Genomic DNA, 46,425 nt, shown 5'->3' with positions numbered 1-46,425 from the left:
CCTGGTGTACTTACATCTGGATTTGTTTTCCATGTTACAGTCGTACCTTCCGGTAAGCCGGTTTTGTCTACACTGTCTTCTGCATTTGGCACTGTACCGTTATCCACTGTTTGTGATTTCGGTTGTGGATCGTATTTCCCTCGCATAGACCAAACTGTAATATTTACTAAGGTAGATGTCGAATTTCCAGCTTTATCTCTTGCTATTATCGTTACACCATACATCGTATTGTCGGATTTAATTTCCGGTACTTCTCGTACACCTTCCTTGAAAGTAATTATTCCGGTAGATTCATCAAAAGTTAAGAATGAAGGCATATTTCTTACTTCAATCGTAGCAATTCCACTTCCACTTGCATTATCTTCTGCTTTAATCTTCATCACAGGTAACGTTTTATCTAATGCTGTCATTTCCCAGTTTTTATTTTCTTCTGAGTTAAAATTGTCGGATCTGTCACGTCTTTTACTTTTAACGGAATCGTAACATCTTGTTCTGAACCATCAATATATGTTACTTTTGCTTGAATTGTTTGATCTCCATATGTTGTTGTGCTAATTGGTGTTTTTGATTCCACTTTTGCGATTTTCGCATTACCATTGTCACCTTGTGCATTAATCGCATTAACTACTCCTTTTAACATATCAGATGTTACTTTTGCATTTTGATTTACTTCGATTTGTGTTCCAGTCGCTGTATATTCTTCACTTACTTTTCTTACAGTTACATTTACTGTAACTACATCTTTTGATCCATCTGGATATGTGATTTCCACTTCTCCTGTTGTTGAACCTGGTGTATTAACTACTGGTGGTGTTTTCCATGTCACCGTTGTTCCATCTGGTAATCCTTGTTTATTTACGCTATCTTCTGGATTTGGTACTTGTCCGTAGTTTACCATTTGATCTATTGGCTGAGGATTAGTCTTCGCACTCATCGAAGATACTGTAATTTTCGCAGTTCTTTCACTAACATTCCCTGCTTTATCTTCTACACGAATATTCAAATTAAATTCTTTACTTGGTGTATTTTCTGGTAGTTTTTCTACTTCTTGTTTTCCAGCTTTAAATTTAATTGAGTTAGTTGTACTATCATATTCTAAGTAATCGGGAAGTCCTTCTACACTTACTGTTTTTATGCCACTTCCGTTCGCATTATCTTCTGCACTTACTTCCATATTTGGTAAAATTTTATCTAATGCAGTCATTTCCCAGTTTTTATTTTCTTCTGGAGCTGTAATAGTTGGTGGAGTCACGTCTTTTACTTTTAATGGAATTGTTACTTCTTTAGTTGTTCCATCTTTGAATGTTACTGTCGCAGTAATATTTTGATTTCCATAGTTAGCTGTGCTAATCTCTGCTTTTGGTTCTACTTTTGAGATTTTATCAGTTCCGTTAATATTTCCTTCTTTTGATGTCGCTGTTACTTTGGCTTTTAAGTCATCATTTGTTACTGGAGTATTTTGGTTTACTTCAATTGGTGCTCCAGTCACTTCGTATTCTGAGCTTAATTCTTTTACAGTAACTTTCACATTCACTGTATCTTTTGAACCGTCTTTATATGTTACTTCTACTACTCCGTCTTTTTCTCCTGGTGCTGTTGTTTCTGGTTTTGTTTTCCAAACGTAACTATTTCCTTCTGGTAAGTTAGTTTTATTAACACTTGTTCCTGCATCTGGTTCTTCTCCATAACTTACTGTTTGTTTGTCTGGATTTGCAGTTGCATCGTATTTTGTAGTCATTGATTTCACAGTAATTGTTACTTGTGTGTTACTACTATTATTTGCATTATCCACTACTGTAATTGTAATATTGTGTGTTTGCTCATCCGTTCCTTCTGGTAATTTTGGTACTTCTTGAACATCATTTTTAAACTTAATTGTCTTAGTCGCTTCATCATATTCTAAGAAATCTGGTAATCCCATTACCGTTGTTGATTTAATTCCACTTCCTCCAGCATTGTCCTCTGACGTTACTTTAATTGGTGGTAATATTCTATCTAGCGCTATTAAATCCCAACTTTGATTCTCCATCGGTGTTTGAATCGTTGGAGCTATAACATCTTTTACTTCAAGTGGAATTGTTACTGTATCTGTTGTATCATCAAGATACGTTACAGTTGCAGTAATTTTTTTCTCCCCTGCTGCTGCAGTGCTGATTGTTCCAACAGGAGTTACAGATTTCACCTTACTAGCACCATTGTTACTAATTGTCACCGCTGCTTTTAATTCTTCATTTGATACTGAGTAATTTTGATTTTTAACTATTTTAGTAGCTGTTGGTTCATATTCATCACTTAATTTTCTCACATTTACAGTCACATTAACTGCATCTTTTGAGCCATCTGGATATGTAACAGTTACTACTCCATCTTTTTCACCAGGTCCATCTGTTGTGACTGGTGTTGTTTTCCAAGTGTAACTTGTTCCTTCTGGTAGTCCTGTTTTATTCACGCTTGTGCCTGCATCTGGAGTTTCACCATAACTTACTGTTTGTTTTTGAGTGTTTGAAGTTGCATCATATTTTGTAGTCATTGATTTCACAATAAAAGTTAAATGTGAAGTACTACTATTATTTGCATTATCTGTCACACGAATTGTAGTTGTATATGTTTGAGAATCTGTACCAACTGGTAATTTAGGAACTTCCTGAGTACCTTCTTTAAACTTGATGGTTTTAGTCGCATCATCATATGTTAAAAAATCTGGTAAGTCTGTTACCGTTGTTGACTGAACACCACTTCCTCCAGCATTGTCATTAGACGTTACTTTTATTGGAGAAAAAGCTTTATCTAATGCAATTAAATCAACATTTTGACCATTTGCTGGTGTTTGAATCGTTGGTGGTGTCACATCTTTTACTTCTAACGGAATTTTCACTGTATCTGTTGTATCATCAAGATAGGTTACCGTTGCAGAAATTTCTTTTTCCCCCGCGTCGGTAGTACTAATTGTTCCAACAGGAATAACAGTTTTTACCTTACTATTCCCATTTTTATTAATTGTTATAGCAGATTTTAAGTCTTGATCTGAGACAGTATCATTTTGATTTTTAACTATTTTAGTAGCTGTTGGTTCATATTCATCACTTAGTTTTCTCACATTTACAGTTACATCAACCAAATCTATAGAACCATCAGGGTATGTTACAATTACTACCCCAGCCTTTTGACCAGGACCAGTAGTTGTGTTAGGCATCGTTCTCCAAGTATACGATGTTCCTTCTGGTAACCCATTTTTATTAATACTTGTTTCTGCATTTGGTGTTTCACCATAACTTACAGTTTGTTTTTGTGAATTAGCCGTTGCATTGTATTTCGTAGTCATTGACTTAACAGTAATTGTTACTTGTCTTTGACTAGAATTGTTTGAGTTATCTGTAACTTGAATAGTTGCAGTATAAGTTTTACTATCTTGTCCAACAGGTAATTTTGTTACTTCTTGAACACCATTTTTAAACTTAATTGTCTTAGTTGTATCATCATATACTAAGAAATCTGGTAGTCCTGTTACTGTTGTTGATTTAATACCAGTTCCTCCGTTATTATCAACAGAAGTCACTTTAATCGGAGGCAATGTTCTATCTAATGCAATTAAATCCCAATTTTGTCTATCACTAGGAGATTGAATTGTTGGTGCTGTTACGTCTTTTACTTCTATAGGTATGTCAACTGGATCTGTCGTATTATCTAAATAAGTAACAGTCGCTTTAATCGTAGACGTTCCAGCATTTGTTGTACTAATATTTCCGACATACGCAACAGATTTCACTTTACTAGTTCCACCGTTATTCACTGTTACTGCTGCTTTTAATCTATCATTCGTTACTGAATCATTTTGATTCACAGTAATTTTTTTTCCAGTTGGTATATGTTCATCACTTAGTTTGCGAACTTTTACGGTTACATTTACCGTATCTGTTGAACCATCTGGATAAGTTACTGTTACAACACCTGTTTTATCCCCTGGACCTGTTAATGTACTAGGTTGTGTTGCCCAACTATATCTTGTACCTGTTGGTAATCCATTTTTTTGAATACTTGTTCCTGCATCAGGCGTTTCCCCATAACTTACTTCTTGAATTTGGGAATTAGCGACTGCTGTATATTTTTGTGTTTGAGATTGAATATTAAAAGTAATATTTTTAGTCGCCGTATTCCCTTTTCTATCCACTGCTTTAACAGTTACTTGAATACTAGATTTACCATTTTGGAAATTATTAGGTATAACTCCATTAATCTCTATTTTCGATGTTCTTGGATTATAAAATAACGGATTTGGCAGATTTTCAACCGTTATAGGATTACTATCTTTAAGTCCTACTCCTTTATTATTATCCTGTGCAGAAATATTTATCTCACTTGGCAACCCTTCTAATCTTGTTAATAATACTGAATCTGGTGCTGTAATAGTTGGATTAATATTGTCCACTATTTCTACCGGTATAGTTACAGTTTTCATCAAATGATTACCACGAAGAATCTCAATTTCTTTGTGTTGTACACCCGCAGTAGAAGTATCTACAGTCGATGAACCACCTTTCCAACGAACAGTTAATTCACCTGGAAGTGCTGAATTATCCGAAACAGTAATATAATTTCTTGCATCTCCCAATTGACCAGATTGATTCTGGTTAATTTTCTTATCTTGTTTTCCTACAAAGTCTAAAACTGTATAAGGAGTTGTTACGTCTTTTGTTACTCCATTTGCATAAGTTGTCGTTACTACAACGTTTCTTGTTCCCGTTTGTTGCAAGTTAAAAGGTGTTTTATACGTTACTTGAGCTGTCGATGGTACTTCATTTCCAGTTTTTGAACGTACTAATTGTCTAGGATTTGTATATAATTCTTTAGAATCACCAAAATAAGCTGTTATACTTTGATGTTTTGCTTCTACATCATTTGTCGCATTTGTTTGAATAGTTTTCGGATTAAATCCATCTTTGAAGTGGATTGTCATTGTTGTTCCATCAGCAGAAACCTCAGCACGATCAAAGTCACTCTTATGACCTGAAGGTTTCATAATATCTGGATGTTCTGTTTTAAATTTCTCAATTAGAGCTGTTTTTTCATTTTCAGTTAAATGACGAACATCATCTACATATGTTTGTGATAAATCCTTTACTGTATTACGCTCACTTTGCGGTTTAATAATAAAAGTAAATGTATAAGGTTTTAACTGATTTGGAGCTACTCTTGTATTAGATGCAATATGAACTTCATATCTACCAGGTTGAACTATTGCTCCCTCTCCTACAATCCCTCTAATAGCAGCATTCGTAATGGGATTATTAATTTCAGTTCTACCATACTCTATTTCACGACTTCTTGCCGTCCCTGCCTGCTTATCCCAGTAAGCAACATGCATTTTTAATCCTTTAATTGGAGAGTTGCCTGTAAAACCAACAGTAACAATATAATACGGAGTTGGATCTTCTACTATTTTACCTCGAACATACGTAGTGAACTTTCTCTCATTTCCTACTCTTTCACCTTTTATCTCAATTAAACTCCAAATTTCATCTGAATTATAATAGACTGCTGTATTCCCATTTTCAATAAGATTACCATTTCTTCTATTTTCCTTGTGAGTGTATACTATCCCTCTAAAACGACTCTCTCCATTTTTATCTATAACTTTTCCGTTACGTGGATCTCGTCTTCCTGAATTAGCACGAGTAACTCTATTAGCTACTCTATTTCTAAGATAAATTGCTTCATTCAATAATTTTTGAATACTTTCTTCGCTATTATTATTATTGGTTGGAAGTTTTTCAATAACGTTAACTAGTTCTCTTTCAGAATCAGTAAATTCATAATTTATTTCGCTAGCTAAACTATTGATTTCTTTTACAATATTAGTTGCTTTAGTTGTTTTCTCATTATATCTTCTAGCAACATCTTCCTTATTATTATCTTGTTGTTTTTCTTTAATTTCTTTCTCAGAATTTACTTTTTCATCTTTTTTAGATTCAACTTTTTCTTTAACTTCCGATTTATTATCTTCCCTAGGTTTGTCTTCTAATTTATCAAAAATTTCTTTAAGAGTTTTTACTTCTTTATCAATTTCTTCTTGAGTTACTTCTTTGTTATCTAGTGCTTTTTCTGCACGTGACAAAACAAGATTAAGCTCTTTTACAGATTTTTCAGTTTTTTTACTGATATCCGTATTCTTAATCTTATCTACTAATTCTTTTAGTATTTTTTTGTTAACTTCTTTTTTCTCAATCGTCTTTTCATCATTTTCAGTTAAAACAGCAGTATTTATAACCCTATCTTTAGAATTTTCTACTTGTTTTTCCCTTTGTGAAGTTGGATTATCAACCACCGATTTCTTATTAACTATATTGTCCGTCTTATCTTGTTTAACGACTACTTCTGATTCACTTGTTTCTTTTGCATATGTTACTTGCGGGCCTGTAACGCTTACTCCCCCAACAACAAAAAATAGCGAACAACCAAAAAGAATATGCTTACCCTTTTTAACCATGCGCCAATTTTTTTGTTGGAGCCCTTGTCGATTAAATAACATCTGTTTTCTCCTTTTTTCAATCTAGTATTTACGAAATTATTAATATACATTATATTATATCTCTAATCCTTTAGAGATTCAATACTTTCATATAGACTAAACACTTATTGTAACAAAATTGAAACATTCATAAATCTGTTATTTTCTTATTTTTACTCAATTAATTATATAGATTTACATAATCCAAATAATTGTAACCTTAACTTTAATCAAACAAATATATTTCTACTTTATCGGTATATTTAATTATCACCCTAATATATTCCTTCATACTTTATTAGTAATAAAAAAAACTTGGTTGTGCATATTACAAACCAAGTCTTTTTATTCATTATTATTTATTTACAACATTCGCAGATGTTCCAGTTGTAACTACTTCTACAGCCGCTTCTAATCCACCTTCTACAAGGTTTTGAATTGCAGTTTCTGTATAGAATGCTGTGTGCGGAGTATAAATTACATCATCACGATCTATTAGAGTTTGTAGTAATTCATCATCAAACTCTTTTCCTTCGAAGTTTTTAGGAACATATTTACCTTCGTTTTCATAAACATCTAATCCCGCTCCAAGAAGTTTTCCACTATCTAAAGCGCGTAATACAGCCTTTGTATCGACTAGCATACCACGAGCTGCATTTAGCAAGATTGAATTATCTTTCATCTTAGCAAGAAATTCATCGTTTACCATGTGGTTGTATTCTTTAATAGCTGGCATATGAATAGTAACAATATCAGAATTTGCTATTAAATCATCTAGATTTTCAACATAGTCTAATACTTCTTTTGCCGCTTCATTTTGATAAACATCATAACCTAAAACTTTAGACCCTAAAGCATTGAATAATCGAGCAGCTTGAGTACCGATTCTTCCAGTACCTATAACACCTACTGTTAAAGTTCTAAGCTCACGTGATAATATCCCTGGATTCCAAGAGAAATTATGTTTTTCTACATTGCGTTGAATTTTATTTGTATTTCTGCTAATACGTAATGCAGAAGTTAGAACATGCTCAGCAATAGCATTTGGTGAATACGAAGGTACATTCGTCATTTTAATTCCAAGCTCAGACATTAATTCTAAATCATAAATATCAAATCCAGCTGAACGAGTCGCAAAAACTTTAACTCCTTGTTCTTTAGCATATTCATATACATCTCGCTCGAAAGGTTTATTTTGAGCTAAAACTACACCTTCTTTACCTTCTAATAAATGTTTGTTAGCTGATGTAAGTTCTTCAGTATAAACATCAACTTCAACCTCAGGATGAGAATTTCTCCAACTTTCTAAAGCACTCTTTTCATCTTCTCTTAAATTAAAAAATACTAATTTCATCTCTTTTCCTCCTTAGACAAAGTACTAGTTCAACTTTATTCTAGTAAACTTCTAATAAAATCAATATACCTAATTTTACCATAAAAATTAACTTACTAAAACTATTTTATTTTACTTTTCAAAAATTTCTGAAATAATTTCAAACAATTTAGCATTGTTTTCCGCTATTTTATAAATATATGCATTCTCCGGTATTTTTTTCTTATAACGATTTATCCAAATCGCTTTCCAACCAGCATTATTCGCACCTACTATATCATTCTCCAACGAATCTCCAATATAATATAGAGAATCATTAGGAAGTTGTAATTTTTCTTGCATGATTTCAAATATTCTAACATCTGGCTTATTTATACCATAGTCACCCGAAACAATAATATTCTTCCTATCAATCCACTTTTCAACACCTAATGCTTTCACCTTAGACCATTGATGTTCACTTGGTCCATTAGTAATTATTCCAAGCTTTACATTATTCTCTTTTGCAAGTTCTAAGATACTTCTAGTTATATCAGACATTTGCAATTTTTGTTGATTCTTTTTATATTCTTTTTGCATATTAAGTGCTTGTTCATCAGATAAACATACACCCAAATCTTTCGCCGCTTCTTGAATCCTATAAATATGATATTCATCCATAGTCATCTCACCATTCCGAGAATCTTCAAATTTCACATCACTATAGTATCTACTCAAAAGATAAAATTTCTCCATGTCAATATCCATATCGAATAGACTCTTATATGCATTTTCAAATGGAACTATCTGTTCATACAACGTATCATCCACATCAAAAACCAGACCAATCATTCTATTTTCTTTACTCACCATTTTCCAATATTTTAATAACCTCTCCTAGATTCCCGACTATTTTATAAGCTCTTTCTTTGCAGACTTCATCCGGCTCAAACATATCTGGAACCATAATAACTTTAGCACCTGCTGTACTTCCTGCAATTACACCAGCCATAGAGTCTTCCAGTACTATACATTCCTCAGGTTTTACACCTAAACGCTCTGCAGCTAATAAAAACACATCTGGTGCGGGTTTACCATTTTCCACTTCTGCCCCACTAGCAAGCTCATCTATATATTTCACAAGCCCAGTCTTCTCCATATTATTAACTATGTGATTCATATTAGAAGATGAAGCCACCGCAACTTTATAATTATTATCTTTTAGATATATTAACAATTCTTCTATAAACGGCATTTTCTTAGGTCCTGTCGTAAACAATATATCCTCTATATATTTATAATGATCGTCAACTAATTGCTTTCCATTAACATCAGAATCTTTAAAATAATTTCCCCAAAATTCATAAATACTCTTTGTAGTAAAACCTAACACTAAAAGTGTCTCTTCTCTAGTCATCTCGTATCCTTGTTTTTTCGCACCATGAATAAATGCTTCTGTCGCCAAACTTTCAGTATCGACCATTAATCCATCCATATCAAATAACACTGCTTTTATACTCATATCTATATCCTTCACTTTTTTTATATTTTTCATCTAAATTATTACTCTATAATCTCTCTAAATTATTATATCATACTTATTATTTCATAGAAGAATGTTTCTTCACCAGTATTGCTACTCCTAAATAATAAAAATATAATTGTAGATATCCAATATCCATATTAACAAACATTAAAATACAAACTTACTTTTAAAATCAATATATTAAGCATATTAAAATCTAAAAATAATAACAATAGTTTACTTTTTATTTCACTTTTTATTTGAAAAAATTTTATTTTTAGTATATTATATATAGACGTGGTTAAACTATAATCATTTAAAACAAAATTAAAGAGGTTAAAATTTATGAAAACAGCTTTTGTGTGCGATTCAGCATTACAAATTAATAAAAATTTTGCAAATAACAATCCAATTACAGTTATCCCTGTTGAAGTTCGTCTTGATGATGAGATTTTCGAGGATAATGTAACTATAACTCCTGACGAATTTTACGAAAGAATACATAACGGACAAAAACCTAGCACAAGCCAACCTGCAGTAGGTAAAATTTTAAGCGTTTATGAAGAGTTAAAACAACAAGGTGTAGAACGTATCGTTGCCTTTAGCGTCTCTTCTAAACTGTCTGGAACATATTCTTCTTTCATTCAAGCCAAAGAGCTTATCGATGGTATAGAAATTAAGGTAATCGATACTCTTCAAATAGCAAGAATGGTAGGAATAGCTATCGAAAAAATTATTAAAGAATTTGAAGCAGGAAGTTTAACATTCGAAAATATAGAAAATAGATACTTAGAACTTTCACAGCAACACAATGTTCTTGTAACCGTCGAAACTATGCAATATTTATATGCAGGAGGTAGACTTACTAAAGCTCAGTTCGTTCTATCAAACCTACTAAATATTCTTCCTATTATCACTATTAAAGACGGTCTTCTTTCAGTGAGCGGTAAACATAGAGGAATGAACAAAGTTCTTTCAAAAATGTGTGAAGAAATAAAAGAAAAAAAACCAAAAAGTTTATTTGTTCTTTATACAACAGATGAATTATTAGAAAAAGCAATGACATCTATCAAGAAAACTTTTGGTGATATCGAAGTTGAAACAGAAATCGTTTCTCCCGTAATTGGATCTCATGCAGGACCTAAAGCTATCGCAATAGGATACTTAGGTTACGATAAATAAAACACAAAAATACCTTAGAATTAGATTAAAAACTAATCCTAAGGTGTTTATTTATTAGGCGTGACTCCAAATTATAATGTTAAAAAAATCAAATTTGTCGAATCAATTTTTTTTATTAAACTATTTTAAAATTTGTATCTACTAATGCAGCTTGAAGTTCTTCTTTCGAAACATTCCCTTCAACTTCAATAGTTTTTTCTTGAATATTAACCTCAATATTATCCACATTATCTAGTTTTGATAATTTTTCTTTAACTGCAGCTACACAACCACCACATTTTACTCCTTCGATACTATATTCATTTTTCATGATTAATCCTTCTTTCTTTTATTGATTTTTATTAATTTAATTTTACTCTTTTTAATCTTAAAGCATTCAGAACTACAGATATTGAACTAAAACTCATTGCAGCTCCAGCTAACATTGGATTTAACAATGGCCCACCAAATATGTAGAATACCCCCATCGCAAAAGGAATACCTATAACGTTGTAGAAGAACGCCCAAAATAGATTTTCTTTAATATTTCTTATAGTTTTTTTACTTAAAACTATTGCATTAACTACAGAATTTAAGTCAGGTTTCATTAACACTATATCTGCAGCATCAATCGCAACATCTGTTCCTGTCCCTACCGCTATTCCTACCTCTGCTTGCACTAGCGCTGGTGCATCATTAATACCATCACCAACCATAGCTACCTTTTTGCCTTGTGCTTGAAGTTTTTTGATTTCATTCGCTTTATCTTCTGGTAGAACTTCACTTACAACTTTATCTATCGATAATTGATTTGCAATTACTTGCGCAGTTTTTTTATTGTCACCAGTTAACATAACTACTTCTAAGCCCAAGCTATGTAGTTTTTCGACAGTTTTTAAACTACTTTCTTTTATTTGATCGGCTACAGCTATAATTCCAGCAAGTTCAGAGTCTACAGCTATGAACAATGGTGTTTTCCCTTCTGAAGCATATTTTTCTGCTTTTTCTACTGAATCTTTAGTACTAATATTGTTTTCTAACATTAATTTTTCATTACCGATTAATATTGATTTTCCATCAACTATTGATGAAATACCTAATCCTGTTAATGAACTAAAATCTTTAACTTCTAACAAATCTAAATTTCTATTTTTAGCTTCATCTACTATAGCTAGACCTAATGGGTGTTCTGAAAGATATTCTACACTCGCTGCAAGTTGCAATAGAACTTCTTCTTTTAAATCGTTAAATGTCACTACATTAGTTACTGAAATTTTACCTTCTGTCAATGTTCCAGTTTTATCAAAAACAACAGTATCAACTTCTTTAGCTAACTGAAGAGCTTCTGAACTTTTTATTAAAATACCGTGTTCAGCTCCCTTACCTGTACCTACCATTATAGCTGTCGGTGTAGCTAAACCTAAGGCACAAGGACAAGCAATAACAAGCACTGCGATAATAATTTTTAAAGAAAAACTCCAAGATGCATCTCCAACAAAGTACCATAAAATTCCAGCTATTAGTGCTAAAACAATAACAATAGGAACAAATACTCCTGAAATTTTATCTGCAAGTTTTGCAATCGGAGCTTTAGAATTTTGAGCGTCTTCAACAAGTTTAATAATCTGTGATAAAGTAGTATCTTTACCAACTTTAGTAACTTTCATTTTGAAAACACCTGTTTTATTAATACTAGCTCCAACGACTTTACTATTAATCTCTTTTTCTACAGGGATACTTTCCCCTGTTAACATTGATTCATCTACAGTTGAACGACCTTCAATCACAACTCCATCAAGAGGTACTTTTTCACCAGGACGAACAAGAAGTATATCTCCTGTAGATATTTCATCTACTGCTACAACATGTTCTTCACCATCTTTAATTAAATTAGCTGTTTTCGGCACCAACCCAACCAGCTTACTAATAGCATTTGTAGTACGACTTTTTGATATTCCTTCAAAGTATTTACCTAGTGTAATCAATGTTAAGATTACCGCTGCAGATTCATAGTATAAATTCATAGCTGCATGTTCATCACCTAAATATACCAATACGGTTGAATAAACACTATATAAGAATGCTGCCCCTGCTCCTAATGCTACTAGAGAATCCATATTAGGTTTTCTTCTAAGAAGAGCTCTAATTCCTACACTAAAGAATTTTCTACCAAGATACAAAACAGGTAATACTAAAATTAGTTGTACTGTTGAAAATAATTTTGGATTTCCCATCGGACTTAAACCTTCCAACGTAGGTAATCCTACCATCTCAGCCATTGCTATGTATAACACTGGTACTGCAAATATAGCCGAATAAATAAATCTTTTCCAAATACTATCTATTTCTTGCTGTTTTTTTTCAGCTTGATCATCAACCGAATTATCTATTTCTAATCTTGCTTTATAACCCGCTTCAGCAACTTTATTCTCGATTTCAGCTATACTTAATTTTTCTTTATCGAATTTTACTACCATCTTCTCAGTAGCGAAATTTACAATGGCTTTTTCAGTTCCATCTAAAGATGAAATCGCATCTTCTATATTTTTCGCGCACGTTGCACAACTCATTCCTTCTAATATAAATGTTCGCTCTTCAATACTAGAAACATAAGTAAGCTTATACCCCGATTTTTCTACAATCTTTTCTACTTCAGTTCTATCTATTCCTTCTCCTCTAGAAAGAGTAAGTTTACTTGTTGCAAAGTTTACATTGACATCCGATAAATCATCAACTTGTTTTAAACTCTCTTCAATATGCGCTGCACAAGATGCACAACTCATCCCTTCAACTATATATGTCTCATTTTTCACCATATATTTATCACACCTATCTCTTAAATATTTTTCGTCTACATTTGTAGTTGTTTTTCATAAATTAAGTATACTACCATCTAAAATTATTGTCAATAATATTTTAAATAATCAATAACAGCTATCATTATGATATATAGTGAAAACTATCATAGAGCGTTTAAAAGGGGATAACTCTACAAAATCAATTTCTATAAAATCATGATTTTTGAGTCACCCCTTACAATATTATTTAGTTTTTACTTTCTAACTTTTCATTCATCTGACGACGTAATTTTGAAAAATCTTCTTTGACTACTACAGTATCAGCAATAAAGTCATGAAGTCCTTTTTTCTTATTCGTGAAAACTACTGCTAAATACGGTAGGTAAACTAAAAATATCGTTAGTAATCTACCAACTAGCTCACGATAAACTACATCTGCAAGACTCAGCTTTTCACCTTTATTAGTCTCTACTTTTATCTTCATAATCATCTTACCTAAGGTTTGAGAGAAGAAGTAAGTCATTGATATAAAATAAACAAACATAACAATAACATAACTCAGAGATTCTTCACCTAAGATAGGAAAATCTAATTGCTTATTCAAAAGTCCAAAACTAAAAGTATTTAATAAACTAGATATAGCGTAAATAACTATCATATCGATTAAATATGCAACAAATCTAATCCAAAAACCTGCATAGAAATTTTTAGAAAGTACTAAATAATCTTCTAATGAAGTTGGTAGCGAGAAGTCTTTTTCTTTTTTATCAGTTATTTCTTCCGCTTCTCTAGTCTCTTTATGCTCATTAGTTGATTGTTCATTTTGTAGCGGATCATTCATCACTACTTCTGAAGTCTCATTTAGAAGCGGATCATATGAAGGTCTATTATTATTTAAATCATTATTCATTTAAATCCCCTCCTTATCCTAAGTAGCTACGTTCAACTTTGTTCGAATTTACTTCACTATTTAATTCAGAGATGAAACTTTTTGTTGTTGCTTTTACAAATCTAGAAATTAAACTTTCTGCAGTTTTATCAGCTCTTAACTCGATTACAGTTGGGTTAGATAATCCTTTTTCTTCTTTTATTAAATCAATAAGTTCATCTTCAGTACCAACTTTATCAGCAAGTTTGTTCGCTACTGCTTGAGTACCAGTGTACGTTCTACCATCAGCAAGTTTCTTAACTTCATCTTCACTTAGATTTCTACCTTCAGCTATAGCTTTTACAAATCTTTCATACGCTTCTTTGTTTTGTTCTTGTAATATTTTTCTTGTTGATTCTGGTAAGTCCTCTGTTAAACCACCTACTGCTTTTTGCTCTCCAGAACGAATAGTTTCTTGTTTAATTCCATGATCGTTTAGGAATTTTTGAGCAGATACATAACTCATAATAACTCCTAGAGAACCAGTAGTTGTTTCAGTATTTACAAAAATTTTCTTAGCTGCAGTCGATACATAATAACCTCCAGAAGCGGCTGTTTTCTTCATTGACACATAAACATCTTTACCACTATTTTTAAGAGCATTGTACAACTCTGCAGTCTCATAAACACCACCACCCGGTGAATTTACAGATAATAGTATAGCTTTAACATTAGGATTTCCTTTTGCCTCTTTAATTTGATTTAAAACAGAACCTCTTGAATAAGTATTCGTCATTTCTGCATTAATCTCACCTTCGATAGAAATCTTTTGAATTACTTGGCTGCTATCACCTTTTTTCAGAGTTAATTTAGTAACACTTTGTTCTTGCAAGAACTCTGTTAAGTATCCGTTTAATTCTGCATCATCTTTTTTATTGCTGTTACTTGATGTTATAGTTCCTTTAATTAACGAAAATACCACTAGAACCACAACAATAACAGTTGATATTAACCTTTTATTCTTAAAATTCATATTTTTTTCCTCCAAAACTTTATTATAATATTTTTTTGTAAAAAGCCAGAAACAAACAACCCTTCCGCCATCTGTCCCTAGCTTTTAATTTACTAACCTTTAACTATTTTTTCAAAACCTTCTTGTAAATAAACATTTGCTGTTCTCTTGAAGTATAAGTATTTCTTATCATTTCCTTGGTTTTGTTCAGTTACTAGTACTATCGGTTCACCATTGAAAATTGTAAAGTAGTATAAATGAGATGCTGGTCCTACAACATTCTCTATATCAGAATATACAGCAACTACATTATATACATCTTTTTGATTTCCTTCTGGTGACCACTTCATGCTTACTAGTTTGTCACCTTCAAGTACTAGGCGTGCTTGTCCAACTTTTTCTGTATCTCCTGGAAGTTGTAATCCATAGTAATTAACTTTATTATCAATCGTATATTCTTTATAATTTTGATTTAAAGTTTTTTCCCATTCTTTTACATATTGATAAAGTTTATTGCTTTTTTCTTTATTCCAAAGAGTATTACTTGTAGATTTTTTCTCTTCTTTTTTAGAGCCATTTTCTTCAGATAAGCCAGTTACTGTAAGAGTACGTTTAAAGCTACCAGTAAGTTTTAACCCTTTTTTCTCAGCTTCCTCTTTATTAAGAGTTATCTCTACATCAACTTTACTTCCATTTTCCAGATTTTCTTTTGGCGAATATTTCACCTCAGGTTTTCTTAAGAATTTCTTGATATTTTCATCAGCATCTTTAACTTCTGGAACTTCCGTAATATTAACATCAACCTTACCATTTCGGTTAGTTCCATAAGCAGCTAGTTCAACTTTATACTGATCAATATGAACTACTTTTGAATCTTTGTTGTAGAATTTGAAATAGTAAATACCTGCAGCAATTACACATACTAAAAGTAATGCGACTAGGTAACCCAGTTTAGAATTTTTCTTTTTAGGTTCTTCTTTAAGACTATTTTCATCACTTCTAGAATTATCACCAGCTATATTCTCATTATTTCCTTGGAAATTATTTCTTTGATTAAATGGGACAAAGCCACCACCTTGATTATACTGTTCATTATTGAAATTATTACTTGAAAAATCCTCGTCTTCTACATAATTACCATCTTGATCATAATATCCAGTTATAATAAAGAAACCATTTGTATCATAATATCCAGCTGGGGTTAGGCCATTATTGGGGGGATAATAATCGTCAGGTATAAAATTGCCATCTTGGTCATAATATCCTCCAGGAATAAAATTACCATTTTCATCATAATAACCATTTTGATTGTTATTCATTTCATTATTTTGATTATTATTTTTCATAACTTCCTCTCCTATTCAGCATAAGTTTTAGATACAAACTTATTAAATCGTTTCATAAATGCAAGTTCAGCAGTTCCTGTTTGTCCATGCCTATTTTTAGCAATGATTACCTCAATAGTTGAAACGTCACTTGTTTCTTGAGGTTCATTTTCATCAGCATCTTCACTTCTATAGTAATCACCACGATATAAGAATGAAACTATATCGGCATCTTGCTCAATACTTCCAGATTCCCTAAGGTCACTCATCATAGGGCGTTTATCTTGCCTAGATTCAACACTACGCGATAACTGAGATAGGGCGATGACTGGACATTCCAGTTCCCTCGCCATCTGTTTTAAACTACGAGATATTTCAGATACCTCTTGTTGCCTATTATCTGTTCTCTTACTTCCTTGCAAAAGTTGCAGATAATCGATAACTACTAGATCTAAACCATGTTCAGCTTTCAATAACTTACATTTCGCTTTCACTTCATTTACTTTAATAAAAGCACTATCCTCAATAAAGACATTTTTCTGATTTAAGAAATGAACTGCCGTTTCTAATTTCAATAAGTCTTCATTGTCAAGAGTTCCTCGTTTAATTTTTTCAGAATCTATCATTCCTTCACTACAAATCATCCTTGATACAAGTTGATCCGCACCCATCTCTAGTGAGAATAAAGCAACTGTTCTCTTTTCTTCTTCAGAACGAGGATTTTTCCCAGCGATATTAAGTGCAATGTTAAGTGCAAAAGCTGTTTTCCCCATTGCTGGACGTGCTGCAAGGATAATTAAATCCCCCTTACCAAAACCGACAAGCTTATCTAATGCCCCGTAACCAGTAGGAACAGCTACATTCTCACCTTCTCCTGCCATACGAGCCAAAATCTCTTTAAAAACTTCCTCAGTAACATCTTTCATATTCTTAAACTGAGATGTTTTTGCACGCTCCATAGCACGTTCAACTTGATCGAATAAAGTTGCAGTTAAAGAATCAATATCAGCATTTCCTTGATTCATCTCTTCAGTACTACTTAATAATGCGGCACGAATTTCTCTGTAAATAGAATATCTCTTTACTAAATTCGCATAATGCATTATATTACGAGAACTTGGAGTAATATCATATAAATCCACTATATATAATGAGGCATCCACATTTCTGAATGCCCCACTATTATTTATTTCTTCAAAAATTGTAGTGGTGTCAGGTATTATTTCCATTTCGTCTAAACGTAAAATAGCACTGTAAATATCTTTATTTCGTTCATCATAGAAGTCCTCAGGATCGACTGTCGCCTTGACTTCTACTAACTTTTCAGGCTCTTGCATTAGAGCCCCTAATAACGATTGTTCCGCCATAACGACAGAATCTATATGATATTTCATATTATCACCTTCAACTTATTTACTATTGTTCCACCACGTGAACTTTAATTGTTCCTTCTACTTGAGTGTGTAGTTTAATTTTAACATTTGTATAACCTAAAGATTGAATACCGTGTGGTAAATCAATTTTCTTTTTATCAACTTTTAGGTCATGTTGTTTCTTAAGTTCTTCAACAATTTGTTTAGAAGATACTGATCCGAATAATCTTCCACCTTCTCCAGATTTAACTTTAATTGTTACTTCAAGACCTTCTAGTTGTTTCGCAAGTAAGTTAGCTTGAACTAATTCTTCTTGTTTATCTTTTTCAACACGTTTTTGTTGACCTTTAAGTGTAGCCATATTAGTATTTGTTGCCGCTACAGCTTTTTTATTAGTTATTAAGAATTTTGCATATCCATCAGCAATCTCCTTAACATCTCCTTTTTTACCTTTTCCTTTTACATCTTCTAAAAATATAACTTTCATTACAATTTCTCCTTTTATCTATTTTTTATATTTATGATATTATTTTATCAATAGCATCATTTAGACGATCTAATGCTTCGTCTAAATTAATCCCCTCAATCTGAGTTGCTGCATTAGCAAGATGGCCTCCACCACCAAGTTCTTCCATGATAAGTTGAACATTAATATTACCTAATGATCTCGCTGAAATACCCACTTTTCCTTCCTCAAGATATCCTATAGCAAAACTACATTCAATCCCTTTAAGAGTTAGAAGCAAGTCTGCACTTTGAGCAAGCATTACGTTCGTATAATATTTACCTTCAGGCGCTTTTGCCATGATAATTTCTGGGGATTTTTGAATAGAATTGTTAATTATTTCTACCCTATTCATGAAATTCTCAAATGGTTCTTTAAGAATTGTTTTAACTTTTATCGGATCTGCTCCATTACTTCTTAAATATGCAGCTGCATCAAACGTTCTAGATCCTGTTCTTACAGAGAAGTTTTGTGTATCTACTACTATTCCTCCGAGCATTACAGTTGCTGCAATAGGCGAAATCTTTTCTATCTTAGTTTGATACTCTATTAACTCTGCGATTAATTCAGAGGCAGATGAAGCATATGGTTCAATATAAGTTAACAATGGATTTGTAATTATATCTTCACCTCGTCTATGATGATCAATTATAACTTTTCTATTCGCCTTAGATAAAATCGCTGCATCAATTACTCGTGATGCATCAGAAGTATCTACTACAATTAAGGTTGTTTGAGGAGTCATAAGTTCCCATGCTTCATCACTATCTACGAATACCTTAGATAACTGCTCATCTTTACTATCAATTTCAAACATTACTTTGTGAATAGTTTCATCACGATCACTCTCATTCAAGATAATATAACACTCTTTACCTAAAAACTTAGAAAAAGTATAAATACCTACACATGCACCAACTGCATCAAAATCAGGACGTTTATGCCCCATTACTATTACCTTATCACTATCATTTACTATATCAGCCAACGCATTAGAAACAACACGAGCCTTAATTCTAGTACGTTTTTCCTGTGGGTTAGTTTTACCACCATAGAATCTAATCGTACCATCAACATCTTTCATGGCTACCTGATCTCCTCCACGCCCTAAGGCTAAATCTAACGAACTCTTAGCGAGTTCTCCAAGTTCTGGTAAGAAATCAGTTCCCATCCCAACACCTATACTCAAAGTAATTGGCGCATCAAATTCTTCTTTTAGATTTCTAATAGTATCTAAAATTTGGAATTTTTCTTTTTCTATTTTTTTTAAGTCCTTTACATTTAACAATCCGATAAATCTATCGTCATCTATTCTTTTTAGATAAATACTATTTTTCTTAGCCCAATCTGTTAAAGTAATAACAACAGTAGCATCCAGTCTACTCGCCACTTCATCTTCCAGTGAATCATATACGTCTTCATAATTATCTAGACTTAAATTAAGGATAATAGGTCTTGTATCTCTAAATCTTTGCATCACTACTTTACTTTCTGTAATGTCGAAGAAATAGATATATCCACTATCTTTTTGGTAATTAACTTTATAATGCTTTCCAAAGATTTCAAATTGATTATCCACTGGAGTCTCAAGTTCAAATAAATCCTCTATCTCCGGCATAAGTTCCAAAATATTCAGACCTTTTATGTCTGCAACTTTAATATTTTTATATATAAAATTATTTGCCCATTCTATATTTTTATTTTCATCAATTACAACTATTCCTATAGGGAACTTATTAATACCTTTTTCTGATGAATCCTTAATTCTATTTGTTAATTTACTAATATACCTCTCAGTATGTTCAACAGATTTTTCCCTTTGTATATTATAAAGAGCGAAAATAAGTAAACCAATCAATAAGTAAATTATCAAGCTATAAATATTAAATATAGCACTTAAAACTGCACCTATTAGAAAAATAGCAATAATAATCAATTCATATTTTTTCTTATCATTCATACTTATCTTCCCTTCTTAATTATAATATATCCTTCTCTTATCTTGAATACACAATCAATGAAACCAAGCAACTCAAAGATAGGACTAAAAATCAGCATTAAGACAAACACAACAGGTTTAACAATATTAGATTTCGTTTTCTCTTCAATAAAGAAAAACGCAGTAAACAATCCATTCAAAATAAATGCTAGTGATAATACACCTGTAATATTTTGGAATAAAATGTTCCAAAAACTATACGTATTACCTCCTGCTTCCATTTCAATAAGAAAAGTTATTAAAGTGACTACAATATATGCATAACCACTTTTTTGACTTAACATAACACGACTAAACATTGGAAAAACAGGGATAATCACAAATTCTCTACCTAACATCGATAACGTATAGTGTACTAATACTAAACTATATACAAATACCATGATAAATAATGTTACAGGGAATGATTTCTGCAAACTTGAAAAACTCTCTAACACCATGTTTTTATCGACACCTTGATTCATTTCAACCATCGAATTCACATAAGAATTAATAAAATCTAATATTTGCGTTCTATCAATAGTTATAATTCCCATCTTTATAGATAAGAATATATATAAGGCTAATCCTGTAAATATTACAACACTGGTTGCTGCAGTTAGAAGCATTTTTGATCTACGTAAGATTATAGTCTTATAGACCATATACGCAACTATCATATGTATTCCAAACCAAAATATGATTGTTGGTGAAGCAAATAACACCAATATTCCACCAGCAATAATAACTAATGGTAAACAATATCGCCAACCTTTAGCTCCAAAAACATAAGCTAGCGGAAACACAGAAAGAAATGCTGTCAAAATTCCGAGATTCAATAATGATCCGAGTAAAATCAGTAATAAGAAACCTCCTGAATAAGCTAAAATCTTTTTTTCACTAGGTTGTTTAAAGAAAAATTTTTTCTTCATCAACTTTTTAAGTTCTTTATTTATGATTTTTGAAATGTTATTATCCAAATTAACACTCCTTTTTTATTTTTATAATACCTCCACATAGTATTTTTTACTATATAGGTATCTTTATTATTATACCAAATTTCATCATTTTTTTAAAGAAAAATAAAAATCATTAAAATACTATAATTTCAAGAATATTTATTTATTCTAATAAATTTTTTCTTTGTTTTCATGTTTTACAGTACATAGTACAAAGAAAAGAACTCTAACTAATTTTTGTTAGAGTTCTTTTTCTCATTTGAAATCTCAAAAATACTTATAATACTATAAAAATAATTCCATCACATATTTAGAGATAATATAAATTTTTTTACGCTTTATAACAAATTCGTTTGTTTCGTTTCTAATTTTCTTATAAAAAGAATATTGCCTACCTCAACTAATTTTCATTAACAATTTAGAAATTTAAGATTACCTCATCACATTGTATTTATTTTTAGAGAAAATCATGTTTATAATTGACAAAATACGCTATTCAACTTATGATATTTAATAAGAGTTACACTTTATCTCGTATTTATTGTATTAATTTTTATTAAATACATTTACTATATTAAGAGAAAGGCTTATATTTTATGAAGAAATATATTATTACTATTGTTACTGTTACTTTAGTAGTATTGACATTAGCATTAGGTGGCTATTATTATCTTACTAAAGATGATAAACCTACAGCGCCTAGTCAAACTACTCAAAAAGATAACACAAAATCTTCTACTACTAAAGAAAACAATAAAACAAATAAAAACAGCGAAGATACTCCATCAACGAATGGAAAAACTCCAGAAACTGTTACTCAACCGACTATTATCAATGGTATTGTGCTAGCTAATAAAAAGCACCCATTACCTGCTAACTATAACCCTGGAGAAAATCCTACAGCAAGACAAAAAGTCAATAAATTAATTAGTGACGCTCAAGCATTGGGACTAAACGTTTCTAATCAAGTTTCTGGTTTTAGAGCTTACGATACACAAGCTGGACTTTACAACAACTATGTTGCTTCGCATGGTAAACAAGAAGCAGACAGATTCTCAGCTCGACCTGGATATAGTGAGCACCAAACTGGATTGGTTTTTGACCTTATTGATAATCAAGGACAACTTTTAGGTGCCGAAGGTACTAACGAAAGTAGTAAAAAAGCGGCTGAATGGCTAGCTAAAAATGCTCATAAATATGGTTTTATCGTTAGATATAAACCCGAGTTCGTAGATAAAACTGGTTACATGGAAGAAAGTTGGCATATTCGCTATGTTGGTGAGGATGTTGCTAAGACTATCTATGAAAAAAATATCTCACTAGAAGAGTACCTTAATGCTCCTGGTGGAGACTATGCAAATTAAATTATTATAAGGAAAAGGAGAAATTAATGAATAGAAATAATCAAGGTCCAAATAATCAAAATTACAATAATCAAAACTTTGATAACACTCAGTATAACAATCAAGGCTATGACCAACAGTATCAAAATACTCAATACCAAAATTTCGATCAACAAAATTACAACAATCAACAACAAAATTTTAATAATCAACCTAACTATAACGTTCCTCCAATGTACATGGAAGAACCTAAAGAAAAGAAAAAAAGTATACTTCCAGTTGTTTTAACAGCAATTATTACTTTTGTTGTTTTAGTAGTAGCATTATACTTTGGATATAATAAATTCCTAAAAAAGGAAAATGTTATCGACTTAGCTACTTACGAGGTTAATTTTGTTACATACGGAGCTGAAGGCGAAGGAAAACCTGAAGTTGATATTAAAAAAGTTCCCGAAGTTGCTAATTCTAGCGCAGAGATTTCTAATCTATTATCAAATCCAGATATTTCTTTCAATAAACAAAGCAACTTAAAAAATGGCGACAAAGTTGAAGTTACTATCACGCTTAATAAAAATACTGTAAATAAATTAAAACTAAAAACAACAGGAGAATTCAAACGTACATTCACTGTTAATGGACTAAATGAGAAAGCTAAAGAAAAAGAAACTATTATCGTAAAAGAAGGTTCTTCTAATTCTTCTAGTTCATCAAACGAAAGAAGTCATAGTATTAGCGGACGTACGGCTTATGTAAAACCAGCCGTAGGTGTTAACTTAAGAAGTGACAAAAATGATTCTAGTAGAATTATAACTTCAATTAGAGGTGGAGCAGCTGTTACAATAAGATCACTTGAGACAAACTCAGAGGGAGAATCTTGGGCTTATGTTGATTACGGTAGTTACACTGGATATATTCGTGGAGATTTAATCGGCGGATAATAAAATAGAATAATTAAAAAAAGTTGACTCACACATTGTGAATCAACTTTTTTTAATTATCTCTAACTTTCAATTTAACCATAAGCATACTTATTAGTGTTATCCCTATAACAATAAGGAAAATAGATTTACTTTGTGTAAAACCAAGCAAGCCATTTTTAACATGTTTAGCTATCCAAACATACACATAATCTCCGTAATAAATTCCTAATGCGAAGAATGCTTGATAGATTCCCATACTTACATTACGATATTCTCTATCAAAATATTGCATAGCTAGGGAAATAAGTGCATTGTAGGCACCACCATATCCTAATCCATTTAAGATATAACTAAAATAAATAACATACGGGTTATTAACATATAACGCTATAATATAGAACGCTAATGAACATCCTAGTAAGAATAATAGAGTTTTTTGAATCCCCCATTTTCTCGTGAAATACACTCCCACAAGAACTCCAGCAATAAGCTGAGGTACTGCAAATACTGCATCCATATAAGCAAGCATTAGCGGAGTCATATTCAACTCAGTTTTACCATAGGCTATCATGTTAGCCCCACTTGTAGCAAATTTAATAAATGAAAGTAAAAGAGCAATTATACAAATATAAATGAAACTCTTATGTTTAATTACTACTTTCACCTTATCAAATGAAAAGTCACTATCAATTGGGCGATAATCTTTCATCATAAATGATAATATAAACGTTATTACCGCAATAGCACCAGCTACTATCCACATATAATCAAAATGTTTATATGTATTCATAGTAAAGACATATTGTATCGGTGCTGCGATAAATTCAGCTAACAATGGTGCTACAGATAGTATTGATACCGACACCGCTGCCTTATCTCTAGAAAAAGTTTCTGAGAAAATAACATTAAATAACGCAAGCATTGTCGCACTTATCCCTAACGATAATGAAGATAAGTATAAAGTTATATAGCTACCATTAAATGCTACTAAAAATGAAGTAACTATTAGTAAGAATAGAGAAATTTGAACGAATATTTTACGTCTTTTGAAAATATCGCTCGCCAAAAACATCGGCAACCTTACTATTAAACTCATAAGTCCATATCCGGCTGCTATTTGAGCTGCGAGTACCGGCGTTAAAGAAAGTCCACCTTGTTCTATCGGTGTAATCGCGTATAACTTTCTATAAGCACGTATAATACTTATCGCAGACCAGAATAAAACTAATATCCAAAATATAATAATTTGATCCTTATTCAATTCGAATTTCTTAGATAAAAAGATTACCAGAATTAGAATTAATGCGATCATTATAAGTGAAAATAAAATTTTTGTTTTAACCATCTCCTAACTGTATAATTTTTATAACATATCGAACTCAAAGTTGTATAACTATGTATAAAATTCAACTTTAACATTATACCACAAAATCGTATGTTGTTAAGAAAAAAAACACTCAAATTATTTGTTAGATTACTTTCGATAACGTTAAAAAACTAATTTTTATATTTGGATAGGCTTCTTTTATAATTCTAGCACACCCCAATAATGTACTTCCACTCGTAAATATATCATCTATTATCAAAAGAGTCTCAATACCTTTCAAAGCAAGATCATCATTTAAAAAATGATACCTATTTTCCATCCTTTTTCTGTGGAGTTTCGATTGCTTTTCTCTATATTCACAACTAAGAATTTTCTTGTAGTTCACACCACTTAACTTACAAACTTGTTCAATATGATCAAACCCTCGAATAATTTCCCTAATCTCATTTGCTGGGACGATCGTCACTAAATCAAAATTATTTAAAGAAAAAAATTTATCTAGAAGATTTTTAAATTTTACTGCACAAGATACATCTCCAAAATATTTTATAGAATAGATTTCATCTTTTAAAAATTCATAGTCAGCAAAATAATACAAAGTATATTCTCCTACTTCCAGGACGTTTATATCAATGTGTTCCCTACAGCTATCACAAAGATAAAAATCATCTTTTTTTGTAAATAATGTATCAAACCCTAACTTTTTCTTTGTTTCCAAACTACAAAAACTACACTTCATATCCTACCTCCTATTCAACTTCCTATATCTTGCAAGATTATTCATATACTCAATCTCTTTAATAGCAGCTTTCATTTCCCTGCTTATATTATCCGCTAAAAATACGACATCACCAGAATTATCATAGTCCTTTCTACCTACCCTACCTGATATCTGAATTAATGCAGCCTTTGTAAAATTTACATGTTTGGCATCAAAAACCACTACATCTAAATAATCAAAAGTCACGCCACGTTCTAATATCGTTGTCGTAATAAGAACATCTATTTCTCTATTATAAAATTTCTGGATTTTCTCACTTCTATTTTCATCTCCACTATAGACAAAATCTACAATTATTTCCTCGGAAATATATTTGTTAACATACAATACCGCCGTTTCACACATGCCTATTTCAGGAACAAATATCAATATTCGTCTATCTTTCTCTAATTTTTCTTGAATGAATTTTTCTAGAAATCGTGATTTTCTCGAAAAATCAAACACATCTGACCTCTCAATTTTTATTTTCGGAACAGGTAATAAATATCTGTGATACCTTATAGGGATTTTTATAACTTCATCGACGCTAGATTTTACTTTTTCAGATGGTGTAGCCGATAAGAATACAAGTACACCGTCATCTTTCAAACCTGTTTTAGCACCATTTTCTAAACACTCATCACCTGAGTATGGAAAGGCATCAACCTCATCAATAATAACGACATCAAAATAATTATAATATTTAACGAGTTGATGTGTTGTCATAATATAAAAATTCGATTCTTCAAAATTTTTCTCTTCTCCATGTAAAATACTAATAGGATATCCTTTAAAATCACGATGGAATCTTTCAGATAATTCTTTGACTACATCTCGTCTAGGGATTGCTAGGCAAATATTTTTCTTATCTACAATCGCACGATGTATTGCTTCATAAACTATTTCTGTCTTACCCGCTCCACATACCGCCCAAATTAATGTACTCTTTGCGCTGTCTATATTCTCCACTAAACTCTTACTTGCTTCTTCTTGAACATCGCTTAACTTAACACTAGGTCTTTCAGGTACTTTTAAATTCGATACTGGGATATTTATATGAAACTTTATAAAATGGTCATCACTTCTCCCAAAATCTATACATCTTCTACAATATGTAATTTTTTGAGTATTATTTTCAAAAGTAAAAAATTGCTTTTGATCTTTATTATCACATTGCAAACAATGAAATTCTCCTTTATCTTCTTTTACTGAATACAATTTACTTATATATTGACAATTATCTAAATAATGAGGCTTAATATTCATTTTTAGTAATTTGGGTATAGATAAAAGCAGTCCATTATGCCTCCTTAAAAAAGTTAAATCACTCTCTTTTAGAGTATAGACTGCCCCTGTCGTTATTTCATTATATATTTCATCAAAATCTGTATTGATTTCTCCAAAATCATCATAGCTCTTTTTTATTTTTCTATAATTTATATTTTTGTCATTATTACTCATTTTTGAGTAAAAAACTATATAAAGCGCCTCTATAAATTCACAGTATTCCCTAAAAAACATTTTCTATTACCCCTTATCTGTAAATTTTTTCAAAATTATTTTCAGTAAAATTCCTCATTTAGTTAACATTTTAAGATTCTAATATTCCTAGCTAACTACATAACATCTATATTTAATTTTATTTTAACAAAAATATATTTATAAAGCAAAATAAATGTATATTTTATAAAAGTGACATTTTTATGCAAACTATATTGCTAACGTTATCAAAAAGTGGTATAATAAAACTATAAAAAAAGGGGGAACCCCCTATAAAGTAGCTAAGCTGCTTTATGAAAGGAGTGCTTTAAAATGTTAAGATATCAAGTACGAGGAGAAAATTTAGAAATTACTCAAGCAATCAGAGAGTATGTTGAAAGTAAAGTTTCTAAATTAGAAAAATACTTTGCTGACAGTTTAGAAGCAAACGTTTATGCTAATGCTAAAGTATACAAAAATAATAAGAAAAAAATTGAAATCACTGTACCACTTAAAGGCGTAACACTTCGTGCAGAAGAAACAAACGAAGACTTATACGCTGCTGTTGATTTAGTTGTTGACAAACTTGAACGTCAAATGAGAAAACACAAAACTAAAATCAATAGAAAAGGTCGTGAAAAAGGATTTGCTGAAGAAAATATTCTTACTAACGAGTTAGAAGAAGCTGAAGAAACTACTTTAGATCTTGGTAAAGTGAAACAACTTAAAGTTGAAGCTATGACAAGAGAAGAAGCTGTATTCCAAATGGAACTTCTAGGACACGATTTCTTCGCATTCTTAGATAACACTACAAATGAAATTTCTGTAGTATATAAACGCCGTGACACAGGATACGGAGTATTAGAAATTTCTAAATAATTAATATTGAGTTTAAACACAATCAACCATCTTCCGTAGATGGTTGATTTTTCTTTGCAAATACAATAAAATTAAGTTAATAAGAAATGATAAGTAAATATAATGATTTTTTCATTTGAATAATCAAATTTATATATAATTATAGATTTCATGTTCTCTATAGTGGTGAGAGCAAAATTGATACACAATTTTGTGAGGAGTAAATGAGACTATAGGCTCATTTACTAGCTGGAGAATCCATTTTTTATGTGCGAGCACATGAAAAATTAGTCGGAAGCGTCCTTCACCACAATAAGAGAACATAGAATTATAATATTTTCTATATTACTACACACAATACCCATTAGGAGGATTTTTTATGACTAAAAAAGTTGCTTTATTCGTTGAAAATGGAAGTGAAGAATTAGAACTAATTGCACCTTTAGACATACTTCGTCGTGCAAATATTCACGTTGATCTAATCTCTGCAAACAACGAAGATTATATAACTAGCTCACATGACGTAAAAATAATAGTAGATAAAAAAATCGATGACATCGACAATATACTTGATTATGATGCAATAGTAATCCCGGGCGGAATGCCTGGAAGTACCCTACTTCGTGATAACGATAAAATTATCAAATTCTATCAAGAAATGTATAACGCTGGTAAATTAGTTGCTGCTATCTGTGCCGCACCAATTGTATTAAGCAAAGCGGGAATTCTAGAAGATAAAGAAGTAACTTCTTACCCAGGATTCGACAAAGAAATAAACTGCAAAACATATAATAACGAAAAAGCCGTTATTGTTGATAAAAATGTAATCACTGCTCAAGGACCAGCTGTTGCTATTCTATTCGGTTATGAAATCGTTAATTATCTACTTCAAGACGATACTGCACAAAACATTAGCAATGGCATGTTAGTTCCAGTATTAAAAAATAACTTATAAAATACAAAACTTAAGACCTCAGATTAAAATTTCTGAGGTCTTTCTACTATTTTACTATTTTGTTAATTCTTCTAACTCTTTCATCGCAGCTACTACAACTTCCGGTGTACAAACATCAACTGCAAGTTTAAATGTTTCTTTTTCACTAGCTGCAAATTCAGCAATTTTTTGCATTTTGTCTTCTACATCTTCTGTTACATTCACGCAAGATAAGTTATAAGCTAAATCATTAGCTTTATAGAATGGAACAAGTTTCTCAACTTCTTCTCTCTTACCTTCAGCAAGTAATTGAACTAAAATACCATAAGATACTTTTGTTCCATGTAACACAGAGTGTGTTTCTTTAACTAAACTCATACCATTGTGTACTGCGTGAGCTCCTGCCATACGTCCATAGTGAACACCGAAGCATCCAACACATCCTGAGATAGCAAATACTGTATCTACAGCATTTTTGAAGCTTTCAGTTACTTCACCTTTTTCCATAGCTTCTAACGCACCATTAGCATCACGAAGAAGAACATCTCGAGTGATTTTAGCTGCTTCTAATCCCATTCTTACAAAAGGATCATTAAACTTGTTATTTCTCTCTACTAATACTACTGCTTCATACCATTTAGCTAAAGTATCTCCAATTCCCGCTACGAAGTATTCTTTTGGTGATTCTAATAATAGATCTAAGTCTGCAATACAAGCATAGGCTGTACGTTTAAAATATGCAACTTCTCTAAATGTGTGATCTGGGTGATAAACTGCAGCTACTGGCGCATATGGTGCACAAGTTGCGATTACAGTTGGTACTGTCATATATTCAACATTTAAGTTCTGCGCTACTCCTTTAGCAGTATCGATAACACGACCTCCTCCTACTCCAAGAACTACGTCAACACCTTCACCGTACTCATCAGCAATACGTTGCATATCCTCAAAAGATGCCGAACCATCATATTTTGCTACTCTAAACTCTCTATTTCCTTTATAAAACTTCGTAAATGCTGCGTAAGATTTTTCCCCAGTAACAATCAAAGGAGTCTTAAACCCTTCTAATCTATTATCAAGTGCAGACAATGCCCCACTTCCTGAAATATATTCACTTACCCCTGGTCTTGCTACATTTGCTAATTCAAACATTTTACATCTCTCCTTTGTTGTTAAATTTATTATGTTATTGTTTAAATAAGATTATATCATTTCAGAAAATTAAAATCAATAGTAAATTAAAGCCTTTTCATTTTCTGACAATTTAAAAGAGAAGTATTCAAGAGTAATTTATAAGCAAATAAAATTTAAAAATCAAGATAATCGGTTCAATAAATTCTTACCATACCAACTACCTTGATCTTTTATTTTATTTCGGGAAAAATATAGTTCCCTCTTTCTTAGTCTGACCTTTAGTTATAGATTCTACTATAGTACTAGCTTTCTCTAATGCTACTATATCACCATTTAATTTTTCAATTAAAATTTTTCTACCTTTATACGGACTATAAACACTAGCTTCTATATTCTCAATCCTTAAATAATAGCGTTCATCTAAACCACTTTCCTTAAGCATATTTTTTATCTGAGCTAAATTTTCTTCATTATAATCCACATACTCAAATAATTTTCTGTTTTGTAATCTTCTTGCTAAATCAGCAGCAATTTTGTCTTCTTTATCTTGAATAAGAGCACAACAATATAATAATGAATTTTCATCCAGTTTAAAATATTCGTCTACACTCACTTCAGATTTCTCTAAGAATGGAATCAACACCTTCATATCTTCAAAATAATCTTTATCAACTTTGAAAATATCCTTCAATCTATTAAATAGTTGAATAAATACCGCCTCATAACTTCTAGCTACAGGATGATAATAAACCTGCCAGTACATTTGGTATCTCGCCATAATATAATCCTCTACACTATGAATACCAGTATATTTAACGACAATTACCTTTCTTCCCTCAGCTGTTTTCCTTACGCGCATTGTACGCAATATTCTTTCAAGGTCAAACTGTCCATAACTCGTAGCTGTAAAATAAGAATCACGCAATAAATAATCCATTCTATCAGCATCTAGTTGACCTGACACGATCTGATTCAGAATATCATTTTCATGAGTATGTTGAATAATAGAGACTATATCTTGTGGCAACTTATCAGAAACAGCTCGTAAAATTGAATTAAGTTCAGTATTCCCTAATATTATTTTTGCTGTATATTCCTCATGACTATGATTAGTAACATGCTCGAATGCATGAGAAAACGGCCCATGACCCACATCATGCAAAAGTCCCGCAAGCATCACACAAACTTTTTCATATTCCGTTAATTCAACACAAAGCGACTTAACTTCAGTAACCATTCTTCTAACAATCTCATAAACACCTAGCGAATGAGAAAACCTAGAGTGTTCGGCTGTTGGATAAACTTGAAAATCTCCCCCTAATTGTCTTATACGACGTAATCTTTGAAACTCCTTACTATCAAGACAATTCCAAATTACTTCATAATGAATATGAATATAACTATGGACTGGGTCTTTTAATACTTTTGTTTCATTTAATCTCTTTAATTCCATCACTTTTCCCCCTGTCATAAGCGATATTTTTTACTATATTTCACCTATTATTATATCAAAGCACAAAAAAAAGACAAGCCTAAGCTCATCTTTTTCACTTTTATTCTTATTTTTCGTCTACTACGTATGGTAAAAGTGCCATGTGTCTAGCTCTTTTAATTGCTGTAGTTAACATTCTTTGGTACTTAGCTGAAGTACCTGTTACACGACGTGGTAAGATTTTTCCACGTTCAGAAATGAATTTTTTAAGTAATTCTACATCTTTGTAGTCGATAAATTCTACGTTATTTTTAGTGAAATAACATACTTTTTTACGACGACGCATGTTGTTACGACGATTGTTAGTTACTGCCATTGTGCATGTCCTCCTATGTAATTTTAGTCTTCTTTAAACGGATTTACTACATCCTGCATGAAGTCATCATCTAGATTACTCGGGAAGTTTTCCCCAAAATCAGAGAATGATGAACTGTCATTAATAAAATCTTGCATAGCTGAATTAGCTTGTCCAAAGTTTTGATTAGTATTGTTGTTATAATAATTTTGATTATTGTTATTATACGCTGGTTGTGATTGAGGTTGATTAAAACTCATTGAGTCAAAACCATTGTTTTGTCTACTATGTGAGCTGTTTTTAGATTCAAGGAATTGAACACTTTCTGCTACTACTTCAGTAACATAAACTGTGTTCCCATCTTTACCTTGATAATTTCTAGTCTGTATTCTACCTTCAACTGAAACTTGACTTCCGCGTCCTAAGAAACGCGCCATATTTTCTGCTTGCTTTCTAAAAGCTACACAGTTAATAAAGTCTGTCTGTCTCTGACCATTTTGATCAGTGAATGTTCTGTTTACAGCTACTGAGAAATAAAGCATTGGAATATTCGAACTAGAATATCTCAATTCTGGATCCTTAGTTAATCTACCTACTAATACTACACGATTTACCATAGTATTTCACCTCTTATTTTTCTAATCTTACTACCATGTGACGGATGATGTCATCGCTAATTTTTGCTAAACGATCGAATTCTTTTGTAGACGCATCTGTTGCTGAAGTTAATTCTACTACATAGTAGTAAGCATCACTGAAGTCTTCGATTTCATAAGCAAGGCGTTTTTTACCTAAATCTTTAACTTCTACTGCTTCTGCACCTTCTGAAAGAATATTTACGAATCTATCAACCACAGCTTTTTTAGCTTCTTCATCGATACGTGGTTGAACAGCAAACATTACTTCATATTTTCTCATGTGTGTGTTACCTCCTTTTGGTCTTTGCGACTCTCTAATCTATTAGAGAGTAAGGAGTAATAAAATTACTCTAGCGACTATTATATCAAGTATAAAAATAAAAATCAACTAATAACTATATTTTTTGAAAATTTTTTTGGAATAATTTTTACGGAACTTTTTCATTACTTTTTATACTAAAAAATTCCCCTGTGAACTCTCTTTTTTATTCAATACATCCCCCACTTAACACGAAAAATAAAATATCCTCCTAGAAAACTCTAAGGGAATATTAAAAATTTACTCTTTAACTCTAAATGAATATACTAAGACTAAAATTAATAGTATTAATAAGCTATACAGAGCAAACGATGCACTAATTGCATTAGCGAAAAATAGTATTACCGTTGTTCCTATTGGGACAGAAATAGTAATTATCGTACTAAAAATACTATATATCGAAGTTTGTTTTTCCTCGGGTACTGATTGTAAAATCAATGCATCTAGTTTCGGGTTTGATATTCCTGCGAAGTAACCTATTACTATAGTTAAAATAACAAGTATAAATTTATTTTGCAATATCAATAGATTTCCTACATACATAATGAATAAAATTATTTCTAATATAGCATTATTCCTTAAACTCATGTTTTTATAAAAACTAATTTGGTAGACTCCTCCTGTAATTGTACTAAGTACTTCCACGATTTCTAATAAAGTAATAGTATAAGCTACATTTCCAAATAATAAGCTATCATTTTTTACTAAAATTACTAAAAGTAAGGCGAACATTGCGGATGAATAAAAATTCATCCCTAAAAATAGTATAACAAAATTATATATTTTCTTTATCTCACGAAGTATTTTAAAGTTTTCAATAGTATCCTTTAAAAATCTTTTAGTACTTACCTTCTCTTTATTCTCAACTTTAAAACTACCGATCTCATCTTTCATCGTATTTTTATATTTTGCCAGTATTAAAAATGCTATTAAGAATAGTGCTGCATTCAACATTCCAAAATATGAATAATTATAGCTTAAAAGACCTAAAACGAATACTCCAACAGCTTTCCCTCCAAGTGAGATTGTATTGTTTATAGAACTGATAAATGCCAATGCTTCACTAAGTTGTTCTTTACTCACTAACCTAGTATTTATCGACATTGATAAATAGCTGTTATACCCACCTAGAATATCTGCAACTACATTCACAAATACTAATACAATAAAAATCCACCATTGTATTCCATAAATACACACCAGAGCGAATAATGAAAATAATAAAAACTGATAAAATCTAGTAGACATTATTCTATCATACTTATCTTTTGTCTGATCTGCGACATATCCTAAGATAAACGAGATAATATAAGGTAATGTAGTGGCTATTGATACTATACTTACGGCTAATTCTGGATTCGGTAAACTCGTCGCGTAAATAATAAACGCAATATCAAATAACGTCCTCCCTGCATTCCCAAAAGCTAATGAAACAGTGAATAACCTATAGAGTTTGTTTTTCAAGAAAATATTCATTGAATATCACCTCCTATATTAGCTCTATTTTACATTAGCAGTGGCGAATTTTCAATAAATTATATATTTTTTTTTGAAAATTTAAAATATTTATCATTCAACTTTATTTTCACCACAATTAATAAAAAGAGCAACTAAATGAACCCCTAATTTTCTAGAACTCAAATTCACTTTAGTTACTCTTAATGTATTATTTTTATATCCTATCCCTCGTGAAGTATTCATACATATCTTCACGAATTGGTGTCTGTATTTTATAGAAGAATTGGATTACAGTATCTCCGCTTCTTTCTCTAGCTACTAATTTAGGCTCTCCTGTTGTCTTCATCTCACCTAGGAAATAAAATATTCGTGCACCATCTTTATCATCTTTATTTTTCCTCATAAATAGACAGATTTTTGTTTCATCATTATAGAAATAATCGCACTCTTTCGATTCTAAATTTCTTCTCGGCTTCGACATCGAAGTAAATCCATTATCCGGTAAAAATCCATGTGTGTAATCACGGTTAAATGAATTTTCATCAATATCGTAGTTAATAAACACTGGCAAAGTCTTCGTTCTTTCATCGTATTTATAACCACCTATAGCTAGTGGCACGTAGTTTATGCCCCATGAGAATAATTTACAAATATCCTCAAAACTATATTTCTCATACAATACAAAATTAGTATCTTTGTATAAATTATCCTTGTAATATTTATTATATCTGTAAATTCCATAATCTACCAAATCTAATAATAATTCCCTAAAGATCTCTGATTGTAACTGTTCTTCGAATTCCTTAGACATTTTTATCTCAGCTGAACTCTCATCTAAAAATATACAATCATGAAACTTCTTCTTAGTGACGCTACTAGTTACGAAATTGTTAGTAAGTATCTTCCTACTGACATCCAATTCATAGTCAGCGATAAACTTATTGTAGTCTTTCAACATTATTTCTTCAAAATTTGTAAGAACACTACACTTCTTATCATCTAATAACAAACGTAGAATTATAAGTTCCTCTATTTTTTTACTCAAGATTAAATTAGTAGAAACAAAGTTCAGCATATTCTCTGCCGTCTTCGTCAGTTTCCCACTATATTCAAACTGTTTTTCCTTCTTAGTTAAAAATGAATAATAACTTCCAGCTACTTCGAAAATCTTTCTAATATCTATAGCATCATAGTCCTCAAAGTCTAAATACGTAGGTATTCTTCCTAGTTTATTTTTAAGCTTATTATACTCATCAGTAACAAATAACCACGTGTTTAACTTCACATTGTCTATCGCACTATAAATTCTCTGTTTAGAGATTTCATCGAAATGAATAGTCGACGTTCCAGGAATATACCTAGTCCCTTGAGATAAAAACTTCCTTACGGTATCTTTGTCATAACTATTATCTCCAGATAAAGCTACAGGAATTAAAAAGTTATTTTTGTAATTTGCGATAAAATCTATTATTACTACAAAGTCCTTATCCGCAGATTTTCGCAAACCACGACCTAGTTGTTGAATAAAGATAATTGAACTTTGAGTAGGTCTTAACATAATTACCTGATTAACCTCAGGAATATCTACACCTTCATTGAAAATGTCTACGGTAAATATATAATCTAGCTTCTCTCCATCATTCGCAACTAACTTAGCAATCTCCTGTTCGCGTCGTTCCTGACTATCTTCACCTGTTAAGCTAGTAGTATTATATCCACGCGCATTGAACTCCTCACTAAGTACCTTAGCTTCTTGTTTCGATGAACAGAAAACTAGACCCTTTACCCTATCTCCTGAATAACCATAATAATTGATCTTACTTATAATATGTTCAACACGTTCATCAGATACTAAATTTGAAAAATCGCTCAGTTCGTCAATAACCTTACCATCAACCTCTAAATCACTAATACCAAAATAATGAAACGGACATAATAGTGAATTTTCCATCGCTTCTTTAAGACGAACTTCATAGACAATATTATTATTAAACAATTCATAAATATTAAAACTATCCGTTCTATCAGGGCTCGCCGTCATTCCTAGATAAAATACGGGTTTGAAATAATCCATCAATCTTAGATAACTATCCGCTCCTGCCCTATGTACCTCATCTATTATAATTTCATCAAAATGAGTATCATTAAAACTCTTAAAAATATCTTCTTTAGACATAGTTTGAACTGTAGAAAAAATAAAATCCGCTTCTATATTTTTCTCTTTACCTGTAAGAAGACCATAACTACGGCTAGTTCCAAAAATAGTCTTAAACGTCTCCAGCGCCTGACGAGCAATCTGTTCCCTATGAACGATAAACAACAATCTCTTAGCATCTATACTCCTCATCGCAAAAGCAGCCGCAAACGTCTTACCAGTTCCTGTCGCAGAAATTAGAAGCCCTTTGTTATCTTGATTACGAAGTTTTTCGAAATTTTCTATAAAACTCCTTTGCATCTTATTCGGTTTAATTTCCTCGGAAATAATTTTCTTAGTAACCGTCTCAATCTTATTACTAGCGAATTCTTCGACATACTTATCTTTTATTTCAGAGTAAGACTTGGCTTTCTTCCATAAGCTATTAAACTCATCTAAGATATTTTCCGTTAAAGCCCTATCTCCCTCAACAAAAGTATTCCATTCTTTATTTATCGTAAGTGCAGCACTCGTTAAATTCGAGCTTCCCATCAGCACTTTCCATGAGTCATCTCGTCTAAATAAATAACCTTTAGTATGGAAACCATGCTTATTTTCTACACAGTCATAAATCTTTAGAGAAATATTTTTAAAATTAGATAATTTCTCTAATACTTTAGGAGTATTAAAATATAAATAATTCGTCGTTAAAATTTTTCCACGGATGTTTTTTTCTTCTAAATTCTTCAAAGTTTGAAGTAAACTAGTTAAACCACTCTCAGAAATAAACGCCACACTGAAAATAAATTCATCGCATGTTTCTAATTCACTCTCAAGCGTACTAAGAACTTTCTTCGCTTCTAAATGATTATTATAAACAAATGTATTCTTCATTTTAACCTCCTTCTATTAGATTAGCCATTAATTATTTCATAAGTTATTAGGGCTTCTTTCATAACATTTACATTATGAACACGCACCATTCTAGCTCCTCGTTTTACCGCTTCTAATGATAAAGTAGCACTTACTATATCTCTATCTTTCGGATTACTATTTCCACCTAGTACATAATCTGTAGTTCTCTTTCTACTCACCGCATATAAGATTTCACAGCCTAATGAATTAAGTAACTCTAGTTTTCGTGTAATTTCTAGGTTAGCTTCTGCAGTTTTACCGAATCCCATTCCAGGATCAACAATAATATTTTCTTTCTTCACACCTGCATTTAGACAAATATCAACACTTTCACCAAGTTCACGTACAACTTGTTCGATTTCATTCCCTTCTTCTACACCACCATTGTGCATAATGAAGATTGGAATATCATGTTTAGCAGCTACTTCTGCCATAGTACTTCCTTTTGCTCCATTTACATCATTTAGTACATCTACTCCTGATTCAATCATGTATTCAGCTACATTAGGTTTATATGTATCAACACTAAAGCACACATCAGGAAATGTTTTTCTTAAAGTTGGAAATACACTTTGCAGTCTAGCAAGTTCATCTTCTTCACTAACTACAGTCGAACCTGGACCAGTCGATTCCGCACCGATATCAATAATATCCGCACCTTCAGATATCATCTTACGAACACCTTCAATCGCAGCTTCCACATCGTAAAAATCTCCCCCATCCGAAAAAGAATCTGGAGTAAAGTTCAATATCCCCATAATTAAATATTTTTTTTCATTTAATAATTGTTTTAATTTATTCATTCTGTCACCTTTTCGATTATTTTTAAATACCTTACTATTATATCACGTGACTATGGGGTTTGCAGTAAAAAAGGGAGTGACTCAAAAATCGTGATTTTTTAGAGTCACCCCCGCACAGTTTATTAGATATCTAGAAAGCTTTCATAAAGCGAATTTAGATATCAATAAACCACTGCGTCTATGTGTTATCATATACACTTTTTAATATTTAGGACTTTTAGATCAGCCCCATTACTTCTATATCTTATCACTTGGACGCTAATTCTAATTCTCTATTCACTCTTTTTCTTCAATGAACGAATAACTGGTTCTTTTCTAAATGCATAATACAACTGAGCAGCCATTACGACCCATAGAATAGGTTCAACAAATATTACTCCTAAATACCCTGCACTTGGAATAATAAATATTACAAATAATATTTTCCCTAGCATTTCTATAATACTTGAAACCAGTGGCATCATCTTTTGACCTAAACCTTGAAGAGCATTTCTTAATACTAAAAGTATAGCTAAAAATGGATAAAATGCAGAACTAATCTTAAGGTATAGTGAAGCCTGGTAAATTAATTCTTCATCATTACTTCCCGTGATAAGTTCATTTAAATATGGACTTGCGAAAAATAGCGTAATACAGATGAAGACTGACCAAATTATCGTAACAAGCGCACCTTTACGTAATCCTTTAACTATACGACTATACTGTCTTGCTCCAAAGTTTTGCGATGTGAAAGTCGTTATAGTCGCACTCATTGATCCTACTGGAAGCAGTGCGAACATCATTATTCTTCTAGCACTCGTCTGAGCACTAATAATTACTGGACCTAAAGCATTAATCGACGTTTGTAAGATTACTGTACCAATCGAAACAACGGAAAACATAAGTCCCATTGCCAAACCTTGACTAAATAAATCAGAATAAAGTTTTTTATTCCATGTGAAATGTTTTTTTGTTGGAATTAGAAATGGTGTTTTTCTACGAATATAGTTAAAACATAATACTGCAGAAATACCTTGTGAGATAATTGTTGCAACTCCAGCCGAACGCACACCCATATGTAAATATGCAATAAAATATATATCTAATACAGTGTTAATAATTGCTGAAAAAATTAAGAAATATAATGCAGCCTTACTATCTCCAACTGCTCGAAGTAGTCCCGCACACAAATTGTACGCAAGAGTAACACCTACAAATACTACTATAAGATAACTATACTCATAAGATTGAGTAATAATATTACTTGGTGTCCCTAATAATTTTAGTAATGGATATAAAGTAAAATTACCTAATACAGCAATCACAATACTCAAAACTCCACCTATAACAAAAGTGGCAGCTACAGCACTCTTTAACTTCTCATAGTTTCCTGCACCATAATGCCGAGCAATAACTATACCCATACCATTTCCTATACCTAATGCAAAACCAACCACAAGTTCAAATATCGCAGCCGTAGCTCCAACAGCAGCAAGGGATTCTTCTCCAAGGAATCTACCAACAATCATAATATCTACCGTATTATAGAGTTGCTGAAAAATATTTGCTATCATAATCGGTATCGCAAAAGCAATCATCGCCCGTAAAATCGGACCTTCTAATAAATTAACTGATGTTTTTTTCATAAATAATATTATAGCACTTTGAGGTAGAGATTCAAGAAATAACTTGAAAACTATTCTGAAAATGGAGAAAGGCCCATCTTTCGATGGACCATATATTATGAAAAAAAATATTATTAAGTTTTGTTATATTTATATTATATCCCACTTACCTTACATGAACTTTAGACTATAATTAAAATGAAATTAAAGTTGAAAAATTTTGAAAATACTACCCAGAAATGGAGAAAGGCCCATCTTTCGATGAGCCATATATTATGAAAAAAAATATTATTAAGTTTTGTTATGTTTATATTATATCCTACTTACCTTACATGAACTTTAGACTATAATTAAAATGAAATTAAAGTTGAAAAATTTTGAAAATAATTCCCAGAAATGGAGAAAGGCCCATCTTTCGACGAGCCATATATTATGAAAAAAATATTATTAAGTTTTGTTATGTTTATATTATATCCCACTTACCTTACATGAACTTTAGAATGAAATTAAAATGTAATTAAAATTTTTATTTTCATTATTATTTAAACTCAATTATATAATAGATATATTCCCTCTTATATTTTCGTTGTTTGTGTTGACAATAAACGAAGAAATGGTATAATCAAATAAAGAGGTGATATTATGCCAACAACCAATCTAAATATACGAACAGATAGAATTATTAAGGAAAATGCAGATAAAATATATTCTGAATTAGGATTAAGTATGACAACAGCTGTTAATTTATTTTTACGAGCTACTATTAGAGCAAATGGAATCCCTTTTGACTTAAAATTATCAGCTGATAAGGAGTTATCAGAAGCTAAACTATTATTAGAAGGTATTGAAGATATCAAAGACAATAAACTTATCGATGGAGAAAAGGTTCTTTCGAATTTAGAGAAAAAATATGGAGTATAAATATCAATTTACTTCACATGCAGAAAAAGATCTTGATGATATCCTATCTTACCTTGAATTTACCGTAGCTAGCCCTACAGCAACTAAAAACTTTTTAAAAAAACTTCGATTAACATTAAGCAATATATGTTTATTTCCGAATAGTTATAAATTAATTCAAAATAAATATATAAATAATATTCACATTAGAAAAGCTTTAGTTATGCAATATATTCTTTATTACTCTATCGATTCTCTAAATAATAGGATTATAATAATTCGATTCTCTCATAGTGAACAAAATGAAGATGATTTCTTCAAAAACAATAAATAGAGACAAGGTGACTTTGTTATACATTGTCACCTTGTCTCTATTTTAAATCTCTAGACTATATACTCCTCTAAAAGTTGCTCTATTGATGTTGCTGGTCTACCTAATACTTTTTCTATATCTAGTGAAACTCCTTCTTGTTCACCTTTTTCTATAGCTGTATACGTACTTACCCATGAATCATATTCCCATTGTTCCGCTTCCCATTTTTGACGAGATTTATAGGCTTCTTCTACTGTTTCATTGTAATATGTGATTTCCTTACCTATTTTTTTACTAACAATCTCAGCAATCTCACTCATCGATAAATTTCGTGGTCCTGTTAAGTTTAATACTTTGTTTTTATATTCTTCTGTATTTAACATAACTGCTACTACCATATCCGAAGCATCTTTACGTGCTACTGCAGATACTAAACCATCTCCTGCTGGTCCTCGAAGTTCTCCATATTCCAAACACATATCTAAAAAGAAATCTAAATAAAAATTATCTCTAAGAAATGTATATTGTAAATCTTGTTCTTTTATGTATTTTTCTGTTTGATAGTGATCTCGTGATAAAGTAAATGTCGCATCTTCCTTATTATTATAGAATGAAATATATACAATATGTTCTACTCCTGCTGTTTTAGCTGCGTCTATAAATCCAATGTGCTCTTCTACCCTTTTAGCATTTTCCTTCGCTGATACCATTAATAATGTTTTTACTCCAGTTAATGCTGCTCGACTTTCTTCACTATTCTCGTAACTTGCTTTTCTTATTTCTGCATTACTGTATTTCTTAGCTTTCATAGGATTTCTTGCAATATGAACAGTATTTATCCCTCGTTCACTTAAAACTTTTGCTACTCTTCCACCTAATTTTCCTGTTACACCTGTTATTGCTATCATGTTGTTCTCCTTTTTTATCTCTAACTTCTTCACTAATTATACTAGCATACTAAGAATTAAAATTAAAGTACGCACTTTTTTGTATTGGGAGTGACTCAAAAATCTTGATTTCTTAAGAAACAAGATTTTGTAGAGTCACCCCCACACAGTTTATTAGACATCTAAAAAGCTTTTATAAAGCGAATTTAGATATCAATAAACCACTGCGTCTATGAATTCTCTTATTGACTTTGTTAAATTTTAGAACTTTTGGAACAGTCCCTAGTTAAATCCCTCCATTAAAATCACCAAAATTATATTCTTTACAATTCATCTTTATCATTATAAAATTAAGTGTATATTATTAGAAATGTTGGTGTTTATTTATGAATTTGAATTGTAAAATGAAATTTGAGAAATATTTAATAGAAAATAATTTAGAAGATAAAAATAACATATTAGCACTTTTCAGTCAGTTAAATTTAGAACAACTTGCTGAAAAACTTCTAACTTTAGATGAAGATGAAGTTGTAAACTATGCAATTGAATGTGTTTGTGAAGAACTTCTTATTACTTCATCGTATAAAATTGAACGTACTGGTATGAAACTGGGTCTTCATAGAATGGAACATATTCTTGAGCTTTTCGATCACCCTGAAAAAGATCTTAGGGTAATCCATGTTGCCGGTACTAATGGTAAAGGATCTACTTGTTCTTATTTAAAGGATGTCTTAAAAACTAAGTATAAAGTTGGATTATACACAAGTCCTGGTATGCTGAGTTTTAACGATAGAATTCGTGTTAATGATGATTTTATTTCATATAAAGAAGCTTATCGATTATTTAAATTGGTTCAAGAAACTTATGATCAAAATAATCCAGATCCAAGTGACAAACTGTCATTCTTTGAATTTATCACTGGTGTGGCTCTATTATACTTTAGAGATCAAAAAACAGATTTCGTTATTATGGAAGTTGGTCTTGGCGGAAGATATGATGGAACAAATATTTTTAAAGAAAAAGTATTATCTATTATTACAAAAATCGGCCTAGATCACACTGCTATTCTTGGAGATACTCTTGAAAAGATTGCTTATGAAAAAGGTGGAATTATTCAAGAAAATGATAATGTTCTAATTTATCCTGCTTCTAAAGGTGTCATAAATGTAATAAGAGACATTTGTGAAGAAAAAAATGCTAGCTTAAGTATTTTAAACGAAGGTGATATTGTTGTAAATAAAATCGAAGCTAGGGGTAATGAATTTTCATATAAAGGTGTAGACTATTCTACAAAAATGGTCGGTGCTCACCAGATTTTTAACGCATCTTTAGCTTTAGAAGCACTATCTAACCTGAAAAAACGCAATATTATTGATATAGAAGATAAAATTATAAAAGAAGCTCTAAGCAAATCAGTTTGGGTAGGACGTTTAGAGTGGATCCGTGAAAATATCCTTCTAGATGGCGCGCATAATAATGATGGTATTGATAGTTTAGTAGCTTACCTAGATAAGCAAAAATTCCCTAAATTGAAGATTCTACTTGGTATTCTTGAAGACAAAGATTATAAAGACATGATTGAAAAATTAAAAACTATTCCAGCTGAATTCTCAGCAACTAAAGTTCCAATCGAGATTAAAGAATCAAATCTTGATAATCTAGTAAAAAGTTTTGGCGATACTCATGTTACTAAATATGATAATTATGAAGTTGCTTTAAACAATATTATCCCAAATCTAAAAGATGATGAAATTCTTCTAATTACAGGTTCACTTTACCTTATCTCAGCGGTAAGAGGTGAAATATTGGAGAAATACTAAAATATATAAAGCAATCCAGAGTATAGCTTTAAAGCTAATTCTGGATTGTTTTACATCATTATAGAATAATTTGAAAATAGAAATAATTAAACACAGTGGCAGACCCAAAAGGTCTAAATTTAAAAAAGTGTGCATTATAACTCATAGACACAGTGGTTTATTGATATCTAAATTCGCTTATATAAAAGCTTTTTAGATATCTAATAAACTTTGCAGGGAGATTCGATAAAATTTAGTTCTACGAGATCATAAATTTTTAATCACTCCAATAATTAATCAGAATCTATAGAATTTCTTCGCTCACTTTCTCCTTCAACTTTGATAGATATGATAACGTCAGTCCCTTCATATACTCATTATTTTCTAGCATAAAAATATTTATAGCCTTATTACATGAATCTATGGCACTGTCTATTAATTTCTGCTCTTCGAATAATTTTGATTGTAAAAAATAATTATCACCTAACATATAAAATGATTTAATACTTAAAGCTCTTGAGATAGCTAGTGCATTCCACTTAGTAGCTTCTTCTAGCTGTTGTATCATTCCATAAATCCTTGATATTGAATAATAGAAAGGTTGTTCAAAACTTGTTCCTTTAATAACATCAAGATAAGGTAATACCAATTCATAATATTTCTTAGAACTTAAAAAATCTTCTCTTTCTGAATGAAAATTCCCCAAAGTATTACAGATTTTACAATATAAAAGAGAGCCTATTTCAACTTTTTCTCTAAGAGATTCCAACTTTTCTATAGCAACATCCAGTTTACGTTCTATTTGATACAGTAAAATAGATTTTAACCACTGTACATGTAATAATTCTTCTTTATTTAATGATTCTAAATTTATAGATTTCACCAAAACTGATAAGGTTTTATAATCTCTTTTTACTAACATTTCTTCTAGCTCATAGAAATCAAATGATAAATCTTTTACATTCGTCATATCTAAAGAAAATAGATTTGCTATGTCTTCCATTGGTATACAAAGTTTTTTTATGATTTTAAAAAATATATCAACTGATGGAGTTATTTCTCCTTTCTCTATCCTACTAATAACAGTTTGCGTACATATTCCTTCTGCCAACGTCTTCTGTGACAACTTTAACTCTTTACGTTTTGTTTTAATTAAATTAGCTAATCTAGTTTTCATAACAACTCCTAAATATATACTATTATATTTCCATTAAAAATATAATAACACATACTCTCATATTATACAATCATTCTTTTTAATAATTAGTTCTTTACGAATATTTCGCTGTATTTTTAAATACTTTAGTTTTATATTTTATGCTTATTTTAATATTTTTGTTGACTTTTTCTTTATCTAATGCTAATATTGTTTTAATATATAAAACGAGGTGGTTACTTATGATAAATAATATATTTTTTTCAAACTACTCCAAATATTTGTTAGTAGAATCCCCTATTTCCAATAAAAGATTAGGTATTTCTAATAGAAATTTCGAAAAACTAGAAATTTCAAATACTATTGGCAAAAATTGCAAAATATTGTTCGAAGGTGAATTATAATGACTAATTTATTAAAGAAAAATATTTTAGTGTACTATATTTCAATAATACTGATTTCACTAACAAAAGCATTACCTCACTCGATTTTAACTTTAATATTATTCGAAAAGGGACTAACTATTGCTAATATAGCAGTTGTTCAGGCTATGTATAGTTTAGCTATATTATTATTTGAAATCCCGAGTGGATTATGGGCTGACTTATATTCTCGTAAACAACTATATATTCTATCAAACGTCATGTTATTGATAATGTGTCTTTTAATTTATTACAGTCATAATTATTATCTCATTTGTTTTATCTGGTTCCTATATGGGTTTTCTGAGTCGATTAATAGCGGTACAATAGAAGCAACCATCATTAATGATATAAAAAAAGAAAATAATTCTAAGGTACACATTAATAGATTTATAAAATTATCTAATCAATTTTCCTTAGTAGCGGTGATTATTGGCAGTCTATTGGGATCATATTTATATTTTAATTATGGTTTGAAATTTTATTTTCTATCAGTCGTTCTTTGTTTCTTATCCATATTAATAATCTCTATCTTTTTTAAAGAATACAGTACACCAATGCTTAGAGAGAACTCTTCTCTAAAACAACAGGTAAAAGTTAGTATATATGAACTTAAAAAATCCAGAGAATTAAAATTACTATTTATTCTAAGTATAGTAAATCAAGTGTTTTTCCAAACTCACTTTCAATTATGGCAAGCATTGTTCTTAGAAAAAGGTTGGAGCAGCAGCAAACTATATATTCTATATATATTATTTCAAGTATTAGCAATATTAGCCTATTCTGTTCCAATTCTAAATTTTAATAATGGACAAAACCGCCTAAAATTCTTACTAATATTTTCTATCGTACCACCATTATTTTTACATGTATCTAATATTTATGTGGCCCTACTCCTTTATACATATAGCGTCTTGGTTTTCACAGTTATTGAATATATATTAACTAATAATTTTGCAAATAGAGTAACAATCCAAAACATTAGCTCATTAACTTCAATGAAATCAAGTCTCTCAAGAATATCGGCAATAATCATCTTAGTGTCTTCTAGTTATTTTTTAAAGATATATTCTGTTCAATATATTGTTACTTTTAATTTCCTACTTTCTCTAATATTACTAATAGGTATTTCTATCTTTTATAAAATAAAAAACACTTAACAAATAATAGACAAATCTTGTACAAAAAAGAACCGGCATCTCTGCCGGTTCTTT

General features: G+C 31.0%; 37 protein-coding genes. 9 read left to right on the top strand and 28 right to left on the bottom strand.

Annotated elements, in window-relative coordinates; all coding sequences use genetic code 11:
- From O3801_RS07100 to O3801_RS07080, 5 genes are all read right to left on the bottom strand, one after another.
- Positions 1–380, bottom strand: a 380-nt coding sequence (locus O3801_RS07100; protein WP_371454513.1) for a Rib/alpha-like domain-containing protein, incomplete at its 3' end; no start/stop codon positions are given.
- Positions 381–406: 26 nt separating this feature from the next.
- Entirely contained in the window at positions 407–6,526 is a 6,120-nt protein-coding gene (locus O3801_RS07095) for a Rib/alpha-like domain-containing protein (protein WP_371454512.1), read from the bottom strand.
- A 334-nt stretch (positions 6,527–6,860) separates the two neighbouring features.
- A complete protein-coding gene (locus tag O3801_RS07090; protein WP_371454511.1) occupies positions 6,861–7,859 on the bottom strand; it encodes a D-2-hydroxyacid dehydrogenase in 999 nt (332 codons plus the stop codon).
- Between the two features lie 111 nt (positions 7,860–7,970).
- The gene (locus O3801_RS07085; protein WP_371454510.1) at positions 7,971–8,690 is read right to left on the bottom strand and encodes an HAD family hydrolase; all 720 of its coding nucleotides are present in this window, start codon (positions 8,688–8,690) and stop codon (positions 7,971–7,973) included.
- A complete protein-coding gene (locus O3801_RS07080) occupies positions 8,680–9,372 on the bottom strand; it encodes an HAD family hydrolase (protein WP_371454509.1) in 693 nt (230 codons plus the stop codon). Before O3801_RS07080 ends, O3801_RS07085 begins: the two co-directional genes overlap by 11 nt.
- Before the next feature lie 315 nt (positions 9,373–9,687).
- Here O3801_RS07080 and O3801_RS07075 point away from each other — a divergent pair, with 315 nt between their 5' ends.
- Positions 9,688–10,524, top strand: a complete 837-nt coding sequence (locus O3801_RS07075) for a DegV family protein (RefSeq protein ID WP_371454508.1) — start codon at positions 9,688–9,690, stop codon at positions 10,522–10,524.
- Between the two features lie 115 nt (positions 10,525–10,639).
- Here the strand turns inward: O3801_RS07075 and O3801_RS07070 are convergent, their stop codons facing one another.
- The 9 genes from O3801_RS07070 to O3801_RS07030 all read right to left on the bottom strand — a co-directional run bounded on the left by O3801_RS07070 (position 10,640) and on the right by O3801_RS07030 (position 21,294).
- Complete coding sequence (locus tag O3801_RS07070; protein ID WP_371454507.1) at positions 10,640–10,834, bottom strand: heavy-metal-associated domain-containing protein; 195 nt, start codon at positions 10,832–10,834, stop codon at positions 10,640–10,642.
- A gap of 31 nt (positions 10,835–10,865) precedes the next feature.
- Complete coding sequence (locus O3801_RS07065) at positions 10,866–13,319, bottom strand: heavy metal translocating P-type ATPase (RefSeq protein WP_294683532.1); 2,454 nt, start codon at positions 13,317–13,319, stop codon at positions 10,866–10,868.
- 229 nt (positions 13,320–13,548) lie between these two features.
- Positions 13,549–14,211 (bottom strand): RDD family protein, encoded by a 663-nt coding sequence (locus O3801_RS07060; protein ID WP_294683533.1) that lies wholly within the window; start codon positions 14,209–14,211, stop codon positions 13,549–13,551.
- Between the two features lie 13 nt (positions 14,212–14,224).
- Positions 14,225–15,202, bottom strand: a complete 978-nt coding sequence (gene sppA / locus O3801_RS07055) for a signal peptide peptidase SppA (protein WP_294683534.1) — start codon at positions 15,200–15,202, stop codon at positions 14,225–14,227.
- 92 nt (positions 15,203–15,294) lie between these two features.
- Positions 15,295–16,527 (bottom strand): DUF4767 domain-containing protein, encoded by a 1,233-nt coding sequence (locus O3801_RS07050; protein ID WP_371454506.1) that lies wholly within the window; start codon positions 16,525–16,527, stop codon positions 15,295–15,297.
- A gap of 11 nt (positions 16,528–16,538) precedes the next feature.
- The gene (dnaB, locus tag O3801_RS07045) at positions 16,539–17,900 is read right to left on the bottom strand and encodes a replicative DNA helicase (RefSeq protein WP_371454505.1); all 1,362 of its coding nucleotides are present in this window, start codon (positions 17,898–17,900) and stop codon (positions 16,539–16,541) included.
- Positions 17,901–17,922: 22 nt separating this feature from the next.
- Positions 17,923–18,366, bottom strand: coding sequence for a 50S ribosomal protein L9 (gene rplI, locus O3801_RS07040; RefSeq protein WP_371454504.1), 444 nt, complete (start codon positions 18,364–18,366; stop codon positions 17,923–17,925).
- A gap of 31 nt (positions 18,367–18,397) precedes the next feature.
- Positions 18,398–20,344 (bottom strand): DHH family phosphoesterase, encoded by a 1,947-nt coding sequence (locus O3801_RS07035; RefSeq protein ID WP_371454503.1) that lies wholly within the window; start codon positions 20,342–20,344, stop codon positions 18,398–18,400.
- Positions 20,345–20,346: 2 nt separating this feature from the next.
- On the bottom strand, positions 20,347–21,294 hold the full coding sequence (locus tag O3801_RS07030; protein ID WP_371454514.1) for a DUF2232 domain-containing protein: 948 nt from the start codon (positions 21,292–21,294) through the stop codon (positions 20,347–20,349).
- A gap of 623 nt (positions 21,295–21,917) precedes the next feature.
- On the opposite strand from O3801_RS07030, the gene O3801_RS07025 reads away from it, so the two are divergent.
- Both O3801_RS07025 and O3801_RS07020 read left to right on the top strand, forming a co-directional pair.
- Positions 21,918–22,685, top strand: coding sequence for a D-alanyl-D-alanine carboxypeptidase family protein (locus tag O3801_RS07025; RefSeq protein WP_371454502.1), 768 nt, complete (start codon positions 21,918–21,920; stop codon positions 22,683–22,685).
- Between the two features lie 26 nt (positions 22,686–22,711).
- A complete protein-coding gene (locus O3801_RS07020; RefSeq protein ID WP_371454501.1) occupies positions 22,712–23,602 on the top strand; it encodes an SH3 domain-containing protein in 891 nt (296 codons plus the stop codon).
- Between the two features lie 52 nt (positions 23,603–23,654).
- Here the strand turns inward: O3801_RS07020 and O3801_RS07015 are convergent, their stop codons facing one another.
- The 3 genes from O3801_RS07015 to O3801_RS07005 form a co-directional block, all read right to left on the bottom strand.
- Positions 23,655–24,896 (bottom strand): MFS transporter, encoded by a 1,242-nt coding sequence (locus O3801_RS07015; protein ID WP_371454500.1) that lies wholly within the window; start codon positions 24,894–24,896, stop codon positions 23,655–23,657.
- 157 nt (positions 24,897–25,053) lie between these two features.
- Positions 25,054–25,650, bottom strand: coding sequence for a ComF family protein (locus O3801_RS07010; RefSeq protein ID WP_371454499.1), 597 nt, complete (start codon positions 25,648–25,650; stop codon positions 25,054–25,056).
- Between the two features lie 3 nt (positions 25,651–25,653).
- Complete coding sequence (locus tag O3801_RS07005; RefSeq protein WP_371454498.1) at positions 25,654–27,192, bottom strand: ATP-dependent helicase ComFA; 1,539 nt, start codon at positions 27,190–27,192, stop codon at positions 25,654–25,656.
- A 291-nt stretch (positions 27,193–27,483) separates the two neighbouring features.
- On the opposite strand from O3801_RS07005, the gene hpf reads away from it, so the two are divergent.
- Positions 27,484–28,029: a ribosome hibernation-promoting factor, HPF/YfiA family gene (gene hpf, locus O3801_RS07000; RefSeq protein ID WP_371454497.1), complete on the top strand. Its 546-nt coding sequence runs from the start codon at positions 27,484–27,486 to the stop codon at positions 28,027–28,029.
- 358 nt (positions 28,030–28,387) lie between these two features.
- Positions 28,388–28,963 (top strand): DJ-1 family glyoxalase III, encoded by a 576-nt coding sequence (locus tag O3801_RS06995; RefSeq protein WP_294683239.1) that lies wholly within the window; start codon positions 28,388–28,390, stop codon positions 28,961–28,963.
- Positions 28,964–29,017: 54 nt separating this feature from the next.
- Here O3801_RS06995 and O3801_RS06990 read toward each other — a convergent pair whose 3' ends face one another.
- The 9 genes from O3801_RS06990 to O3801_RS06950 form a co-directional block, all read right to left on the bottom strand.
- Positions 29,018–30,094: an iron-containing alcohol dehydrogenase family protein gene (locus O3801_RS06990; RefSeq protein WP_371454496.1), complete on the bottom strand. Its 1,077-nt coding sequence runs from the start codon at positions 30,092–30,094 to the stop codon at positions 29,018–29,020.
- Between the two features lie 217 nt (positions 30,095–30,311).
- Positions 30,312–31,529 (bottom strand): HD domain-containing protein, encoded by a 1,218-nt coding sequence (locus O3801_RS06985; RefSeq protein ID WP_294683237.1) that lies wholly within the window; start codon positions 31,527–31,529, stop codon positions 30,312–30,314.
- Between the two features lie 106 nt (positions 31,530–31,635).
- Entirely contained in the window at positions 31,636–31,884 is a 249-nt protein-coding gene (gene rpsR, locus O3801_RS06980) for a 30S ribosomal protein S18 (RefSeq protein ID WP_003144201.1), read from the bottom strand.
- A gap of 23 nt (positions 31,885–31,907) precedes the next feature.
- On the bottom strand, positions 31,908–32,480 hold the full coding sequence (locus O3801_RS06975; RefSeq protein WP_294683236.1) for a single-stranded DNA-binding protein: 573 nt from the start codon (positions 32,478–32,480) through the stop codon (positions 31,908–31,910).
- 13 nt (positions 32,481–32,493) lie between these two features.
- Complete coding sequence (gene rpsF, locus O3801_RS06970) at positions 32,494–32,781, bottom strand: 30S ribosomal protein S6 (RefSeq protein ID WP_003144346.1); 288 nt, start codon at positions 32,779–32,781, stop codon at positions 32,494–32,496.
- 279 nt (positions 32,782–33,060) lie between these two features.
- A complete protein-coding gene (locus tag O3801_RS06965; RefSeq protein WP_294683235.1) occupies positions 33,061–34,296 on the bottom strand; it encodes an MFS transporter in 1,236 nt (411 codons plus the stop codon).
- A gap of 196 nt (positions 34,297–34,492) precedes the next feature.
- A complete protein-coding gene (locus tag O3801_RS06960; protein WP_294683234.1) occupies positions 34,493–37,306 on the bottom strand; it encodes a DEAD/DEAH box helicase in 2,814 nt (937 codons plus the stop codon).
- 20 nt (positions 37,307–37,326) lie between these two features.
- Positions 37,327–38,130 (bottom strand): dihydropteroate synthase, encoded by an 804-nt coding sequence (folP, locus tag O3801_RS06955; protein WP_294683233.1) that lies wholly within the window; start codon positions 38,128–38,130, stop codon positions 37,327–37,329.
- Between the two features lie 272 nt (positions 38,131–38,402).
- On the bottom strand, positions 38,403–39,755 hold the full coding sequence (locus O3801_RS06950; RefSeq protein WP_483299483.1) for an MATE family efflux transporter: 1,353 nt from the start codon (positions 39,753–39,755) through the stop codon (positions 38,403–38,405).
- Between the two features lie 621 nt (positions 39,756–40,376).
- Between O3801_RS06950 and O3801_RS06945 the strand changes: the two genes are divergently transcribed.
- Entirely contained in the window at positions 40,377–40,655 is a 279-nt protein-coding gene (locus tag O3801_RS06945) for a type II toxin-antitoxin system RelB/DinJ family antitoxin (protein ID WP_294683232.1), read from the top strand.
- Positions 40,645–40,968: a type II toxin-antitoxin system RelE/ParE family toxin gene (locus O3801_RS06940; protein ID WP_294683231.1), complete on the top strand. Its 324-nt coding sequence runs from the start codon at positions 40,645–40,647 to the stop codon at positions 40,966–40,968. The genes O3801_RS06945 and O3801_RS06940 overlap by 11 nt, the downstream gene beginning before the upstream one ends.
- 50 nt (positions 40,969–41,018) lie before the next feature.
- Here the strand turns inward: O3801_RS06940 and O3801_RS06935 are convergent, their stop codons facing one another.
- On the bottom strand, positions 41,019–41,855 hold the full coding sequence (locus O3801_RS06935; protein WP_294683230.1) for an SDR family oxidoreductase: 837 nt from the start codon (positions 41,853–41,855) through the stop codon (positions 41,019–41,021).
- 383 nt (positions 41,856–42,238) lie between these two features.
- Between O3801_RS06935 and O3801_RS06930 the strand changes: the two genes are divergently transcribed.
- Positions 42,239–43,654, top strand: coding sequence for a bifunctional folylpolyglutamate synthase/dihydrofolate synthase (locus tag O3801_RS06930; RefSeq protein ID WP_371454495.1), 1,416 nt, complete (start codon positions 42,239–42,241; stop codon positions 43,652–43,654).
- A 283-nt stretch (positions 43,655–43,937) separates the two neighbouring features.
- Here O3801_RS06930 and O3801_RS06925 read toward each other — a convergent pair whose 3' ends face one another.
- Entirely contained in the window at positions 43,938–44,810 is an 873-nt protein-coding gene (locus tag O3801_RS06925) for a helix-turn-helix transcriptional regulator (RefSeq protein ID WP_294683228.1), read from the bottom strand.
- A 382-nt stretch (positions 44,811–45,192) separates the two neighbouring features.
- Here O3801_RS06925 and O3801_RS06920 point away from each other — a divergent pair, with 382 nt between their 5' ends.
- Complete coding sequence (locus O3801_RS06920) at positions 45,193–46,371, top strand: MFS transporter (protein WP_294683227.1); 1,179 nt, start codon at positions 45,193–45,195, stop codon at positions 46,369–46,371.
- The last annotated feature ends 54 nt before the right edge of the window (positions 46,372–46,425 follow it).

Origin of the sequence: Gemella sp. 27098_8_149, assembly GCF_041433745.1 — a bacterium.
Classification (GTDB): domain Bacteria; phylum Bacillota; class Bacilli; order Staphylococcales; family Gemellaceae; genus Gemella.
Note: the sequence above shows the minus strand (reverse complement) of the source record. Positions and strands in the feature narration are given on the sequence as shown.

Bases quoted from the DNA above. Each gene is read 5' to 3' on its own strand.
- O3801_RS07050 (WP_371454506.1), bottom strand. From the start codon at position 16,527: ATGAAAAATAATAATCAAAATAATGAAATGAATAACAATCAAAATGGT.
- O3801_RS07005 (WP_371454498.1), bottom strand. From the start codon at position 27,192: ATGTTTTTTAGGGAATACTGTGAATTTATAGAGGCGCTTTATATAGTT.
- O3801_RS07035 (WP_371454503.1), bottom strand. From the start codon at position 20,344: ATGAATGATAAGAAAAAATATGAATTGATTATTATTGCTATTTTTCTA.
- O3801_RS07060 (WP_294683533.1), bottom strand. From the start codon at position 14,211: ATGAATAATGATTTAAATAATAATAGACCTTCATATGATCCGCTTCTA.
- O3801_RS06960 (WP_294683234.1), bottom strand. From the start codon at position 37,306: ATGAAGAATACATTTGTTTATAATAATCATTTAGAAGCGAAGAAAGTT.
- O3801_RS06985 (WP_294683237.1), bottom strand. From the start codon at position 31,529: ATGGAATTAAAGAGATTAAATGAAACAAAAGTATTAAAAGACCCAGTC.
- O3801_RS07085 (WP_371454510.1), bottom strand. From the start codon at position 8,690: ATGGTGAGTAAAGAAAATAGAATGATTGGTCTGGTTTTTGATGTGGAT.
- O3801_RS06965 (WP_294683235.1), bottom strand. From the start codon at position 34,296: ATGAATATTTTCTTGAAAAACAAACTCTATAGGTTATTCACTGTTTCA.
- O3801_RS06975 (WP_294683236.1), bottom strand. From the start codon at position 32,480: ATGGTAAATCGTGTAGTATTAGTAGGTAGATTAACTAAGGATCCAGAA.
- dnaB (WP_371454505.1), bottom strand. From the start codon at position 17,900: ATGAAATATCATATAGATTCTGTCGTTATGGCGGAACAATCGTTATTA.
- O3801_RS07025 (WP_371454502.1), top strand. From the start codon at position 21,918: ATGAAGAAATATATTATTACTATTGTTACTGTTACTTTAGTAGTATTG.
- rpsR (WP_003144201.1), bottom strand. From the start codon at position 31,884: ATGGCAGTAACTAACAATCGTCGTAACAACATGCGTCGTCGTAAAAAA.
- O3801_RS07090 (WP_371454511.1), bottom strand. From the start codon at position 7,859: ATGAAATTAGTATTTTTTAATTTAAGAGAAGATGAAAAGAGTGCTTTA.
- O3801_RS06945 (WP_294683232.1), top strand. From the start codon at position 40,377: ATGCCAACAACCAATCTAAATATACGAACAGATAGAATTATTAAGGAA.
- O3801_RS07080 (WP_371454509.1), bottom strand. From the start codon at position 9,372: ATGAAAAATATAAAAAAAGTGAAGGATATAGATATGAGTATAAAAGCA.
- O3801_RS06925 (WP_294683228.1), bottom strand. From the start codon at position 44,810: ATGAAAACTAGATTAGCTAATTTAATTAAAACAAAACGTAAAGAGTTA.
- sppA (WP_294683534.1), bottom strand. From the start codon at position 15,202: ATGAATTTTAAGAATAAAAGGTTAATATCAACTGTTATTGTTGTGGTT.
- O3801_RS06995 (WP_294683239.1), top strand. From the start codon at position 28,388: ATGACTAAAAAAGTTGCTTTATTCGTTGAAAATGGAAGTGAAGAATTA.
- O3801_RS06940 (WP_294683231.1), top strand. From the start codon at position 40,645: ATGGAGTATAAATATCAATTTACTTCACATGCAGAAAAAGATCTTGAT.
- O3801_RS07020 (WP_371454501.1), top strand. From the start codon at position 22,712: ATGAATAGAAATAATCAAGGTCCAAATAATCAAAATTACAATAATCAA.
- O3801_RS06935 (WP_294683230.1), bottom strand. From the start codon at position 41,855: ATGATAGCAATAACAGGTGTAACAGGAAAATTAGGTGGAAGAGTAGCA.
- O3801_RS07075 (WP_371454508.1), top strand. From the start codon at position 9,688: ATGAAAACAGCTTTTGTGTGCGATTCAGCATTACAAATTAATAAAAAT.
- O3801_RS07010 (WP_371454499.1), bottom strand. From the start codon at position 25,650: ATGAAGTGTAGTTTTTGTAGTTTGGAAACAAAGAAAAAGTTAGGGTTT.
- folP (WP_294683233.1), bottom strand. From the start codon at position 38,130: ATGAATAAATTAAAACAATTATTAAATGAAAAAAAATATTTAATTATG.
- O3801_RS07095 (WP_371454512.1), bottom strand. From the start codon at position 6,526: ATGTTATTTAATCGACAAGGGCTCCAACAAAAAAATTGGCGCATGGTT.
- O3801_RS06930 (WP_371454495.1), top strand. From the start codon at position 42,239: ATGAAATTTGAGAAATATTTAATAGAAAATAATTTAGAAGATAAAAAT.
- O3801_RS07065 (WP_294683532.1), bottom strand. From the start codon at position 13,319: ATGGTGAAAAATGAGACATATATAGTTGAAGGGATGAGTTGTGCATCT.
- O3801_RS07015 (WP_371454500.1), bottom strand. From the start codon at position 24,896: ATGATCGCATTAATTCTAATTCTGGTAATCTTTTTATCTAAGAAATTC.
- O3801_RS06950 (WP_483299483.1), bottom strand. From the start codon at position 39,755: ATGAAAAAAACATCAGTTAATTTATTAGAAGGTCCGATTTTACGGGCG.
- O3801_RS07070 (WP_371454507.1), bottom strand. From the start codon at position 10,834: ATGAAAAATGAATATAGTATCGAAGGAGTAAAATGTGGTGGTTGTGTA.
- rplI (WP_371454504.1), bottom strand. From the start codon at position 18,366: ATGAAAGTTATATTTTTAGAAGATGTAAAAGGAAAAGGTAAAAAAGGA.
- O3801_RS06990 (WP_371454496.1), bottom strand. From the start codon at position 30,094: ATGTTTGAATTAGCAAATGTAGCAAGACCAGGGGTAAGTGAATATATT.
- hpf (WP_371454497.1), top strand. From the start codon at position 27,484: ATGTTAAGATATCAAGTACGAGGAGAAAATTTAGAAATTACTCAAGCA.
- rpsF (WP_003144346.1), bottom strand. From the start codon at position 32,781: ATGAGAAAATATGAAGTAATGTTTGCTGTTCAACCACGTATCGATGAA.
- O3801_RS06920 (WP_294683227.1), top strand. From the start codon at position 45,193: ATGACTAATTTATTAAAGAAAAATATTTTAGTGTACTATATTTCAATA.
- O3801_RS07030 (WP_371454514.1), bottom strand. From the start codon at position 21,294: ATGAAGAAAAAATTTTTCTTTAAACAACCTAGTGAAAAAAAGATTTTA.